Origin of the sequence: Streptomyces sp. NPDC048506 (genome assembly GCF_040651315.1) — a bacterium.
GTDB lineage: Bacteria > Actinomycetota > Actinomycetes > Streptomycetales > Streptomycetaceae > Streptomyces.
The window spans coordinates 1-57671 of the sequence record NZ_JBEZIX010000006.1; the positions used below are offsets into that span (position 1 = coordinate 1).

Consider the following 57671-nt stretch of genomic DNA (forward strand, 5'->3'; position numbering starts at 1 on the left):
AAACGCTCGGCTGGGAAGCCCCAGCCGAGCGCCTGCATAAACTGCTCGCGGCCTGATCAACCGACCACGTGTTGCGACGATCCCCAGAATCCGCCAACGGGGCGCCGGGGCCCGAGGGCCCGAAAGCCCGTCAAGGTGGCTTCAGCGTCGGCCACGTGCACCGGGTCGCTGGGCCACCCATGCTCTGACCGTGTCCGCGAACCAGTACGGTTTCCCGCCCTCCACCAGGTCAGGATCCGGCAGCAGCCCGTGTTTGCGGTACGAGCGCACGGTGTCCGGCTGCACCTGGATGTGCGCGGCGATCTCCTTGTACGACCAGAGCCTGCGGTCGGTCATCCCTGCCACCTCCAAAGCGCCGTACGCAGGGTCGGCCCGGACGAGCCGGCGAGGCGCTGCGTACGGCCCGGCGATCACTCACCCTGTGCCCGGACAACGACACCGGGTGACCGTCGAGGAGGGCTGTCGACCGACTGTGACGGAAGGCCGGCGGCATCGTGACAGCCGTGACGGGCGGCGGACGGCTGTGACCGTGTCGGTACGGTCGCCCGGGCTCCCAAGAGGGGGTGGATCGGGTCGGAAGGGGCAGACCGACGCCCCTCGTCGGTGACGGGATCGTGACGTGACGGGGTGGGGCGAGGAGGGGGCGGGACGGACGCCGGCATCCCCTCCGCGCCGGCCGTCCCCTCCGCGCATGTCGTGCCCCTTCGCGCCGGCCTACGCGTCCGTGCCGGCCTACGCGTCCGTGCCGGCCTACGCGTCCGCGCCTGCGTGCTTGTCGTCCATGCCTGCTGCCGTGTCCACGCCTGCCGTCGTGTCCACGCCTGCCGCGCGCGCCGCTTGGTCCGCCCCTGCCGCGCGGCCCGCCCCCGCCGCCCGCCGCAGCTCCTGCTCCAGATCCTCCAGCGCCAGCCCCTTCGTCTCGGGCGCGTAGCGCTTGCAGAAGACCAGGGACAGCACACACATCGCGCCGAAGCACCAGAAGGTGGTGCCGGCCCCGACCGCGTCGAGCAGCATCGGGAAGACCAGGGCGACCGAGAAGTTCACCACCCACATCACGAACACCGCGGTGCCCATGGCCAGCCCGCGCACCGTGAGCGGGAACATCTCGGCGAGCAGCAACCAGACGCCGGTGTTCAACGTGGCCTGCATGAACGCCATGTAGAGCACCATCAGGCCGAGGACCAGGATGCTGACCGCAGTGGAGTGCGGCAGATGGAACGACGCACCGAGCAGAGCGAGCGAAACGGCCATCCCGGCCAGCCCCGTGATCAGCATCGGCCGCCGACCCACCCGGTCGATCAAGGACATCCCGATCGCGGTCGCGAGCACCGAGACGGCGCCCACGGCGATGGTGGCGGTGATCGCGGCACCGGTGCCCAACCCCGTCGTCGCCAGGATCTTGGGCGCGAAGTACACCACGGCGTTCACGCCGGTGATCTGCTGTACGGTCGCCAGCCCGATGCCGACCAGCAGCAACCGCCGTACCCAGGGCGTACGCAGCTGCCGCCATGCGCCGCGCTGGGCATCGGCCTCCAGGCTGCGGGCGTGGTCGATGCGGGCCAGCTCGGCGGGCACGTCCTCGGCCGGCAGCGTACGGCCCAGCACCCGCCCGGCCTCGTCCCGTCGACCCTTGCTGATGTACCAGCGCGGGGTGTCCGGCAGGAAGAAGAGACCGCAGAACAGCGCCACGGCCGGCAGCGCCGCCAGACCGAGCATCCAGCGCCAGGCCTCCCACTGCGCCAGGACCGCGTTGATGAGATAGGCGAGGAGCTGTCCACTGACGATCATCAGCGAGTTGAAGGACACCAACCGCCCGCGGATGTGCGGGGGCGCGATCTCGGAGAGGTAGAGCGGGGTGATCACGGAGGCGCTGCCCACGGCGAGGCCGAGGACGAAGCGCGCCGCCGTCATGAACACAACGGTGGGCGACAGCGCGACGGCCACCGCACCGCCGCTGAACAGCGCGCCCGCCCACAGCAGCGAGTTGCGCCGCCCCAGCGCATCGGACATCCGGCCGCCGATCAGCGAACCGAAGGCGGCGCCGATCAGCAGTGCGCTGGTGATGATGCCCTCGCCCAGGGAGGTGAGGCCGAAATGGCCCTCCATGAAGGGGAGGGCGCCGGAGATCACGCCGGTGTCGTAGCCGAAGAGGGCGCCGCCGAGAGCGGCGATGGCGGCGATGCCGATGATGAAGCGCTTGGCGCGACGGGCCTGCGGACTGACCCGCGGGCCGACGGGGGCCGCCTGGCTGGTCGGAGCGGCCATCGTCAACTCCGGCCGGCCCGGGACGCCAACTCGGGCATCCCGGAGCGGAGTTCGCGTCCCGTCGGCGCCGCGCCGAGACCGCGTAGGGTCACGGCGGGCACGACGGCCAGGGCAGACGAAACAGGCATGGCGGGTAGAGGCGGTATGGCTGCTGGTATGAGGTGAAGCCGTACGGCGGCATCACGGACGGCGGGCATGGTGCGGGGCCTTTCGTGGATCAGGTGCGGGCGCGGCCCGTGGGTGGACGGTTCGGCTCGGCGCCTCAGCGGTACAACGCCGGCCGTTCGATCAGCTCGACCGCCACCCGCTCACCGCTCGCCTGGGCGAGCACGCCGGCCTCGCACACCGCCGCCGCCGCATAGCCGTCCCAGCAGCTGGGACCCTCGACCTCGCCGCGCCGGGTGGCGTTCACCCAGCGCTGCACCTGCCGGTCGTACGCCTCCTCGAAGCGCTCCACGAAACCGGGGGGGATGGCGCCGCCCCAGCGGCCGGCGGAGTTGGTGAACACCCCGTGGTCGTCGCCGATCCGGGCCGTGCCACCCTCGCAGACCGCCTCACAGCTGACCTGGTAGCCGAAACCGCAGTTGACGAAGATCTCGGTGTCGACCACCCGGCCGCCCTCGGTCTCGAAGAGGATCAGCTGCGGGTCGCTGAGGCCTTCGGGCGCGTTCCCGGTGGGCGTCGGGCGCAGCACCCGTACCGCGGTGATCTCCTCCTCCAGCAACCAGCGGGTCACGTCGATCTCGTGCACCACCGAGTCGTTGATCATCATCGCGTTGGTGAAGCCGGGCGGGGTGTCGGCGTTGCGGTGCTTGTTGTGCAGCATCAGCGGGCGGCCGTAAGTGCCTTGATCCAGAAGGGACTTGAGGGCGCGGTAGTCCGCGTCGTAACGGCGCATGAACCCCACCTGGACGCGGCGGTGGCCCAGTGCCTGCTCCGCCTCCAGTACGCGCAGCGCGGAGGCGGCGTCCGGCGTCAGCGGCTTCTCGCACAGCACCGGCAGGTCGCGCGCGAAGGCGTCCAGCAGCGCCGCCTCGTGCGCGGGCCCCGGTGAGGCGATCAGTACGGCGTCCACCGCGGGGTCGTCCATGGCGGCGGCCGGGTCGGTGTAGGGGGTGCACCCCTCGATGCCGTCGGCGAGGTTCTTGACCCGGGTCGCGTCGATGTCGACCACCGCCGCCACCCGGGCGCCGCTGATCACCTCGTTGATCCGGCGCACATGGTCGGCGCCCATCCGGCCGGTCCCGACAACGGCCACGCCGAGCGTTCCAAGCGAAGTCATGTGGTCCTCAAGTCCTTACGTTACGGGATGCAGACTGAAGTGCTACAGATTGTGATACACCTGGGAACTGATTACTCTCCGTAATCGTTGCCGGAGTATGAGGAGGCGCGCCGCGGCAGGCCCACATGGCGCATGTAGGGCCCGCGCGGCGCATGTAGGGGCGGTGCGGCCGCTTCACGCCCCGCAGGAGCGCAGGAAGCGGCGGGTGCGCTCGGCGATGGGGAACGGCTGGTCGGGCGGGCAGGGGTACATGTCCTGCTCGACGATGGCGAAGAGGTCGACGTCCAGCTCTTGCGCGGCCTCCAGGACCGGCGGCAGTGCGGGTACCCCGAGCGGTGGTTCGCACATCACGCCCTGCTGGACCGCCGGGCCGAACGGCGTGCCCTTGGCGACCACGTCGCTGAGGATGTCCGGGTCGACCTGCTTCAGGTGCAGGTAGCCGATCCGCTCGCCGTAGGTGCGGATCAGCTTGACGCTGTCGCCGCCGCAGTACGCGTAGTGGCCGGTGTCCAGGCAGAGGTTGACCAGGTCCGAGTCGGTCACGTGCAGGAAGCGCTCGACGTGCTCCTCGGTGTCGATGTGGGTGTCGGCGTGCGGGTGCACGACGATCCGAAGCCCGAACTCGTCCTGGACGCGCTTGCCCAGCCGCTCCATGCCGGTGGTCAGGTGCTTCCACTGCTCGACCGTCAGCTCGCGCGGTTCGATCTCCTCGGCGGTCTTGTCGTCGCGCCAGAAGGAGGGGATGACGACGAGGTGCTTGGCGCCCATCGCCTGGGTGAGGGTGGCGACCTCGGAGACGTGCGCCCAGGTCTTGTCCCACACGGACGGGCCGTGGTGCATCGAGGTGAAGATCGTGCCGGCGGAGACCTTCAGGTGGCGGCGGGCGATCTCGTCGTGCAGGACGGCGGGGTCGGTGGGCAGGTAGCCGTACGGGCCGAGTTCGATCCACTCGTAGCCGGCCTCGGCGACCTCGTCCAGGAAGCGCTGCCAGGGGACCTGCTGGTCGTCGTTGGGGAACCACACTCCCCAGGAGTCGGGTGCGGAACCGACGCGGATGCGGTCCAGAACGGGCGGGGCGGCATGGGGTACGGACATGCTGCGGCTCTCCTCTCGCCGGTCGGCGGTGACCGGGAGGCGCTGGTGCGGGGTTCGTGGGCACAGCCTCTCTGCCGCCCAGGGGAGTGTCAAGACTTCGTCCTGACATAAGGACTTAAGGACTTTGTGGCGGTGGGGTGGTTTGGGGCGTGTTGGGGTGCGGGGGAAGGGAGGGTGGGGTGGTTTGGGGGTCGGTTGGGGTGGGTGGCATTCTGTGGGGTGACGTCAGAATGTAAGGACAAACTGTTGACAGGGTCTGATGGTGACCGTTAGACCTTTCCTCAGAGCTGAAGCCGTCGAGAGGGCCGAAGCCCGTCCAGCCGAAGCCGGAAGGCGGAAGCCCGTTGTGCCAAGGCCACCGAGCCGAGGCGCGTTGTGCCAAAGCCGTCGTGCTGAAGCCCGTCGTGCTGAAGCCGTCGAGCCGAAGTTCGATGGCTGAAGCCGTCGAGCTGGAGTTGTGGAATCCGCCGTGTCGTCCGACCCGAAGGGGCGTATATGACCGAGCCGTACGACCTGATCACCATGGGCCGCATCGGAGTCGACATCTATCCGTTGCAGACCGGTGTGTCGCTGGCGCAGGTGGAGACGTTCGGGAAGTTCCTGGGGGGCTCCGCCACCAATGTCGCGGTGGCTGCGGCCCGGCTCGGTCGCCGGAGCGCCGTGATCAGCCGCACCGGACGTGACCCGTTCGGCGACTACGTCCATCAGGCGCTGCGCGAGTTCGGGGTGGACGACCGCTGGGTGACTCCGGTCGACGCCTATCCCACGCCGGTCACGTTCTGCGAGATCTTTCCGCCGGACGACTTCCCGCTCTACTTCTACCGTCGGCCGAAGGCCCCCGACCTGGTGATCCACCAGGAGGAGCTGGACCGGGACGCCATTGCGGCCGCGCGGATCTTCTGGATCACCGGTACCGGGCTGTGCGAGGAGCCGAGCCGTGGCGCCACCCTCGCCGCGTTGGAGGCCCGGGCCGAGGCCTTCCGGACGGTCGGTGGACGTTCCCCCGGGGAGCACTGCACCGTCTTCGACCTCGACTGGCGGCCGATGTTCTGGGGTGGCGAGGGCGGTGCCTCCAAGGACGGCGGGGCGAGCGGCGCCGCGGCGATGGCCACCGCCCGCCCGTACTACGAAGCCGCCCTGCGGTACGCCACCGTGGCGGTCGGCAATGTGGACGAGGCCGAGGTGGCGACCGGGCTGCGGGAGCCCAAGGCCTGTGCGCAGGCGCTGTTGGAGATGGGGGTGGAGTTGGCCGTCATCAAGCAGGGGCCGAAGGGCGTGCTGGCCGTGCACCGCGACGGCCGCGTCGCCGAGGTTCCGCCCACGCCCGTAGAGGTCGTCAACGGGCTCGGGGCCGGGGACGCGTTCGGCGGGTCGTTGTGTCACGGTCTGCTCTCCGGCTGGGACTTGGAGCCGATGATGCGTTACGCCAACGCCGCCGGCGCCATCGTCGCCTCCCGCCTCGCCTGTTCGTCCGCGATGCCCACGGCCGATGAGGTCGAGGCGTTCCTCGCGGGGCGATGACCCGCCTCGGTGGGACGTCGACCGCCCCCGCGTCCCCGGCCCCCCCGCCCGCCGGCCCCCTGCCGTCACCCCGCCCCACCTGTGCACTCAAGAAGGTGAGTTGAGCCTTGACCTCTCGGATCAGTGACCTCGCGACGCTGCGGGCCCGGTACCCGGGTGCCGTCGCGGAGGCCGCCGCCCGCCGTACCCGACGTCCGCTCATCGGCGACAGCGGCCGGCTGATGATCGTCGCCGCCGACCATCCGGCCCGCGGCGCGCTCGCCGTCGGTGACCGGCAGCTCGCCATGGCCAACCGCCTCGACCTGCTCGAACGCCTGGTGCTGGCGCTGTCGCGGCCCGGTGTGGACGGAGTGCTGGCCACCGCCGACATCCTGGAGGACCTGCTGCTGCTCGGTGCCCTCGAAGGCAAGGTGGTGATGGGCTCGATGAACCGGGGCGGCCTCGCGGGCGCCTCGTTCGAGATGGACGACCGGTTCACCGGCCATCGGCCGCAGGACCTGGCCCGGCTGCGGTTCGACGCGGGGAAGCTGCTGCTGCGCATCGACTACGCCGACCCGGGGTCGCTGACCACGATGGAGGCCACCGCCCGGGCCATCGACGCGATGGCCGAGCTGGAACTGCCGGTGTTCGTCGAGCCGTTCCTCTCCTCGCGCAGGGACGGCAAGGTCCGCAACGACCTCAGCCCCGAGGCCGTCACCCGCTCGGTCGCCATCGCCTCCGGCCTCGGCGGCACCTCCGCGTACACCTGGCTCAAGCTGCCGGTGACCGACGACGCCGATGCGATGGCGCGGGTCTGCGAGGCCACCACCCTGCCGACCGTGCTGCTCGGCGGTGACATCGGCAGCACCGTCCAGGACCAGGAGGCGGCCTACGAGAAGTGGCGCAAGGCGCTGCGGCTGCCGACCGTGCAGGGGCTGGTCGTGGGACGGTCCCTGCTCTACCCGGCCGACGGGGATGTCGCCGCCGCCGTGGACACCGCCGTGGGCCTGCTGTGAAGGCCGCGATTTCCGCAGGAGACTGGACATATGAGCCGTATGAGCAGTGAATTCCACCTGACGGCCGGCGCGGCGGGCGAGGGCTCGTACGTCCTGGACATCGACCCCGAGCGGGCCGGCTGGGGCTACTCCTCGCTGCGCGTCCTGGAGCTGCCGCCCGGTGGCCGTCATGCGTTCGCCACCGGCGAGAGCGAATGGATCGTGCTGCCGCTGTCCGGCGGCTGCACGGTGCTGACCGACGGCGGGGAGGTCTTCGAACTGGCCGGCCGGGAGAGCGTGTTCAGCGGGGTCACGGACTTCGCGTATGTGCCGAGGGACGCCCAGGTGCAGATCGCGAGCGGGGCCGGCGGGCGGTTCGCGCTGACCGGGGCCCGCTGTGAGCGCCGGCTCCCCGCCCGGTACGGTGCCGCCGCCGACGTCCCCGTGGAGCTGCGCGGCAGCGGCAGCTGCTCGCGGCAGGTCAACAACTTCGCCGCGGCCGCCCCGGCCGGTGCCGACGCCGGCTACGGCTTCGCCTGCGACCGGCTGATCGCGGTGGAGGTGCTCACCCCCGGCGGCAACTGGTCGTCCTATCCGCCGCACAAGCACGACGAGTGCCGCCCCGGCGAGGAGTCCGAGCTGGAGGAGATCTACTACTTCGAGATCGAGCCGGCGCACGGCACGGACGGCGTGGGCTACCAGCGCGTCACCTCCTCCGGGCGGGGCCGGGGCACCGAGGTGCTGGCCGAGGTGCGCAGCGGCGATGCGGTGCTGATCCCCGACGGCTGGCACGGCCCGTCCATCGCCGCCCCCGGGCACACCATGTACTACCTCAACGTCATGGCCGGTCCCGGTGCCGAACGCCAGTGGCTGATCTGCGATCACCCCGACCACGGCTGGATCCGCGGCACCTGGCCCGATCAGCCGGTCGACCCCCGCCTCCCCCTCTACGAAGCGCCCGTAGGAGACCTCCGATGAACGCTCCGACGACCCGCCGCCTCACGGTCGCGCAGGCCCTGGTCGAGTTCCTCGCCCACCAGTACACCGAGCGGGACGGCCGGCGGCACCGGTTGATCAACGCCTGCTGGGGCATCTTCGGCCACGGCAACGTCGCCGGTATCGGCCAGGCCCTGCTGGAGTCCGGTGAGGCGCTGCCGTACCTCCAGGGGCGCAACGAGCAGGCCATGGTGCACGCCGCCGTCGGCTACGCCCGGCAGTGCGACCGGCTCTCCGCGCAAGCCGTCACCACCTCCATCGGCCCCGGCGCCACCAACCTCGTCACCGGTGCGGCGCTGGCGACCGTCAACCGGCTGCCGGTGCTGTTGCTGCCCGGTGACGTCTTCGCGACCCGGTCGGCGGACCCGGTGCTCCAGCAGCTGGAGGTGCCGTACGCGGGTGATGTGTCGGTCAATGACGCGCTGCGGCCGGTGTCCCGGTACTTCGACCGGGTCACCCGGCCCGAGGCGCTGATCCCGGCCGCCCTTCAGGCGATGCGGGTGCTCGCCGATCCCGTGGACACGGGGGCGGTCACCCTGGCGCTGCCGCAGGACGTGCAGGCCGAGGCGTACGACTGGCCGGAGGAGTTCTTCGCCGACCGGGTGTGGCGGGTGGCCCGGCCCGCGCCCGAGGCGGCTGCCCTCGCGGAGGCGGTGCGGGCCGTCCGGGCGGCCCGCCGGCCGCTGCTGATCGCGGGCGGCGGTGTCCACCACTCCGAGGCGGAGGACGCGCTGCGCGCCTTCGCCGACGCCACCGGCATTCCGGTGGCCTCCACCCAGGCCGGCAAGGGGTCGCTGCGCCACGACCACCCCGCGGACGTCGGCGGCATCGGCCACACCGGCACCGCCACCGCCGACGGGCTGGCCCGCGAGGCGGACCTGATCATCGGTGTCGGCACCCGCTACACGGACTTCACCACGGCCTCCGCGACGCTGTTCGCGGCGCCCGGGGTCCGCTTCGTCAACCTCAACATCGCCCCGTTCGACTCCCACAAGCTCGGCGCGGCCTCCCTGGTCGCCGATGCCCGCGCCGGCCTGGAAGCGCTCACCGGGGCGCTGTCCGGCCACCGTGTCGCGGCGGAGTACGAGGCCGGCTACACGAAGGCGAAGGCGGAGTGGGAGCGCCGGGTGGACGCCGCGTACGGGGCGCCGGACGACTCCGTGCGCCCGTCGCAGACGCAGGTGCTCGGGGCGTTGGACGCGCTGGTCGACGACTCCGACGTGATCATCAATGCGGCCGGCTCCCTCCCCGGTGACCTGCACAAACTCTGGCGCGCCCGGTCCCGCAGGCAGTACCACCTGGAGTACGGCTACTCCTGCATGGGGTATGAGATCCCCGCGGCGATCGGCGTCCGGCTGGCCGCTCCCGACCGGCCGGTGTGGGCGCTGGTCGGCGACGGTACGTATCTGATGAACCCCACCGAAATCGTCACCGCGGTCCAGGAGGGCATCAACATCACCATCGTTCTCGTCCAGAACCACGGGTATGCGTCCATCGGCGGCCTGTCCGAGCAGATCGGCGGTGAACGCTTCGGGACGGCGTACCGCTTCCGGGCCGAGGACGGCACGTACACGGGTGCGCCGCTGCCGGTGGACCTGGCCGGCAACGCCGCCTCGCTCGGTATGCACGTCATCCGTGCGGCCACGGTCGGTGAGCTGCGGGCCGCGCTGGCCGAGGCGCGTGGCGCGAACCGGCCCACATGTGTCTATGTCGAGACCGAAACGGCCGACACTGTGCCGGGCGCGCCGGAGGCCCAGGCCTGGTGGGATGTTCCCGTTGCCGAGACCGCGACACGTCCGGCGGCGGTCGCCGCCCGCGAGGCGTACGACCGGCAGGCCGCCGGGCGCCGTCGCCACCTCTGACCCCCGTTCGAAGTCGTCACCCCAGAAAGGCCCCCAGCATGAAGACCATCAGCCACTGGATCGGCGGCAAGCCCGTCGAGGGCGTCTCCGGCAACGTCGGCCCGGTCTACAACCCGGCCACCGGCGCGCAGGAGAAGCAGGTCGCCTTCGCGTCGGTCGACGAGGTCGACGCGGCGGTCCGCGCCGCCAAGGAAGCGTTCCGCACCTGGGGCACCAGCTCGCTGGCCAAGCGCACGTCGGTGCTGTTCAAGTACCGCGAGCTGCTCGACGCGCACCGTGAGGAGCTGGCCCGGCTGATCACCGCCGAGCACGGCAAGGTGCACTCCGACGCGCTCGGTGAGGTCGCCCGCGGTCTGGAGATCGTGGAGCTGGCCTGCGGCATCCCCGAGAAGCTCAAGGGCGAGCTGTCCACCCAGGTGTCCACCCGTGTCGATGTGGCCGCCATCCGTCAGTCCCTGGGCGTGGTGGCCGGCATCACGCCGTTCAACTTCCCGGCGATGGTGCCGATGTGGATGTTCCCCCTCGCCATCGCGTGCGGGAACACCTTCGTCCTCAAGCCGAGCGAGAAGGTGCCCAGCGCCGCCTTCAAGCTGGCCGAGCTGGCTGCCGAGGCGGGTCTGCCGGACGGTGTGCTGAACATCGTCAACGGTGACAAGGTGGCGGTCGACGCCCTCCTCGCGCACCCGGACGTCGCCGCGGTGTCGTTCGTGGGCTCCACCCCCATCGCCCGGTACATCCACACCACCGGCACCGCGAACGGCAAGCGGGTGCAGGCGCTGGGCGGCGCCAAGAACCACATGCTGGTGCTGCCGGACGCCGACCTGGACCTGGCGGCGGACTCGGCGATCAACGCCGCCTACGGCTCGGCGGGTGAGCGCTGCATGGCGATCTCCGTGGTGGTCGCGGTCGGTGAGACCGCGGACCCGCTGATCGGCAAGATCAAGGAGCGTGCCGACAAGCTGCGGATCGGCCCCGGCGACGACCCGGCGTCGGAGATGGGCCCGCTGATCACCAAGGCGCACCGCGACAAGGTCGCCTCGTACGTCACCGGTGCCGCGGCGCAGGGTGCCGACGTCGTCATCGACGGCACCGGCTACACCGTCGAGGGCTACGAGGACGGCCACTGGATCGGCGTCTCGCTGCTGGACAACGTCACGCCCGAGATGGACGCCTACCGCGACGAGATCTTCGGTCCGGTGCTGTCGGTCGTCCGGGTGGAGACGTACGAGCAGGCCGTCGAGCTGATGAACAACTCGCCGTGGGGCAACGGCACCGCGATCTTCACCCGGGACGGCGGCGCGGCCCGCCGCTTCCAGATGGAGATCGAGGCCGGCATGGTCGGTGTGAACGTGCCCATCCCGGTGCCGGTCGGCTACCACTCGTTCGGTGGCTGGAAGGACTCCCTCTTCGGCGACCACCACATCTACGGCAACGACGGCGTGCACTTCTACACCCGCGGCAAGGTCGTCACCACCCGCTGGCCTGACCCGTCGGACGCCGGTATCAACCTGGGCTTCCCGCGCAACCACTGACGGGCAACCGCCCCGGGGTCGCCCTGACAAGCACCCCACCGCCGGACCCCCTGCCGGACCCCCGCCGGCAGGGGGTCCGGCACGTCCGCTTCCCGGGCGGGGAGACCGGGGGGAGACCCGGGGGCGGCGCGTTGCTACCGTGCTCCCTCGCCGAGCATCGACACAACCGGGGGACTCAATGCACCAACCCATGGCGCTCGCCAAGGGCGCCCGTATCACTGGCGGGGTCTTCTGCCTGCTGTTCTTCCTCTTCCTGGGGTACTGGCTGGCCGTCGACCTCGGCGAGTTCGGGCTGGACGGCGTCTGGGAGTCGTGGACGCTCCAGCGGCCCGGCGGCACCAACGAGGTCACCGGCCCGTTCCAGCTCGGCCTCGCCGTCCTGGACCTGGTCGCGGTGTTCGCGGCGTTCGCCGGGAACCGGTTGGCCGGCGGGCTGTTGGCCGTCGCCACCACCTTCACCTTCGCCACCGCCCTCCAGGCCCTGGTCAGCGTCGGCAACCACACCAGCGACAACCGCTGGTTCCAGCACGCGGAGACGTCCACCGCCACCTTCGACGGCGTCTTCATCAGCAGCGGGCTGCTGTTCCTGCTGACCCTGGTCGCGGGCATCGTGCTGCTCGCCGGTATGCGGTCCTGGCCGCGCCCCCGGCCCAGCGAGCCGCCGATGCGGCCGGCCCCGACGGCCGGTGTGCTGGCCGGTCTGCTGCTCGGGGCGATGGTCCTGGTCAACGTGGTCTGGCAGGTCTACATGCTGGTGCAGGGCGGCACCGGCACCTTCGAGATGCTCTACCTCGGCAAGGGAGCGCTCAGCTCGTTGCTGAGTCTGGCGCCGGGCTGGTCGGCGCTGGTCTTCCTGGTGCTGACCGCGCTGGCGGCGCTCAACAGCCTGCTGCGGGGCGGCGCGGCCCGGGGGCTGGCCATCGGGCTGTCGATCCTGTCGCTGCCCGGCGCGCTGATCACGGTGGTCGCGCTGGCCCGGAACGGCGCCCTGTTCTCGCTGAACGAGAGCCTGCCGGGGCTGAGCATCCTCAATGACGTCCAGCTGCTGCTCGACACGGTCGGCTCGGTGGCGCTGCTCGCCCTGATGGCCCGTGGTGAGCCGTCCGCCCCCGCCTGGTACCCGCCGTCCCAGGCCGCGCCGTTCGCCGTGCCCGGCTTCGTCCCGCCGGCCGGTCCGCCGGTCCCGCCGGTCGCCGGCTGGCAGCCCCCGGTCGGCCCGGTCGGCGGCCCCCCGATGCCGCCGCCCGGCACCCCGCCGATGCCGCCGCCCGGCACCCCGCCGATGCCGCCCGGTACCCCGCCCGCGCCCGGGCAGGGCGGGTTCGGGCCGCCGCAGTACTGACCGGCGGCACGGTCCCGGTGCTCGCGCGAGAAATCGCTGTTGCCGGGGCCGGCCGGCCGGGTACGCTCGGCCGGCGCGGAGCGATCCGCACCGGGTGCACGCACTGCTGGGGAGAGGGAGGTTGATGAATATGGACCACCGGACGCCTCATCGGCATGCCCTTGGCCGGGTCGCCGCCTGAGCCGGCCGCTTCCCCGGCCGCCGCGTTCTCCGTCCGCGGCGCGGATCTGCTCACCGCGCGGCTGGCGCTGCGGCCGTGGTCCGACGCGGACCTCGCCGCCGTCCTCGAAGGGGCGCGGCAGCCGCACTGGGCCGCGGACTTCCCCGCCGACGGTGACCGGGTCATCGCCGGCTTCATCGACGGACACCCCGACCGCCGGGGCACCTACGGGCAGCGGCTGATCATCGAGCGGGCCAGCGGTCTGCTGGTCGGCGCCATCGGGCTGTTCTGGCCGCCCGGCGACGGAGCGGTCGAGTTCGGCTACGGCGTCGTGGCGTCGCGGCGGGGGCGCGGCTATGCGACCGAGGCCGCCCGGGCCATGGCGGCGTTCGCGCTCACCGCGCCGGGCGTGCACACGGTGTACGCGGACGTCGAGCTGACGAACCCGGCGTCCTGCCGGGTCCTTGTGAAGGCCGGGCTGGAGCGCTGGAGCGGCGACGACCGGGTGGCCCGGTTCCGGCTGCGGGCGGCGCCGCGGTCGGCGTAGCGGCGGCGGTCCGTGCCGGTGCCGTACCGCGTCCGCGGTACGGCACCGGCGGGCCCTACTCCCAGAGGAGACCCCCGGGTTCAGCCCGGGGTACCGGCCGGCCGTCGCGGGCCGTACCTAGGATTCGCGGTATGGATCTCCGAGGTCTCCCACGGCGCGGAAGCGCGCGCGGCCCGCTGCGTGGCCGGCTGCGTGGCCGGCGCTGGTACGCCGCCGTGGGCGCGCTGGTCGTGCTCATAGGGGGCGGCACCTGGGCGGCCGCGTCCTCGGAAGCGGTGCCCGCGGTGCATCGGGAGGACCGGCTGCTGAGCATGCCGGAGACGCCCGGCAGCACGGCGAAGGTGCGGATCGACACCTCGTTCTTCACCGCGCCGGGCGGCTCCGGCGGGCGGCGGCCGGCGGTGCTGCTCGGGCACGGCTTCGGCGGCAGCAAGGCCGATCTGCGGGCGCAGGCCGAGCAGTTGGCCCGGGACGGGTACGCGGTGCTGACCTGGTCGGCGCGCGGATTCGGGAGGTCCACCGGGAGGATCGGGCTGAACGACCCGGTCGCCGAGGTCGCCGACGTCAGCCGGTTGATCGACTGGCTGGCCGAGCGCCCCGAGGTGCAGCTCGACAAGGCCGGTGACCCCCGGGTGGGCGTCGCCGGCGCCTCGTACGGCGGGGCGATGGCGCTGCTGGCGGCCGGCCACGACCGGCGGGTCGATGCGATCGCCCCGCAGATCACGTACTGGAACCTCGCCGACGCCCTCTTCCCGCACGGCGTGTTCAAGAAGCTGTGGGCGGGGATCTTCTTCACCACCGGCTCGACGGGCGCCCCCACCGGCTCGACAGGCGCCCCCACCGGCTCCACCGGTGCCCCCGCCGGCGCGCCCCGCACCCCGCCATCCGGGCCCGAAGCGCCCGGTGGCTGCGGGAAGTTCGAGCCCGAGCTGTGCCGGATGTACGAGCGGGTCGCGGTCAGCGGCACACCGGACGCGGCGGCCCGCCGGCTGCTTCAGGCCCGCAGTCCGTCGGCCGTCGGCGGGCGCATCACGGTGCCGACCCTGATCATGCAGGGGCAGACGGACTCGCTGTTCACCCTCGACCAGGCCGATGCGATGCAGCGGGCGATCCGCCGGAACGGGGCGCCGGTCGACGTCGACTGGATCTCCGGCGGGCACGACGGCGGGGACCGTGAGGCGGCTCGCCTCCAGGCCCGTACGACGGTGTGGTTCGACCGCTATCTGAAGCGCGACGGGGGCGCCGACACCGGGCCCGCCTTCCGGATCAGCCGGACCGGGGGAGTGGACTCGACCGACGGGTCGGTGCGGCTGCGCGGTGCCACCGCGGACCGCTACCCCGGTCTGCACCACGCGCCCCGGACGGTCCGGCTGACCGGCTCCGCCCAGACCTTCCGCAACCCGGCCGGCGCCGGGCCGCCCGCGATCTCCGCGGTGCCCGGCGTCGGTGCGCTCGGCAACCTCTCCGCCCTCGGCACCGGCGGCCTGTCGCTGGACTTCCCCGGCCAGTACGCCCGCTTCGAGTCGGCGCCGCTGACCGACTCCGTGCACCTGACCGGCAGTCCCACCGTCACCGTGCGGGTCCGTTCCGGCTCCCGGGACGCGGTGCTCTTCGCCAAGCTCTACGACGTCGCCCCGGACGGCCGCCGCCAGGTGCTGCCGTCCCAGCTCGTCGCGCCGTACCGGATCGAGGACGCCCACGACGGCCGGACCGTACGGCTGCAACTGCCCACCGCCGACCACGACTTCGCGGCCGGGCACCGGCTGCGGCTGGTGCTCTCCGCGACCGACCTCGGCTACGCCTCACCGGCCGCCCCGACCAGCTACACCGTCTCCCTGGCGGGCGGTGCGGCCGCGACGGCCGAGGGGGAGCTGAGCGTGCCGACCGCACCGCAGGTGCGCAGCGCCGCCGCCCCGCTGCCCGCCTGGACCTGGGCGCTGCCGGCCGGTGCCGCGGTGGTCGCCGCGCTGCTGCTGTTCACCGCCCGCCGCCGGACCGCGGCGCCCCCGCCCGACCCGGCGCTCGCCGAGGTTCCGCTGCGGATCAGCGGACTCGGCAAGCGGTACGCCGGGTCCGTGGACCGGTTCGCGGTTCGGGAGCTGTCCTTCCGGGTGGAGAAGGGGCAGGTGCTCGGTCTGCTCGGGCCGAACGGCGCCGGCAAGACCACCACGCTGCGGATGCTGATGGGTCTGATCACGCCGGACGCCGGTGAGATCAGGGTCTTCGGGGAGGCGATCCGGCCGGGCGCGCCGGTGCTGTCGCGGGTCGGCGCGTTCGTCGAGGGCGCCGGTTTCCTGCCGCATCTGTCCGGCCGCGCCAACCTCGACCTGTACTGGCAGGCCACCGGCCGGCCGGCCGCCGATGCGCACGCCGAGGAGGCGCTGGAGATCGCCGGTCTCGGCGACGCCCTCGACCGCGCGGTGCGGACCTACTCCCAGGGCATGCGGCAGCGCCTGGCCATCGCCCAGGCCATGCTCGGCCTGCCGGACCTGCTGATCCTCGACGAGCCGACGAACGGGCTGGACCCGCCGCAGATCCGCGAGATGCGCGACGTCATGATCCGCTACGCGGCGGCCGGACGCACCGTGATCGTCTCCAGCCATCTGCTGTCCGAGGTCGAACAGAGCTGTACGCACCTGGTCGTGATGGACCGCGGACGACTGGTGCAGGCCGGGCCGGTCGCCGAGATCGTCGGCTCCGGGGACACCCTGCTGGTGGGCGCGGCGGAGCCGGTCGACGACGCCGTGGTGGAGAAGGTGGCCGCGCTGCCGGGCGTCGCCTCGGCGGTACGCGCCGAGGACGGCCTCCTCGTCCGGCTGGACGGCGCCACCACCACCCAACTGCTCACCGAAATCCTCCGGTTGGAGGTCGCGGTGGACCGCATCGGACCGCACCGGCGTCTGGAGGACGCCTTCCTCACCCTGATCGGAGGTGACGCACGATGACCGCGACCGCGACCGCGACCGCGGCGGCGCCCGGCTACCGGCCGCGCCGGACCCTGCCGCTGCGGGTGGAGGCCCGGCGCCAGCTCCGGCGCCGCCGCACCCTCGTCATCGCCGCGATCCTGACGCTGCTGCCGTTCGTACTGGTGATGGCGTTCGCGATCGGCGGCGACCCGAGCAGCCGCGGCAACGGCCGGATCTCCCTGATGGACGGCGCCACCGCGTCCGGCGGCAACTTCGCCGCCACGGTGCTGTTCGTCTCCGCGGGGTTCCTGTTGGTGGTCCCGGTGGCGCTGTTCTGCGGTGACACGGTTGCCGCGGAGGCGAGCTGGTCCTCGCTGCGCTATCTGCTGGCCGCGCCGGTGCCGCGGGCCCGGCTGCTGCTCAGCAAGCTCACCGTCGCGCTGCTGTTCAGCGCCGCCGCGATGGTGTGGCTGCCGCTGGTCGCGCTGGCGGTCGGCACCGCCGCGTACGGGTGGGGGCCGCTGCAACTGCCCACCGGCGGTGCGCTGTCGGCGGGGGACGCGGTGCTGCGGCTGGCGGTCGTGGTCGGTTATGTCTTCGTCAGCCAGCTGGTGACCGCGGCGTTGGCGTTCTGGCTGTCGACGGTGACCGACGCACCGCTGGGCGCGGTCGGCGGCGCCGTCGGGCTGACCATCGTCGGCAACGTCCTCGACCAGGTCACCGCCCTCGACACCTGGCGCGATGTGCTGCCCGCCCACTGGCAGTACGCCTGGGCGGACGCCCTGCAACCCCGGATGGAGTGGTCCGGGATGATCCAGGGCGCGTCGGTGTCGGTGTCGTACGCGCTGGTGCTGGGCGCCCTGGCGTTCCGCGGGTTCGCGCGCAAGGACGTGGTGTCGTGACGGCGGTGACGAGCCGGCGGGCGGCCCGCAGCGCCTTCCGTTGACGGCCCGCAGCGCCCTGTGCTGACGGCCCGGCGCGCGGCCCGGTGTCGGCCCGGCGGCCCGCACCTCCGGTCACCGGGCCGGCCGCCGGTCAGGCGGTCGGCCCCTGCATGTGCGCGCTGACCCAGCGCATGGTGCCCTCGCCCATGCCCTTCACATACGTCGCCGCGCTGTGCGTGCCGCCCGGGACGATCTGGAGCCGGGTGCGCACCGGCCCGTGACCGTACTGCGCGATGAACTTCCGGACCTTCGGCAGCACCGTGTACTCCTTGGAGCCGTCCTGGAAGGCGAGGTAGACCTCCGGGCCGCCGCGGGCGATCAGCCGGCGGGCCAGCACCTCCGGGTTGTTCTCGCGCTCCACCGTGGCGTGGCCGTTCCACAGCGGCGAGTCGGGGACGATGTCCGGCCCGTTGGGGATGGCCACCTTGAACGTCTCCGGGTTCTGGAGCACGTTCTTCAGCGCCGCGAAACCGCCCGAGGAGGAGCCCATGATCGCCCAGGCGTCGCGGGTCCTGAGGGTGCGGAAGTTCTGCCGGACGAGGTTGGGCACGTCCTGGCTGAGCCAGGTGCCGATCCTCGGCTGACCGGGTATGTCGCTGCCGTCGTAGTACTGCTTGCCGTTGGGGTTGAGCACCGGCATGACGACGATGAACGGCAGGCTGGTGCCGTTCTTGGACCACTGGGCGAGGTTCTCCTCCAGTTTGAGGTCGGAGCCGATCCAGTAGTTCACGGGGTAGCCGTACGCGCCGGGCAGTGCCTCCATCACCGGGAAGCCCTTGTTCGCGTTGCGCTTCTCGTAGTACTCCGGCGGTGCCCACACCCACACCTTCCCGGTGAAGCCCGATTTCGGGCCGTGCAGGGTGGTCACGCCGATCGGGGTGTTCTGGCCGGCCCCGCCGACCCGGCTCTCCTCGGTGAAGGTGATCGGGCGGGTCGGCCACTGCACCAGTGAGCGCTTCCCGTGCGGCGTGGTGTGCAGCGCGGCGCCCGTCTTGGGCACGTTGCCGAACCGTACGGGGGAGGACGGGGAGGCACTGGTCCCGCAGCCGGCCGTGGCGGCGAGAACGGTCAGGGTGATCAGCGCGATCAGCGGTTGGAACAGGGCTTTGCGCACGGGGCCTTCTCCTCGCGAACTCCTCGCCGAACGCGCCGGACGCGCTCTCGACAGGCCGGGAGCTGTGCCGGCCGACCAGCAAGAGGGGGCGGGGAGGTTCCGGGGTTTCCGTTCCGGGGTGTCGGGTTGCTCGCACCCAGCACCCGGAATCCGGGCGTCCCCTTGATGGCCTGGGATGTTTTACGCGCGCCGGAAGCCGGGTTTGCCAGGATTTTCCCGGCCGAAGGGGGGAGCGGACCGGGCGTGCGGGGGAGCCGGGCGGGGCGTGCGGGCGGCGCGCGGTCGGACGGCGTACGGGGCGGCCGGCGCACCCCGTCCCACCGTTCCGGGAACATCGGTATTGGCCGGTATTCGCCCGTATCCTCTCGCTATGACCTGGTCGCGTGCGCTGACGGAAGCCGCCCGCTCCGGGCTGACCGTCGAGCGGACCAAGCTCACCCCGCTGATCGCGGTGCGCGGCACGGCCGGCCTCGCCCTCGTCATCGGGCTGTGCCTGTGGCGCGGCGATCCCTCCCTCGCGGTCTCCTCCGCCTTCGGCGCGTTCGCGGCCGGCCTCGTCACCTTCCAGCGCAGCATGCGGCCGCGCCCGGTGCTCGCGCTGGCGGTCGCCGGCGCGCTGGCGGTCGCCACCTTCCTCGGCTACCTGGCCGCCGCGCATCTCGTCGCCTTCGTCCTGCTGCTCATCGGCTGGACCTTCCTGGCCGGGATGGCCTGGGCGATCGGTCCGGTCTCCGGACTGGCCGGCACCCAGACCGTGGCGATCATGCTGGTCACCGTCACCCTGCCGACCTCGGTCCTGGGCGCCCTCCAGCACGCCGCCCTGATCTTCTTCGGCGGGCTCGTCCAGGCCGCCCTCATCGTCGTCTTCCCGGTCCGGCCCTGGGGCATCCAGCGCGATGCGCTCGCCGACGCACTGGCCGCCGAGGCCGACTACGCCCGGCGGCTGCGGCACGACCCGGTCGCGCCCTTCGACCCGGCGCCGCTGATGGACGCCCGGCTCGCCTCCCAGGTGACACCGCGTCAGGCCAAGCGCCGCCCCGTCCAGCTGCACGGCCCCCGCGGCCTCGCCGAACGCGTCCGGCCGGTCCTCGCCTCGCTCGCCGACCCGGTCGTCGGCGCCCCTCTGGAAGGCCCCGAACGCGACCGCGCCCGCGAACTGCTGGGCGCCGCGGGCACCGTCCTGGACGCCGTCGCCCATGCGGTCCGGCACGCCGGGCCGGTACGGCTGCCCCCCGAGGCGATGGCCACCCTCGAAGTCCCGGCCACCGGGCCGATGCTGAACGGCGCCGCCCGCCGCGCCGCCTACCGACTGATCTCGCTGCTCGCCGACGCCGTGGAGCTCACCGACGAGCCGGTCCGGGCCACCCGCGCCACCACCGAGGCCGAACGCGGCCATCTGCTGCGCCCCAGCGTGCCCAAGCTGGTGCCGGTCGCCCTGCGCGCCCTGCACCGCGAGGCCCGCTGGTCCTCGCACATCTTCCGGCACGCCCTGCGGGTCGCCGCGGTCGCCGCGGTCGGCTACCTGCTGGGCGCCGCGCTGCCGTTCGGCCACGGCTACTGGGCGCCGCTGGCCTCCGTGATGGTGATGCGCCCCGACTTCGCCCAGACCTACTCCCGGGGTGTGGCCCGTTTCATCGGCACCCTCGTCGGCGTCGCCGTCGCGGGTGCCCTGATGGCCCTGGTGCACCCCGGGGTGTACGCCAGCGCGGTGCTCGCCCTGGTCTGCGTCTGGCTGACGTACCTGCTGATGCGCACCGGCTTCTCGGTGACCTCGGCCTGCGTGGCCGCCTACGTCGTCTTCCTGCTCGGCATCGCCGGCGAGGGCTGGCAGCAGACCGTCGAGGCGCGCATCGTGCTCACCCTCGTCGGCGGACTGCTCGCGATGCTGTCGTACGCGCTGTTCCCCGCCTGGGAGACGCCCAGGCTGCGGGACCGCCTCGCCGACTGGCTGGCGGCGAACGGCAGCTACGCCCTGGCCGTGTTGGACCGCTACGCCCGGCCCGCCGAGGGCCGGCCCCGGCAGGTCCGGGAGGCCCTGCTGGACGCCCGGGCCGCCCGGGTGGCCTGGGAGGAGAGCGAGGCCCGGGCCGAGAAGGAGCCGGTCCGCCCGCGCGGCCCGTCGCTCGCCACGGCGAAGGCGGTCAGCGCCGCGCTGGCCACCATGGGTCGGGTGACCATGATCATGGAGGCGCACCTCCCCGACCGGGACGCCGAACCCTCCGCCGGCGCCGCCGCGTTCGCCGCCGAACTGCGCCGCTCCCTGGAGCACGCCGGGCGGGCCGTGCGCGACGGGGGCGGGATGGACTGGAGCGCGCTGCACGCCGTGGGGGAGCGGTGGGACGCCGAGGAGGAGAACGAGGGCGTCGCGCCGCGCGCCGCCGGGCTGCTGCTCGATGCGCTCGACGACCTGGCGGAGGCGCTGTCCGAAGAGCCGGACGAACGTCACGGCGCGGAGTGGGGAACCATCTCGCACCCCCAGTAGTCTTATTAATTGCCCGCATTGAACCCCATTGGCCCCGATGGGTCCTCTGTGGAGCGCTGCCCCGCCGTCCCCCCGCCCCGTCAACCGCCGTCCATCCCAGCCGTCCCCGCGAGAGAGCACACGAACTCCCCATGGCGTCCAGCACTTCGTCCGGTACGTACGACATAGGCATCGACCTCGGCACCGCCAACACCCTGGTGTACGCCCGCGGCAAGGGCGTGGTGCTGAACGAGCCGTCGGTCGTCGCGGTCAACGCCTCCGGCGAGGTCATCGCCGTGGGCCTGGAGGCCAAACGGACCATCGGTCGCACGCCGTCCGGGATCACCGCGATGCGCCCCCTGAGGGAGGGCGTGATCGCCGACTTCGAGGCCGCCGAGCAGATGCTGCGCGCCCTGATGAAGAAGGCCCTGCCCAGCCGACGCTTCAGCCGGCCGCGGGTGGTCATCTGCGTCCCCTCCGGCATCACCGGTGTCGAACGGCGTGCGGTGATCGACTCCGCCCGCGGCGCCGGCGCCCGCGAGGTGCACCTGATAGAGGAGCCGATGGCCGCCGCGATCGGCGCCGGCCTCCCGGTGGACGAACCGGTCGGCTGCATGGTGGTGGACATCGGCGGCGGCACGACCGAGGTCGCCGTGGTCTCCATGGGCGGCCTGGTGACCGCCCAGTCCGTACGGGTCGCCGGTGACGCCCTGGACGCCGCCATCACCGGCTACGTCAAGAAGAAGCACTCCCTGGCGATCGGCGAGCGCACCGCCGAGGACATCAAGATCGCCATCGGGTCGGCGGCCTGGACGCCCGTCGACGCCGGCGAGGACGGTGAACCGGAACGCCGCGACTCCTACACCGTCCGCGGCCGCGACCACATCAGCGGTCTGCCCCGGACCCAGGAGATCACCGAGGAGGAGGTCCGCGACGCCCTCGCCGAACCGGTCGAGGCGATCGTCCAGGCCGTCCACCGCACCCTCGACGCCTGCCCCCCGGAACTCTCCGGCGACATCATCGAGCGCGGCATCGCCCTCACCGGCGGCGGCGCCCTGCTGCGCGGCCTGGACCGGCGGCTGCGCCAGGAGATGGGCGTGCCCGTGATGGTCGCCGACCAGCCCCTGGACTGCGTGGTCAACGGCACCGCCAAGTGCGTCGACGAATTCGCCACGCTGCACGGGCTGTTGACGGGAGCGAAGGAACAGCCGCGGAGGGCCGTGCGGTTGTAGTGGTGCGGCGGCAGGACTCTACGGCCGCTCGTCGAAGCCGCGGGACGTCGCGGCCTACCGGATGCTGGCCCATGTCGCCGACAACGTCGGGGTGTTGCGCGCCCTCGGTGAGGAGACCGCGATCGTCGTGGGCCACGACTGGGGCTCGCCCATCGCCGCCCACTCGGCGCTGCTACGGCCCGACCTCTTCACCGCCGTCGCGCTGCCGAGCGTGCAACGTCGACCGCGACTGGGAGGACCTGGCCGCCTGGCGCGGCGCCCCGATCACCCGACCCTCGCTCTTCATCGGCGGCGAACACGACGCCCCCACCACCTGGATGGCCGACGCCGTCAAGGCGTTCCCCGCCACGCTCCCCGCCCTGTCCGGCGCCCACATCCTCGACGGCTGCGGCCACTGGGTCCAGCAGGAGCGCCCCGAGGAGGTCAACCGCCTCCTGCTCGACTGGCTGGACACACTCCCCCACCCGGCCACCACCACAACGGACTGACGCGCCTGACGCGCGGACCGGGGCACACCGTCGCTGCGGCCCTCAGTCCTCGGACCGCTGCGCGGTCTCTGCGCGGTAACGCCCCGGGGTGGCTCCGAACTCCCTTTTGAAGGCGTGGGAGAGGGCGTAGGGAGTCCCGTAGCCGACGCGGCGGGCGATGGCGGCCAGGGGCTCGTCGGTGTCGCGGAGCAGGGTGGCGGCGAGCGTCAGACGCCACCAGGTGAGGTACGTCATCGGGGGGCGGCCCACCAGGCCGGTGAAGCGGCGGGTCAGGGTCGGGCGGGAGACACCTGCCTCGGCGGCCAGGCGGTCGATGGTCCATGCCGCGGCCGGGTCCGAGTGCAGCGCCCGCAGGGCGGCGGTCGTCACGGGATCGCTCAGTACGGCCGGCCACACACCGGCCGCACCCTCGGCCATCCAGGAACGGATCATGTAGACGAAGAAGAGGTCGAGCAGGCTGGGGACCGCGATGCACGACCCGGGCCGGCGCGCGTCCAGCTCACGGCCCAACAGGTCGATGGCGGCCCGGAGTTCGGGGTGGCTGCCCACCCGGTGCGGTAGATGGACGACCTTCGGCAGCTCCGTCATGAGCGGGTGGGCGCGGCTGCGGTCGAGCCGGTACTTGCCGCAGAGCATCTCCACTTCGTCGTGGGCCGCCGGTGGCTCGTGCGGCCACCGCTCCGCCAGCCAGGGCTCGAACGGCACCGCGTGCCGTACGGTCGCCGGATCGGCGGGGGAGTCGGCGAGCACATGTCCCGTGCCGTGCGGCAGCAGCACCGCGTCTCCGGTCCTGAGCGAGACCGGGGCGCCGCCGTCGGGTAGCAGCCAGCAGCCGCCCTTCAGGACGACATGGAAGCCCGCACCGTCGTAGGGAGCGAGCCGCGTGCACCAGCTGCCGCTGCCCCGCACCCGGTTAGAGGAGGGCTGTCCGATACGCACGGCCGCGATCGCGTCACTGACGACATCCACCGCGTCAGGTTATCCCGAACCGCGGTGAAGTGAGCCGCATACGTATTGCGTTGAGCCTGATGGGCATTGAGAGGCTCTGTCGAGGCTTCCTAGGGTTGCGGACATGAACAGCGACAATTCCTGGAGCAAGAACGTCCAGACCTTCGTGTGGGGGGACGTCGAGGTCACCCGGGTCGTCGAGTTGCAGGTGCCGTTCGCGCCGGCCCGCACCCTCGTCCCGGAGTCGACCACCGAGGTCTGGACGGACAACGAGGACTGGCTGGCGCCGGACCACTGGGACCCGGGCAGCGACCAGGCGGTGGTCGCACTCCAGACCTGGGTGTTGCGCAGCGGCGGGCGAACCGTCCTGGTCGACACCTCGGTCGGCAACGGGCGCGAGCGACCCGACTCTCCTCACTTCCACCAGTGGCAGGGCAACTTCCTCGAGCTGCTGGCACAGGCCGGCGTCGAACCGCAGCAGGTCGACGTCGTCGTCAACACCCATCTCCACGGTGATCACGTCGGCTGGAACACCCTCGGTGTCGACGGAGACTGGGTACCGACGTTCCCCAACGCCCAGTACCTCATTCCGGCCGCCGACGACTTCCACTACGGCCCGGACAACGCCTACGGCAACGGTGCGCGCGAGGACGACCGGCTGATCTACGAGGACAGCATCGCGCCGGTCCACCGCTTCGGCCAGGCCGTGCTGTGGGACGGCTCCCACCGCATCGACGAACACCTCACCCTGGAGTCGGCACCCGGCCACACCCCGGGATCCTCCGTGCTCCGGCTCGATTCGGCGGGTGACCGGGTGATCTTCGTCGGCGATCTGCTGCACAGCCCGGTGCAGATCCTCCAGCCCGGCTGGAACAGCTGCTTCTGCCTCGACCCCGTACAAGCGGCGGCCAGCCGCCGTCGGATCCTCGAACGGGCCGCCGCCGCCCGCGAACTGGTCGTCCCCGCGCACTTCGGCGGAGCGGGCGCCGTCGAAGTCCGCAAGGAGGGCCAGGGGTTCACCCTCGGGCTGTGGGCGACCCTGGCCATGTAGCCACGCGGCGCTTCCCGGGGAGGGGAGGGGGACGCGCGGGCCTGGTGACGATCGGAGGGCCCCGACAACCGGCGGCGGTACGGGCCCGATGCGTGGCGGCGTTAGCGGTGCGTTAGTGCCTCATTAGCCGACCGGCAGCGCCCCGGACCACGCTGGAGGCACAACGGACCGACCGTGCCCGCCCATCCCGGATGGGCGGGCACCACCAGACGAGGGAGACCGAAGGATGTCGCTCGCCGCCAAGACCCTCCGCCGCGGCCGCCGGGTGGCCGCCGGATCGCTGATCGCCGTCACCGCGTTCGCGCTGTCCGCCTGCCAGAGCGGGAAGGACTCCGCCGCCCACTCCTCGTCGGTCGCCGCGCCGGCCGCGGCCACCGGCCAGGGGGGCTCCGCCGGGGCCGCCGGCTCCCCGTCCGGCGCCGGGGCGAAGTCCGCCAACGGCTCGGCGACCGACGTGCCGAGCGCCGCCCGGGCCCACACCTCGACGACGGCCACCTCGGACCGCTGCACCGCGGACGCGATGTCGCTGCGGCTGGGCCGCACGGACATCGGCGCGGGCAACATCCACATACCGCTGGTCTTCACCAACAAGGGCAGGACGACCTGTTCGCTGCGCGGCTTCCCCGGGGTCTCGCTGATGCTGCGTGACGGCTCGACCGTCGGCAAGCCCGCCACCCGCTCGGGCGCCGCGGGCGGCGCCGTCCGCCTACGGCCGGGACAGAGCGCGCACGCCGTTCTGCACACGGTCAACGACGGCGTCTCGGACACCCCGTGCTGGTCCAGGCCGCAGCTGGTCCACGTCTACCCGCCCGGCTCCAAGGACGCGATGACCACCGCCAGCGGCGGGCTGCGGGTGTGCGGCGGGCAGTTCGACGTGACGACGGTGGCGCCCGGGGCCGCGGACTGACGCCCGGACGACGAGGGTCCCGACCGGAATGCCGGTCGGGACCTTCGGTTGCCCTGAAGTCGGTCACCACGCGGCTGTCGGCAGGATCCGCACCGGGTCGCCGGCCGGCGGGGAGGAAGCGGGACGGCTCCGGGCACGAACGGCTGCCTTTCTCCTCGGGGAGAGGCGGGTCGTCCCCACGGTGCAAGGAAGCGCCGTGCGGTGCCCCTGATAATCGGCGTATGCCGTCCAGTGCACCACCAGCCGTCGAGGACCTCCTGTCCCGAAGCCCCTTCGCCGGGCCCGGGGAGCGGGGACAGCGGCTGTGGCGGGCGGTGGGTGAGGCGGTCCTGGGCGGGGCGCTGGTGCTGCTGACCTACACGGGCGAGTCGGGGATCGACCCCCGGCTGAGGGTGGGCTGGGCGGCGGTGGTGGCCGTGGGGCTCGTCGGTATCGGGCTGGTGCTGGTGCGGCGCCGGTTCCCGGTGGCAGCGGTGGTCGGGCTCGCGGCGCTGATGGGGGTGGTGCCCGCGGCGGCGTTGCTGACCGCGGTGGCGGCCCACACCGCGGCCCGGCAGAGGGGGACGCAGCGGCGGGGCGTGGGCCTGCTGCTGGCGGCGGCTGCCGCGGCGATGGTGACGTGTGCGGTGTTCACTCCCGTGCTGGGGCCGGGCAGTTGGTCGTTCGGTCTTGTGCTGGGCGCGGTGCTCGCGGTGACCACGGTTGTGGTGCCGGGGCTGGCGGGCACGGCCGGAGGGCAGCAGGACCGGCTGGTGCGGGCGTTGCGGGAGCGGACCGCCGCCGCGGAGGAGGCGCGCCGGCTCGCGGACAGCGAGGCGCGTGTGCGTGAGCGGTCGCGGATCGCCGCGGAGATGCACGATCTGGTCGGGCACCGGCTGAGCCTGGTCTCGCTGCACGCGGGCGGGCTGGAGATGGTGCTGCGCAACGAGGCGCCCCGGCTACAGGGCGTGGCCGCCGTGGTGGGCACTGCCGCCCGTGACGCGATGCGCGAGCTGCGGGAGGTGCTGGGGGTACTGGGCCCGCTGGGCCGGGACACCGGTACCGACGCACTCACCGACGCCACCGGCACCCGCGCGGACATCGAGGCGCTGGTCGAGGAGTCGCGCGCCGGCGGCATCCCCGTCGAGCTGTCCTGGGAGGGGGCCGACCTCGACGCCCGGACCGCCCGGGTACGGCGGGCGGTCCACCGAGTGGTGCGCGAGGCGCTCACCAACGTCCACCGGTACGCGACCGGGGCCGATGTGACCGTGGCCGTTCGACACACCGACGAGCAGGTGCTCGTCCAGGTGCGCAACGACGTGCCGCCCGTGCCGTGCGCGACCACGACCGGGCTCGGCACCGGGCGCGGGCTGACCGGACTGCGGGAGCGGGTGGCGCTGCTCGGCGGTGGTCTGGAGGCGGGGCGGACGCCGGGCGGCGGCTTCGCCGTGGTGGCTGACATCCCCGCTGACCCCGATCCCGATGCCGACCTCGACCCCGACCCCGGCGCGGAGACGGCGGATGCGGCGCAGGACGGCAACGGGTCGGCCGGCGTCGCCGAGGAGCCCGGCAGCGGGCTGTCCGCCCTCCAGCGGCGCATTGCCGGCGCCGTCACCGGGCTGCTCGGCCTGGCGGGGGTGGGCGTGATGATGCTGTTCGCGGTCCTGCTGGTGGTCAACGCGCAGCCCCCCGACTACCGGAGCCCCGAAAAGCCCCGGCTGGGGATGACGCGGGAGCAGGTGGAGCGGAACGTGGCCGGCGACGACCCCGCGACGCGCGCGGCCGCCGCCGGGCGTGAGCCACCGCGGCCGGCCTCCGCCACGGACTGCATCTACCCGTGGGGGGCCGGGACGGTCAAGGCCGGGCGGCTGGAGCTCGTCCGCTACTGCTTCCGGTCCGACCTGTTGATCTCGATCGACCGTTTCACCGTTCCGATGGTCACCGAGAAGGCGACCGAACCGCCCCGCGGGAGAGGGACACAGGAGAGGGACACATGACTGACCAGGCCAACTCCCCGGGCCTCGGGGCGGTTTCCGCGACCCGGGTGCTGCTCGCCGACGACGAGGAGATGATCCGGCACGGCATCGGGCTGATCCTCCGGAACGCCGGGGGCATCGAGGTGGTGGGCGAGGCGGTCAACGGGGCCGAGGCCGTCCGGCTCGCCGCCGAGTGCCGGCCCGATGTGGTGCTCCTCGACATCCGTATGCCCGTGCTCGACGGACTGGCGGCCGTGGCACCGCTGATCGCGCTCGATCCCACGCCGCAGGTGGTCATGCTCACCACCTTCGGCGACGACGAGAACGTCACCCGGGCGCTGAGGGCGGGTGCCACCGGCTTCCTACTGAAGGACGAGGGGCCGCAGGAGCTGATCCGCGCGGTGCGGGCGGCGGCCGGAGGGGATGCCGTGCTCTCGCCGGGCGTCACCGGGGCCGTGATCCGGCGGATGCTGAGGGGCGGCGGGGCCGCCGCCCCGGAGAGCCGGGTGGTGGGGCTGACGGGGCGGGAGCGGGAGGTGCTGGTCCTGCTGGGGGAGGGGCTCTCGAACCCGGAGATCGGCAGGCGGCTCGGCATCGGCGTGGGGACGGTCAAGAGTCACGTCCGGTCGATCCTGGAGAAGACGGGGTGCGGCAGCCGGGTGCAGGTGGGGCTGCTGGCGCACCAGGCCGGGCTGATGGGCTGACACATCCGGCCGGGCGCGTGGACTGACGCACCAGGGCGGAATCGTGGGCTGCTGAGCCAAAGGACCTGGCCGGCTTCGTGGGCTGCTGAGCCAAAGGACCTGGCCGGCCTCGTGGGCTCCTGGGCCCAAAGCACCTGCCCGGGCTTGTGGACTGACGCACCCGGCCGGGCCCGCCTGCTCGCTCTTCGGGGAGGGCCGGGAAGGGTCGGGGAGGGCCGGCGTCTCTGTCGTCGGGTAGAGGGAGCGTGGTCCGTGAGGGGGACGCGGCAGCGGCGGTTTCTGCCGATCGGCAGGCGCCGCAGTCACGACCTGAGGGCGACGGATTCGGGGGGTGCCGCGGCCACGATGGTCGGGAGCTTCGCACCCCTCCCAGGAGCACCCATGTCGCAGCACGCCACCGCCACCACCCGCCTCCGCGCCCCCTCCGCCGCCGCCCGCGCGACGGGCCTGACCAAGGTCTACGGCGAGGGCGAGACCCGCGTCGTCGCCCTCGACTCGGTGACCGTGGAGTTCGGACGCGGCCGGTTCACCGCGATCATGGGGCCGTCCGGTTCCGGCAAGTCGACGCTGATGCACTGCATGGCGGGGCTCGACGCGCTGTCCGGTGGGTCTGCCCGGATCGGTGACACCGAGCTGTCCGGGCTGAATGACCGCCAGTTGACCAGGCTGCGGCGGGAGAAGATCGGTTTCGTCTTCCAGGCGTTCAACCTGCTGCCCACGCTGAACGCCCTGGAGAACATCACGCTGCCGCTGGACATCGCCGGCCGAAAGCCCGACCAGGAGTGGCTGGAGCTGATCGTGGGGACGGTCGGCCTGGCCGGGCGGCTGCGGCACCGCCCGTCGGAGCTGTCCGGCGGCCAGCAACAGCGGGTCGCCGTGGCCCGGGCACTGGCCGGGCGCCCGGAGATCGTCTTCGCGGACGAGCCGACCGGCAACCTCGACTCCCGCTCCGGCGCGGAGATCCTCGGCTTTCTGCGGGATTCGGTACGCGAGTTGGGGCAGACGGTGGTGATGGTCACGCACGACCCGGTGGCCGCTTCCTCCGCGGACCGGGTGGTCTTCCTCGCCGACGGACGCGTCACCGACGAACTGCCCGCTCCCACCCCCGAGACCGTGCTGGACCGCATGCGGCTCTTCGACACCAAGGAGCGGACGAGCTGAGACGGTCCGCAGCCGCCCACGGCCCCGCACCCCGTCTCCGCGCTCCGCCACCTCGCACTCAGGACTGAACCGATCACCATGCTGCGTACCGCCCTGCGCAACGTCCTTGCGCACAAAGCCCGATTGATCATGACCGTGCTCGCGGTCCTGCTCGGCGTCGCCTTCGTCTCCGGCACCCTCGTCTTCGCCGACACCACCGCGAACGCCCTGCGCAACGCCGCAGCCCAGAGCCTCAAGGGCGTCGCCGTCTCGGTGCGGGCGGCCGAAGCCACCGCCACCGACCCGGCTGCCCCCGACCCGGCCGCCCCCGATCCGGCGGGCGGCGAGGACGGCGCGCCGACCACCGCCCTCGACACCGCGCTGGCCCGGAAGATCCGCCGACTGCCCGGCGTCGCGTCGGTGCGCCCCACCGACGGACCGCTGGTCATCACGCCCGCGGCCCCGCTGGCCTCGCTCGCGGTCGGCGTCGTCGTCACCGTCCTGGCCGCCTGGCTGCCGTCCCGCAGGGCCGCGAGGATCGCCCCCGTGGCGGCGCTCGGCAGCGTCGACCAGGCCCCGCCGGCCCGCGCCCTGAGGGTCCGCAACATGCTCGGCACCCTGCTCACCGGGGCCGGGGTGTCGGTGATGCTGTACGTCTCCACGCTCCGGACCAGCAACGAGTCGAACCTGATGGCCGCGATGCTCGGCGGCGCACTGACGCTCGGCGGCGTGATCGTGCTGGCCCCGCTGCTCTCCCGGCCGCTGATCACCCTGGCCGGCAAGGCCACCACCCGCCTCTTCGGCGTCGCCGGCAAGCTGGCCCGACAGAACGCGCTGCGCAACCCGCGCCGCACCGCCGCCACCGCATCCGCCCTGATGGTCGGGCTCGCCCTGATCACCGGTCTGACCGTCGGCGCCCACTCCGCCCAGCACGCCATGGCCGCGGAGGCCACCCAGGGCCTGACCGCCGACTACAAGGTCAACTACAGCACCGCCCGCGGCCTCGACGCGGATGCCGCCGGGAAGGTCGCCCGGGTACCCGGGGTCGCCGCGGCCGCCCCCGTCACCACGGCGCAGCTCGGCACCCACGGCGAGTACGCCGTCATCACCGGCACCGACCCGGAGGCGTTCGGCAGGGTCGCACGGCTCGACTTCCGCGCCGGCTCGCTGCACGACATCGGCCCCGGCAGGATCGCGGTCTCCGACGAGTTCGCCGAGCGGGCCGGGCTCCGGGTCGGCACCACCCTCGACGCCGAGATCGGCGGCGGCATGGGCCGCGACAGGGCCGCGAAGCGGAAGCTGACGATCGTCGCCATCTACGCCCGGACCCGCACCGTCGACGAGGCGCTGGGCACGCGCGCCGACGTGCTCCCGTACTCCGCGACGAAGCAGTTCGACAACCTGCTGGTCAAGGCCGAGCCCGGCGAGGCAGCCGGCCTTGAGCGCAAGATCCGCGCCGCGCTCGGTGACAGCCCGCTGTTGAAGGTCCGCACCCAGGAGCAGCTGGTCAAGGACAACAACGAGTCGGTCACCACGGTCCTCAGCATGTTGTACGGGCTGCTCGGCATGGCCGTCGTCATCGCGGTGCTCGGCGTCGTCAACACCCTGGCCATGTCGGTCTTCGAACGCACCCGGGAGATCGGGATGCTGCGGGCCATCGGACTCGACCGCTCCGGGGTCCGGCAGATGGTCCGGCTGGAGTCGGTGGTCATCTCACTGTTCGGCGCGGTCCTCGGAATCGGCACGGGCATCTTCCTGGCCTGGGCCGCGGGCGGCCTGACCACCAGCTCGATGCACGAGTACACGATGGTCCTGCCGTGGGGAAGGCTGGGCACCTTCCTGATCCTGGCCCTGATGATCGGCGCCCTGGCCGCCATCTGGCCGGCCCGCAGGGCAGCCCGCCTGAACATGCTGCGATCGATTCAGCCGAGTTGAGCGCCCGTGAGGGGAGCCGCCCCCGAGGAGCCCCCCCCGAAAGGCCCCTTCCCGAAGAGCCCGCGAGGGGAGCCCCCGAACATCCCCCCAAAGCCCTCTGAAGAGCGGCGCGGCCGACCGGCGGTCGACGCCCGGCCAGAAGTTCCCGACAAGTCAAGGAGATCCGCGTGTCCACACTGTGCACCACCTCTGCTCGTCGCGGCCCACAAAGGGGCAGTCTGATGGCGGGCGCACTCGCCACCGCCGCCCTCACCGGCATATCGCTGATCGGCTCCCCCACCCCGGCCCGCGCTGACGACGGCAACACCTTCTTCACGACCGAACAGCAGGTCTTCGGCTTCCTCAGCCAGAGCACGCCCCTGAACCAGCAGGAAGCCATCAAGGGCTACCCGGCCAGCGGTCAGGACGCGCAGGAGGTCAAGCTCGACGACGTCGAGAAGGTCTACCCGCACGACCAGGCGCTCCAGGACGTCCCGTCCAAGCTGGGCAGCGGATTCGACCTCCCCCCGTCCGTCCCCACCGAGGGCCCCGACATCCGCCGGCGCAGCGGCGACGACAAGGAGCCGTGGCTGAGCAACTGGGACGCCAAGTCCATGTGCGGCCAGCCCAGTCACAACCCCGGCGGCGACCCGATGCCCTGCGGTTTCGTCGGCGTGCTCGACAAGGCGTACCCGACCGTGCAGACCACCGCTGCGGTGATGGGCAAGGCGAAGCTCACCTACAAGACCCAGGCCATGGTCGGCCAGGACACCAGCCAGACCAGTGGCTGGTCCGTCGGCGGAAAGGTCAGCGCAACGCTGGTGCCCCCGGGCAGCACGGGCGGCACGAGTCCCGGCGGGGAGGTCAACTTCAGCTACAGCGAGTCGACCACCACCACCAACAAGTGGACGAGCCTGACCGAGCAGACCACCGATGTCGACATCCCGGACGGCGTGTCCGGGCGGCTTGAGGGACGCGTCAACGGCGGTTCGTACCTCGGGTACATCGTCTACAAGCTCGACTTCACCAACGGCGACGGGGACCGGAAGCAGAAGATGGTCCTCATTCCGGCACGCGTCATGATCCAGGCACCCAGCAACCCCGCTCCGATCACCTGGGTCAAGCGCCAGGGGTAGCAGCACAGCGCCCCAGGCCCTCAACCACGGGTGGCCCCGCGCCCCTGCGTCGGATGCCCAAGTGCCATGGACCATGCCCCATAGGGCATAGGGCATAGGGCATAGGGCATAGGGCATAGGGCACATGGGGCCACCCTGCGATCACGGGGCCACCCTGCGATCACGGGGCCACCCTGCGATCACGGGTCACCCTGCGATCAGGGGGTCACCCTGCGATCAGGGGGTCACCCTGCGATCTCCAGGGATTGGGACCGCCGGGTGGCCCCCGACGCGCCTTCGTTCAGGCAGCCCTTGGTGTCTCAGCCGGCGCTCGCGAAGGCGGAGTTGATGACGGCCAAGACATAGGGCCGTTCGGAAGCGGTGCCGGTGGGGTTGAGGGAGTAGGCCACGCGGCGTTTCAGATCGCGGGTGGCGAAGACGCCATTGGTCCACCCGGGCAGTGAGCCGGTCTTGCCCCACACGGTGACCCCGTTGTCGAGCGTGACCCGCATCAGGCCGCCGACGCTGAAGCAACTCGTCTTGTTGATGCAGTTCGTGTTGGTCGGCGCGCTGGGCACATCGGGCACGGTGAACACCAGCTTCTGCTGGGCGGGCGGGAGGAGCCGGCCGCGGAGCAGGGCGGTTATGAACCGGTCGAGGTCAGCGGCGGTGGAGATCATTCCGCCCTCGGCCCATGCCCAGGGGCTCTGCTCGGTCACCTCGTCCGTACCGACGTATACCCGGGCGTGCGGTGTCGGGACGGACATGTCGTCCGACGAGGGGAGGCTGGTGTTGTGCAGTCCCAGCGGCCGGATGATGCGGCGGGTGAGTTCGTCGTCGACGGTTCGGCCGGTCACCTTTTCGACCAGCAGGCCGAGGACGAATGTGTTGACCCCGTTGTACTGCTGGACACTGCCCGGCTTGGGCAACTGCCGCGCCCCATGGTTCTCGGCGGCCGCGAACGCCTTGCGCACCACGTCCTGCGGCGACACGCTCTTGCGCCACCAACCGGGCCCGTCGGCGGGCCCGGGTATGCCGGCCGGAGCCGGCAGGCCGCTGGTGTGGTCCAGGAGCTCGCGCACGGTGACGGTGCCGTATGTGGCCGGGATCAGGTCGGGCAGATAGCGCCGGACGGGCGCGTCGATGGCGATCCGGTGCTCGGCGGCCAGCTGGAGCACGACCGTGCTGGTGAAGATCTTCGTCACGCTGCCGATGCGGAAGTGAGCGTCGCGGGACACCTCCCCCGCGGTTCCGGCCCACGGCACCGCCTGGCCCTCTCCCGCCACCCTGACCAGTGCACCGGCGACAACGGGATCGGGCAGACGGGCGAGCAGATCCCGTACCGGTGCAGGGTCGAACGAGGCGGCGACAACTGCCCGTTGCGGAACCGCGGCAGACGCCATCACGGCGGGACCGCACGCCCCCGCTGCGATCGCGGCGAGTGCGACGCCGGCCACGGCCAGGCGGCGGAGCACGGAAGGACGGTGGTGCATCGGGCTGCTCCCAACGATGGTGGCCACAGAGCCAGGAAACGGTGAACCACTGCCAACTCTGTCTGCTCTGACCCCAGTTGCCATCGGGGATCACCCCGAGCAGCCCCCGAGCAGCCCCCGAGACGCCCCCGAGACGCCCCTGAGAGCCCATGGGTCAGCCGGAGTCGACCGGCCGATCACGGGACGCCCCTCCGGCCACACCACCCACCGCGCCGGTCGTTCTCGCTGCCGGTCATGGCGATGACGGCGTGCATGAGGCGTCGAGCGCGTGCTGCCACGCCCGCACCGCAGAGCAGTGGCGAGCAACGCTTCACTCGAAGTGGGCCTGGATGTACAGCGCCTCGTCCGGACCGACGACGAGTATGCGTTCCGCCTCACCGGCGAGGACCGTTTCGCCGGTGTCCTCGTAGCACCAGATGCGCCCCTCGTCGTCGTACCGGTCGGCCCACGCCAGCGCCGACCGGGCGGGACCGGCGACGCGGGCCAACGGCCGCCAGAGCAGTTCGCCGAGCAGTGGATCCACCAGGTCTCGTGCCGCGTCGTGCGCCAGACCGCGGCAGCCTTCGGCGAACTCCCCGAGCTTCTCGCGGAGTCCAGGGACGGTCACCCAGACCATGCCGTCGTAGTGGGGATGCGGGGAGTCGGACGGATCGCTCAGATCGATGTGCTCACGGAGGGCATCGTCCCCGTTCTCCGCCGCGCTCTCCAGCTCGTGCGCCGGCACGTCGTTCAGATGGGCCGCCGAGCCGTACCACTCCCCGGACCCGTAGTCGTAGCCGCCGTCCAGCGCCTCATCGAGGTACTGCTGCGCCCAGGCGGTCTTCTCCCACCAGTCGCGCACATGGGCGGTGTTGGCTTCGGCCACCGGGCCGTCGGCGATCCCGCCCTCAGGGCCGGTCGTGAGCGGGAGGTCGTGCCGGGTCCAGCCGACCCTGAAGGCCCCCGGGTCGAGGAGGTCCAGGAACTCCTGGAGTACGGCCCCGGCGCAGATCGCGCGGAGCCGTAGCTCGGCGAGCCGGTGCTGCTCGGGGGTGAGCCGCCGTCCGCACCGGCAGTCGTGCCCCGCGAAACCGCAGGCCGGGTCGGTGAGGCCGGCGCCGGGGTGCGCCGGTTCCGGACCGCCGGGAAGAACGGTCACGCGCAGCAACAAGGCATCGCGAGACGTGTCCCGAAAGACGACATGCACTTCGTCCGTGATGAATTCGCCGTCGGCGATGTCGACCGTCTCCGCGACGACGGCATCCTCGAACTCCGCGAACTTCTCCCCCAGGTCCTGAGCCAGCAGGGCGGTCCGGCGAGAGGCCACTGTGCCCTCCGGCAGCAGCGCCCGCAGCACGAGTTCCCCGGCCTCCTCGGCGCCGGTCGGCGTGCACCGCATCGGCAGCCGGGCCTTGCCCATGCCGCCGTCGTAATTCGGGTACAGCCCGGCTTCCACGATCGTCGCCAGGTTCAACTCTCCACCACGAGGCAGTTTGCCGTGGCCGACACGGATCGCGGCCGCGGCGCGGTCGCGCGTACCGTCCTCCCGGAGCCAGCATTCGAGAAGGTACGCCCGGACGGCCACGCTGACGTCGTCGTTCCACAGCGGGACGGCCGCGTCCGTGTGCGGTGAACCTCCTCCCGCGGTGCCCACGCCGGTGACGCCTCCCAAGCCGTCGGCCGAGCAGCCGTGATCGAGAAACCGGCAGAGGGTGAAGTCGATCACCAGGGATCCTTCCGTCACTCAGCGAGGTTTTCCGATTGTTGCCCATGGGCCTGACAACCCGTGGGCAGCGCCCTGTCCTCGCAGTGGCCGGAGCCGAGCTGCGGCGGCGCTGGGGGCAGACGCAAGGAAGAACAACCGTCGAAACCCGCCCCGGACCGGTTCCAGCCGGACGGATCCGCCTCCTCCGCCCCCGGCGTCCGACCGCACGCCAAGACCATCAAACGGCCCCTGAACAGCAAAAAGACCCTCCCGAAGGGAGGGTCTGACCTGGCGCCCCCGGCAGGACTCGAACCTGCGGCCAAGTGCTTAGAAGGCACCTGCTCTATCCACTGAGCTACGGGGGCCGGGTGTGGACGTGGATCACGGACCGCGGTCAAGAATAGAGGTCCGGGTGCCTCGTCCCGGTTGCTTCACCTCCGTGGCACGTTGTGGAGGTTCGGTGAAGCGGTCCCGATAATCGCAGGCAGGTACGAATCCTGCACCGCTTTTGACGTGTCGCGCGTCGGGTGTTGTGCACTCGTTATGCCTGCGCCTCACATGTCGCGAACGTCCCGTGCGTCACTCGTCCTGTTCTGTGGGGGTTCTCGCGGCGCGCACGAGGGGTTATACGCTTCAAAAACCTAACGAAATTGGGCATTCTGCACATGTGGTGACCTTGGACGTACGACCTCGGCTGATCGACGCACTGTCCGTTCTGCGTGACCGCGTCGATGCCGCACGCTTTCCGCTGCCACTGCGGGGCGCCGCCCGTGCCCGGCGCAACCGGGACGAGCTGCTCGCCCAGCTTGATGACTATGTGATTCCCCGGCTCCGGTCACCTCAGGCACCGCTGCTGGCCGTGATCGGCGGGTCGACCGGAGCGGGCAAGTCCACCCTGGTCAATTCGCTGGTGGGGCGGCGGGTCTCGGAGGCCGGGGTGCTGCGCCCGACGACGCGTACGCCGGTGCTGGTCTGCCACCCCGACGACGCCCACTGGTTCGCCGGGGCGCGGGTGCTGCCGCAGCTGACCCGGGTGTGGGTTCCCGAACAGGACGACGGGGGCGAGACCCGCGGGGCCTGCGGAGAAGAGGGGGGCTCCGGGTACGGATTCGGCCATGGGGAAGGGGGCGGGGGGCCGGCGCGGGAGGGGATGGGGGAGGGATACGGAGACGGACATGGACATGGACGTGAACGTGGACGTGGACGTGGCCCCAGACACGGAGACGGAGACAGGCACGGGCACGGAGACGGACGCGTGCACGGGGGTATGGGGAGTGGGTTTGGTGGGCGGGGGGAGGGGGGTGCGGGTGAGGCTGGGGCCGGGGCCGGGGCGTTCACGGTGCGGATCGAGACCGATGCGGCGCTGCCCAGTGGGCTCGCGCTGCTGGACGCTCCGGACATCGATTCGCTGGTCGCGCGCAATCGGGAGCTGGCCGCCGAGCTGATCTGCGCGGCGGATGTGTGGGTGCTGGTCACCACGGCCGCCCGGTACGCCGATGCGGTGCCCTGGCATCTGCTGCGTACCGCGAAGGAGTACGACGTCACGTTGGTGACCGTGTTGGACCGGGTGCCCCATCAGATCGCCACCGATATCTCAGGGCGCTATGCGGAGCTCCTCCAACGCGCCGGACTGGGCCACGTCCCGCGGTTCACGATCCCCGAGCTGCCCGAGTCGGCGGGTGGAGGGAGCGGGCTGCTGCCCGCCACGGCGGTCGCGGCGTTGCGGGAGTGGTTGGAGCGACACGCCGAAGATCCCCTGGCGCGCACCGCGGCCGCTGAGCGCACGGCGGAGGGCGTGATCGCCTCGCTGCGCAGCAGGATGCCCGCCCTGGCCGGGGCCGCCGCCGCCCAGCATGCCGCGGCACTACGGCTGGCCGGTCGGGTCGAGGAGGCCTACGAGCGGGCCGCGGAACGGGTACGGCGGGAGGTCGCGGCCGGTGAGGTGTTGGCGGGGGACGCCCGCGCCCACTGGCGGGACCATGGGCTCGGCGGGCGGCCGGACGAGCTGCTCGACGCGCTGACCCACGGCCTGACCTCGTTGCTGGCCTGCGCCGTGGAGGAGGCCGACGAGCGGGCCGCGCACGCCTGGCGGAGGGATCCCGCCGCGGCGGAGGTAGCGGCCTCGGCCGCGGCCGGTGCCATGGGGGCGGACGGCCGGCTGGGGGTGATCGTGCGGCGCTGGCGGCGCTGCCTGGAGGAGCTCGCCGAGGAGGAGACGCGCGAGGCGCGGGCGGGGCAGGCGGGTGAGCACGTGGGCACCGTGGAGCCGGAGGAGCCGGCGGCGCTGCTGGCCACCGCGTTGCTCGGCGGTCGGCGTGCCCGTACGGCGGGCGAGAACCTCGCCGACCTGGTGGGGGCGCAGACCGCGCTGCGGCTGTGCGACCGGGGCGGCCGGCTGCTGACGACGTATCTGGAGCGGGCCCTGGACGGCGAGCGTGAGCGGCGGCTGGCACCGCTGGACCAGCTGACCGTTCCGCCGGACCAGCAGGCCGAGCTGATTGCCGCGCTCTCCGTACTGCAACGGGAGAAGAAGGCGGAGGAAGAAGAGGAGGAGGAGGAGGGAAAGGAGGCGGCGGCGGGGGGACGGGCGCGGGAGAGGGGTGGGGCGGGACAGGGGACGGGGTTGGAGCTGGCCAAGGAGGAGGTGTCGCGGTGAGCGGTTCGAAGGTGCGTGCCTCCGGAGAGGGGCACGGGGTCGGGCAGGGGACGGAGGAAGCGGAGGCCGGGGAGGTCGGGGAGGCCAGGGAGGGGACGCGGGAAGGAGCGTCGGCGGGGCCGGAGGGTGTGGACGGCGGTGGGGCGTGGGACGACGGGGTGATTGCGCGCAGGGCACGTGTGGCGGACGTTTCCGGGGATGGGGCGGCCGTTCCCGGGGACGGGGCTGATTCGCGGGGCGGGGGTGCGGCGGAGCAGGTGGGTGCCGTGGGTGCTGGGGGCGTGCCCAGGCCGGGGGTGTGGCGGGGGACGAGTGGGGCACTCGGGGAACCGTCGCGCGGTGTGGCGGAGGGCGCCCCGGGGTCCGAAGGAGCCGGTGGTGAGTCATGGGTCGCGTCGTGTGCCGAGTCGTGGATCGAGCCCTGTGTGGTGTCGCGCGCCGGGTCCCGTACCGAGGGGCGGGGCGCGTCCTCTGCCCCGTCGTACGCCCTTGCCCCGTCGTACTCCCTGTCGTACGCCGCCTCCCGCGCCGGCTCGCTCACCGCATCGCGTGGCGCGTCACATACCGAGCCGTATACGGAGCCACACGCCGGGCCACATGCCGGGCCACATGCCGGGCCACGCGTCGAGCCACATGCCGGGCCACACGCCGAGCCACATGCCGGGCCATGCGCCGAGTCACGCAGCGCGCCGGGAAGCGCGTCGCGAGGTGCGTCACCAGGCGGGTCACGGAGCGGGTCGGCCGGCGGGGCGTGCGGCGAGGTGGCCGTCGAACCGGCTGCGTCAGCCATCGGCGAGGGGCACGGTGGGGCGGGCGCGGGTGCCGCGGTGCGCGGCGCGGCCCGTGCCGAGGGTGAGGCGGTGATCCCGCCGCGGAGGGCGATGAGTGAGGAGAGCAGGGGGAGCAGGGAGTACGGGGAGGGCAGGGAATACAGGGAATACAGGGAGAGGGAGCACAGGGAGATCGGGGAGGGCCTGGACTACGGCGGGCGCGGGGGCGCGGGGGCGTACCGGTGGGTTGCGGGCGGCGGCGGACGGCGGGCCGTGGGGAACCGGCTGCGGGGGCGGCTGGATGCGCTGCGGGAGTTGATCGCGCTGTCCCGGAGCCGGCTGGACGGGCGGACGCTGGAGGCTGCGGGGCGGGTGCTGGAGGTGGCCGACGAGCGGAACCGGCTGTCCGGTGAGCACACCGTCGTCGCCATCGCGGGGGCCACCGGCAGCGGCAAGTCGTCGCTGTTCAACGCGCTGGCCGGGGCGAACCGTTCACAGGTCGGGCCGCGGCGGCCGACGACCGCGGAGCCGGTGGCCTGTGTGTGGCCGGGCGGCAGACCGGGCGCGGAGGGACTGCTGCACCGACTGGGCGTACCTGCGCACCGCCGCCACCTCCCCGCGGACGGCGGCTCCGAGCTGCGTGGACTCATCCTGATCGACCTGCCCGACCACGACTCCTCGGCCACCGAGCACCGTGCGCAGGTGGACCGGATGTTGGAGCTGGTGGACGCGGTGATCTGGGTGGTGGACCCGGAGAAGTACGCGGATGCGGTGCTGCATGAGCGGTATCTGCGGCCGCTGGCGGGCTACGCCGAGGTGATGTTCGTCGTCCTCAACCAGGTGGACCGGCTGCCGGGGGACGCCGCGGACCAGGTGGTGGACGATCTGCGCCGGCTGCTGGACGAGGACGGGCTGGCGTTGGGCGAGCACGGGGAGCCGGGGGCGGCGGTGCACGCGCTGTCCGCGGCGACCGGCCGGGGCGTGGCGGAACTGCGGGAGGCGCTCGGCCAGTTCGTCGCGGAACGGGGTGCCGCGGACCGTCGGTTGGCGGCGGACGTGGACGCGGCGGCCGAGCGACTGCGATCGGTGTACGTGGCGCGGAGCCGGGTCGGGCTGACCGAACGGGCCCGGGAGGAGTTCGACGACCGGCTGGCCGAGGCGGTGGGCGCGGCGGCGACCGGGTGCGCGGTGGAACGGGATTGGCTGCGGCACGCGGAACGGGCGTGCGGGTCGCCGTGGGCGCGGATGCGGATGCGAGGGTGGCGGGGACGGCCGGGACGGCGGGGGCGGTTGGGGCGTGCGGCCGGCGCGGCAGAGACCGGTACGGGACGGGGTGGTGGTGCGGGGACGACTCCGGGAGGTGGCGGAGCGGGGGACTCCGCGACCGACTGCCGGGCCGCGGCGCGGCCGGTGGTGGAGCAGGCGGTACGGTCCGTGGCCGGTGAGGCGGCGCGCGGGTTGCCGGCGCCCTGGGCGCAGGCGGTGCGCGAGGCGGCGGAGCGGGGCGCGCACGGGCTGCCGGAGGCGCTGGACACGGTGGCGGCCGATGCCGAGGAGTCGCTACGGGGCGGGCCGGTGGTGAAGCCGCGGTGGTGGACGGTGGCCGCGGCGTTGCAGGGGCTGCTCTCGGTGCTGCAAGTCGTCGGTGTGCTGTGGCTGTTGGGTGCGATCACCGGGGTGGGCGGTGCGACGGCCTGGGTCACCGGGCTGCTGCCCGCGATCGTCGGCTCGCTGGGCGGGCCGGCGCTGTCGTGGATGTGCCGGGTGGTGGCACGCGGTCCCGCCAGGCGGTACGGGCAGGATGCCGAGCGCCGGTTGCGGAGCGCGGCGGCGGGGTGCGGACGGGCCCAGGTGCTGGAGCCGGTCGCCGCCGAGCTGTTGCGCTATCGCGAGGTACGGGAGCAGTACGCGGTGGCGTCGGGCGCCTGACGGCTGCTCGCCGGTGCGGAGTTGGGGGAGCGATCCCCCACCCAACAGGGGACCGCTCCCCATCCCCGGAAGGGACCGCTCCGCACTCGGGAGGGGAGCGATCCCCCACCCGGGTGGCCGAGTTGTCCACAGCCGGCCACCCGTCCACAGACCTCTGCGGCGGTGGCCGGATCCGAGGAGCATGAAGTCAACGCAGCGCGAGCGGCACGGGGCCGGCGCGCACGAAGTGGGGGAGGCGTGTTCCGTGAACGACACGATGGTGACGCTGGTGGGGAACGCCGCGACGGCGGTGGAGCACCGGCTGACGACGGGGGGCGTGACGGTGGCGAGGTTCCGGCTGGCGGCGACGTCCCGCCGGTGGGACAAGGCGCAGGAGCGCTGGACCGACGGTGAGACCAGCTTCTACACGGTTCGGTCGTGGCGCGGGCTTGCGGACAACGTCGCCGCCTCGGTGGCGGTGGGGGAACCGCTCGTGGTGCAGGGGCGGTTGCGGCTGCGGGAGGGGGAGCAGCCCCCTGAGCGCGGCGGGCAGCGCTGGTTCGCGGCCGAGGTCGACGCCGTGGTGATCGGCCACGATCTCTCGCGCGGCACCGCGGCGTTCCGCAGGGCGACGCGGGCGGCGCGTACGGGAGGGGGTGGTGCTCCGCCGGGCGGGGACGTCGCTCCGCAGCCGCAGCCGCAGCCGGTACCGACTCAGACCCTGACTCAGACCCCAACACAGAAACAGAAACAGACACAGGCACAGGCGCAGACAGAGGCGCTGCCTCCCACGGGGCGGCCCGAACGGGCCTCGCAGGCCGGCACGTTGGCTCTTGGCGGGGTGACGAATGCGGTACGCGATCCGGTGCCCGATGAGGTAGGGGGCGGGCAGCCGGATCGGGGGTCGCGGGTGCGGAGCAATTCACCCCAGAAGGCCTCAGTGCCCTGATACGTCCCCAGGGATTTATCGATAATGCCAGGTCAGGGTGCCTGGAATCGGTAACGATTGCGATTCAGATCGCTTATCGGGTGCCATTAGTGGGGACCCTGATGCGCCTGCTCCATAAGATCCGACGAGTACTCACGGGGGCTCACGGGGGCTGACGTTCGACTGTTGAGTTCTTTGGGATCTTTTCGGCGAGGCACCTTCCCCACTCGACCGCCTCGCCCAGAGGGGAATTTCATGCTTTCGATGAAGGGGCGGGGCGCAGCCCGCCTTGCTGCCGCGATCGTGGCCTCGGGCCTCGTCGCGGCCGGTGCGATAGCCACTGCGGGAACCGCTATGGCGGACGAGACCACCCCGGCGCAGGGGGGTGCCACGGCCACGCTCGGGGGGCTGAAGACCTTCGACCAGGCGGTCGTGCACAGTGACGGCGGGGACCAGCGCGTCGGCGCGGGGCTCTTCGAGATGTCCGTGGACAACGGCGGCACGCTCCAGACGTACTGCATCGACATCCACAACCCGACGCAGTCGCAGGCGAAGTACCAGGAAGTGCCCTGGAGCGCCTCGTCGCTGCACAACAACGCGGACGCCGGCAAGATCCGCTGGATCCTGCAGAACTCCTACCCGCAGGTGAACGACCTCGCCGCGCTCGCCTCCAAGGCCGGTGCGGGCAACCTCACCGAGAAGACCGCCGCGGCCGGCACCCAGGTCGCGATCTGGCGCTTCTCCGACCACGTCAAGGTGGACGCGGTCGACCCGGCGGCCGAGAAGCTCGCCGACTATCTGGAGAAGAGCGCGCAGAGCGTGGCCGAGCCCAAGGCCTCGCTGACGCTGGACCCGCCGGCCGTCTCCGGCAAGTCCGGCAGCAAGCTCGGCCCGGTCACCGTGCACACCAACGCCGACAGCGTGACGATCGCCCCGGCCGCCGACGTGCCGGCCGGCGTCAAGGTCGTCGGCAAGGACGGCAAGCCGGTCACCAGCGCGACCGACGGCACCCAGCTGTTCTTCGACGTGCCGAAGGGCGCGGCGGACGGCAGCACCTCGCTGACCGCGCAGGCCGCCACCAAGGTCCCGGTCGGCCGGGCCTTCACCGGTATCGGCGAGCACGCCAAGAGCCAGACCCAGATCCTGGCCGGTTCCAGCGAGTCCACGGTCTCCGCGGCCGCCACGGTCTCCTGGAAGAAGCAGGGCGCCATACCGGCGATCACCGCCGACAAGAACTGCGCCAAGGGCGGCGTGGACGTGACGGCGACCAACAAGGGCGATGAGGCGTTCCGCTTCCAGCTCTCCGGCAAGGACTACGAGGTCGCGCCCGGCAAGTCGCAGACCGTGACGGTTCCGGTGGGTGAGGACCAGCCGTACAAGATCACGATCACGGGTGCGGGTGGCTTCAAGAAGACCTTCACCGGCGTGCTGGACTGCAAGACCGCCGGTAGCGGCGGCGGCAAGCCCTCCTCGCAGCCCAGCCCGGCCTCGGTCGGCGGCAGCACGGGTGGCGGCCACGGCACCGACCTCGCCGAGACCGGCGCCAGCAGCGCCACCCCGATGATCGCGGGCGTCGCCGCGGTCCTCGTCGTGGTCGGCGGTGCCGCGGTGTTCTTCCTCCGCAAGAAGAAGACGGGTACGACCGCCTGACAAGAGCGGCGGAGTCCTCCGCCGCTCAGCAGTTCCATGAGGTAGCGACGGCGGCCTCCCATCACGTGACATTCGGTGACGTTTCGGTCGCCGGAGGGTGATCGGATCGCCGTCGAGGGAACATCCCGTGGCCCCGGAGCGTTGTTTCGCTCCGGGGCCACTGGCGTCCGCCCCTCGGCACCCGTTTTCTTCGAGGGATGGACGTACGGCAAGATGGGGTGTACCCCCACGGCCCCGGCGACGCCCGGCCCTGGCGCGGTGCCGCACACAGACTCTGATCGATCCAATCTGCCGGACGGTTTCTCTTGGCTGAGTACATCTACACGATGCGCAAGACGCGCAAGGCGCACGGCGACAAGGTCATCCTCGATGACGTGACGCTGAGCTTCCTGCCGGGCGCAAAGATCGGTGTCGTGGGTCCCAACGGCGCCGGTAAGTCCACGGTGCTGAAGATCATGGCGGGTCTTGAGCAGCCGTCGAACGGTGATGCGTTCCTCTCCCCCGGGTACACCGTCGGCATGCTCCTCCAGGAGCCGCCGCTGGACGAGTCCAAGACGGTGCTGGAGAACGTCCAGGACGGCGCCAAGGAGGTCATGGGCAAGCTCAGGCGCTTCAACGAGGTCGCCGAGCTGATGGCGACCGACTACTCCGACGAGCTCATGGAGGAGATGGGCAAGCTCCAGGAGGACCTGGACCACGCGGGCGCGTGGGACCTGGACACCCAGCTGGAGCAGGCCATGGACGCGCTCGGCTGCCCGCCCGGCGACTGGCCGGTCACCAACCTCTCCGGTGGTGAGCGCCGCCGCGTCGCGCTGTGCAAGCTGCTGCTGGAGGCCCCCGACCTGCTGCTGCTCGACGAGCCCACCAACCACCTGGACGCCGAGTCCGTGCAGTGGCTGGAGCAGCACCTGGCGAAGTACCCCGGCACCGTCGTCGCCGTCACCCACGACCGGTACTTCCTCGACAACGTCGCCGGCTGGATCCTGGAGCTCGACCGCGGCCGCGCCATCGGCTACGAAGGCAACTACTCCACGTACCTGGAGACCAAGCAGACCCGTCTGAAGGTCGAGGGCCAGAAGGACGCCAAGCGTGCCAAGCGCCTGAAGGAAGAGCTGGAGTGGGTGCGCTCCAACGCCAAGGGGCGGCAGGCCAAGTCCAAGGCCCGTCTGGCGCGTTACGAGGAGATGGCCGCCGAGGCCGACAAGATGCGGAAGCTGGACTTCGAGGAGATCCAGATCCCGCCGGGCCCGCGCCTGGGCAGTGTCGTCGTCGAGGTCGACAAGCTCAACAAGGCCTTCGGCGAGAAGGTCCTGATCGAGGACCTGAGCTTCACCCTGCCGCGTAACGGCATCGTCGGCATCATCGGCCCGAACGGCGCCGGCAAGACCACGCTGTTCAAGATGATCCAGGGCCTGGAGACCCCGGACTCCGGCGACATCAAGGTCGGCGAGACCGTCAAGATCTCCTACGTCGACCAGAGCCGCGAGAACATCGACCCCAAGAAGACCCTGTGGGCCGTGGTCTCCGACGAGCTGGACTACATCAACGTCGGCCAGGTCGAGATGCCCTCGCGGGCGTACGTCTCCGCGTTCGGCTTCAAGGGCCCGGACCAGCAGAAGCCGGCCGGCGTGCTCTCCGGTGGTGAGCGCAACCGCCTCAACCTGGCGCTCACCCTCAAGCAGGGCGGCAACCTGCTCCTCCTCGACGAGCCGACCAACGACCTCGACGTCGAGACCCTGTCGTCGCTGGAGAACGCGCTGCTGGAGTTCCCGGGCTGCGCCGTGGTCGTCTCCCACGACCGCTGGTTCCTCGACCGCGTCGCCACGCACATCCTGGCGTACGAGGGCGAGTCCAAGTGGTTCTGGTTCGAGGGCAACTTCGAATCGTACGAGAAGAACAAGGTCGAGCGGCTCGGCGCGGAAGCCGCCCGCCCGCACCGCGCCACGTACAAGAAGCTCACCCGGGGCTGACCGACGTGCGGCACCTTTACTCCTGCCCCCTGCGCTGGTCGGACATGGACGCGTTCGGCCACGTCAACAACGCGGTGTTCGTCCGCTACCTCGAAGAGGCGCGGATCGACTTCATGCGTCGGCTGGCGCCGGGGGGCGGCAGCCCGTCGTTCACGGGCGGTTCGGTCGTCGCCCGGCACGAGATCGACTACGTGCGGCCGCTGGTGCACCGGCACGCCCCGGTGACCATCGAGTTGTGGGTGACGAAGATCGGCGCCGCGTCGATGACGGTGGGCTACGAGGTCAAGGACGAGGACACCCTCTACCTGCGGGCCTCGACCGTCGTCGTGCCGTTCAACTTCGCCGAGGACCGTCTGCGCCGCCTCACCGCGGAGGAGAAGGCGATCCTCAAGGAGTACCTGGACGACGCGGCACAGCAGTCGCGTCAGGAGGGATCCGTCGCGGTATGACGGCGCTGCACCTTGCCGATGCGGGGGAGGCGGCGGACCTCGCCGCCTTCCTCGCCCGGCTGATCCACTACGACCGCGCCGCAGCGGTGCGGCTCCAGGCCGGCGGCGGGGTGCTCGCCGTCTTCGGCCGCCCGCCGTCCTTCGAGGTGCTGGCCATCCGCACGGTCCGGCTCGCCGAGGACCTCACCCTCGACACCACCGTCTCGGCCGGTGAGCTCCTCGACGGCATCGACGAGTCGGAGGAGCGGCTGACGGTGCCCGCCGGTGTCACGGGGCCGCCCTGGACCGGTGTGCTGCCGCCGCGAGGCGGCTGGCAGCGGGTGCCGGGACTGCCGGCGCCCGAGGCGTTGGCACGTGCGGTGGCCGCCGCGGTCGCCGAATTCCGCGCCCGGGACGAGGCGCTGCCGTCCCAGCACCGCACCCGCGCCGAACGCGACCGCATCGGCCGGGAGATCTGGTCGCGCACCCTCGGCGACACCCACCTTCCGCTGCGCGCCGCGCACGCCGCCCAGGCGCTGGGCTTCCTGCGCCCGGTGCGGACCGGCGCACTCTCCGGGGGCCGCGCCCCGCACGGCACCCCGGAAGCCACCGAGGCCGAGCAGTGGCAGCCGAGCCTGCTGGCCGCGGCCGGCTGGCTGCGGCTGAGCACCCCGTACGGATCGATCGCCGTGCGGTCCGGGGGCCCGGCCGGGCTCACCGGCCTGTCGGGGCTCACGGTCACCCCGGTCTGACCCGGCGGACAGCGCCCTACGGGCCCTCGTCGGCGCCGTCCCCTCCGGTGCCCCGCCCCGCTCCGTCCGCCGTGCGGTCCGGCCACACCCCGATGTGGTCGGACTCCAGCTCCAGCAGGACGCGGTGCTCCATGCCGAGGCTGCGGGTGTACTCGGCCGGTAGTTGCAGCCGGCCCGCCCGGTCGAGCATCGCGTACTCCTGCGCCACCAGCGACTCCCGGCCGGTCGCGGCGTCCCGTTCGGTGCGCCGCAGCACCTCCGAGGACGTCCGGCCGTCGCGGATCGCGACGGTGCGCCGTACCTCGCTCGCCACCGCCTGGTCATGGGTGACGATCACGATCGTGGTGCCCAGCTCCTCGTTGGCGGTGCGGAAGGCCGTGAAGACCTGCTCGGCGGTGTGGGAGTCCAGCTCACCGGTCGGCTCGTCGGCCAGCAGGACGGACGGGGTGTTGGCCAGCGCCACCGCGATGGCGGTGCGCTGCTGCTCGCCGCCGGAGAGCTGGTGCGGCCGGCGGTCGCGGCAGTGGTCGAGGGAGAGCATCGACAGCAGCCGCTCGGCCGCCTTCGTCCGCTCCGCCCGGCGCCGGCCCCCGCGCAGCTGCATCGGCAGGGTGACGTTCTGGAGCGCGGTCAGGTACGGCAGGAGGTTGCGGGCGGTCTGCTGCCAGACGAAGCCGACGACATCGCGGCGGTAGTCGAGTCGGGCCCCGGCGTCCATGGTCAGCAGGTCGCGGCCGGCGACCGTGGCGGCGCCGGCGGTCGGCACGTCCAAGCCGGCCAGGATGTTCATCAGGGTGGACTTGCCGCTGCCGGACGCCCCGACCAGCGCCATCAACTCGCCCTCGGCGACCAGCAGATCGAGCCCCTGGAGGGCCTGCACCTCGACCCCGTCGGTGGCGAAGATCCGCACCAGCCGGTCGCAGGCGATCAGCGCATCGTGCCCGTACGCGGGCCGCCCGCGCCGGGACGCCGCGCGCTCCTCCAGTTCCGCGAGCGCGGCGGGCGCCGGCCGTGCGCGCGCAGCGTCGTCGGGCCGTGTGGTCATGGGTTCCCTCCCGGTTCTCCCGCGGGTCGCCCCGCTCCCGGCGCTCCGCCGGCCGCCGGCCCGCGCCGCACTCTCAACGCTCGCCCACTCTCAACGCTCGCCTACCCGCAACTCGTCCGCCTCGCGCCGCCGTTCGCTCAGCCAGGCCTGGGCCAGCACCACCGCCAGGGCCAGCGCGACCACCCCCGCCGACGGCAGCAGCAGCGACGCGGGATCGGACTCCAGGTGTACGGCGCCCGCGGCCCCGCCACCCGGAGCACCGGGCAGGGCGAGCGGGGTGAGGTCGGTGCCCGGGCCCAGTAGCCGGATCGCGGCGGCGCCCACCAGCACCCCGCCGAGCGCCGCGAGCAGCGCCTGCGGCAGCGCCTCCAGCAGCATCAGGCGCCGGCCCTGGGCCGGGGTCAGGCCCATCGTGCGCAGCCGGGCCAGGAGTTGGGTGCGCTGTGGGGCGGCCTGGAGGAGCGACAGCAACAGGGCGAGCAGCGCAAATCCGGCACCGGCCGCCACCGCGGCGGTGTACAGGCGCTCGGCACCCTGCTGGAGGGGCGAGTCGGCGAGCCCGGCGCGTACGGAGGAGCGCACGGCCAGGCGGGCGGAGAGCGAGGCCGGGGCGTGCGCGCGGACGGCGGCGCGCAGCGCCGCGGCGTCCGGGGAGCGTCCGGACAGCAGCAGGAGGGAGGGGCCGTTGGCGGGGTCGGCGTAGGTGTCCGGATGGAGGCGGGCCACGCTCGCGGCGTTGATCAGCACGAAGTCGCCGCCGGGCTGGGCAGGGGTGTCCGTGCGCACCGCCGTCGGGCGCACGACGAGCTGCCCGAACTCCGGCTGGAGGGCCATCGGGGCGCGTCCGAAGCGGGCCAGGACTCCGGGGGAGACGATCGCCGGTAGCGGCCGGTCGCCGCCGGGGTCGGCCAACTCCCGCGCGGCGAAGCCGCCCAGGCCGGTGGCGCGGGCCAGCCGGGAGTACCCGGCGGCGTCGGCGATGACCAGATAGAGCGGCGGGCCGCCGTCGTCGGCCGCCTGGACGGTGACGCGCACCGGCACCGCGTCCGCGACGCCCGGTGCCCGACCCGCGGCCCGCATCAGCGGCCCGGGGAGCGGCCCGTCCGCGGAGATCCGGGCCTCCGCGCCGACCGTCGACAACGCCGCCCGGTCGCGGGCCGTGGCGACCCCGGCGAGCACCGAGCCCCCGAAGGACGCCGTGGTCAGCGCCACCAGCAGGGCCAGCAGCGGTAGCCCGGCGGTGGCCGGCGCCCGGCCGGCGCGGGCCAGCGAGAGGAAGCCGACCAGCCCCGGGGCACGGGCGGCCGGACGGGCCGCCAGCCGCAGCGGGAGCGGGTAGAGCCGCATCAGGACCAGCGCGGCGATCACCCCGACCAGCACCGGGGCGGCGCTGACCAGGGCGTCCACGCCGCCGGCCGCCGTACTGCGGCGGCGCAGCGCCAGCACCGCGCCGATCGCCAGGACCAGCACGGTCAGTTCGACGACCGCACGGCGCCGGGAGGGGCGGGCGCCCACCAGGTCGGCGCGCTCCGCAGGCCGCGGACGGCGGTGCGCGGCGGCGGCCCGCAGCGGCAGCGCGAGGGTGCCCAGCAGGCCGGTGCCGGCCGCGGCCAGCAGCGAGGGCAGTACCCGCTCACCGGGCACCAGCAGCAGCGCCAGCCCGCCGCCGGCCGCGGCCGCGGGCAGCGCCACCACCGCGGTCTCGGCGGCCAGCCGCCCGGTCAGCCCGACCAACGAGGCGCCGCGGGCCCGCAGCAGCGCCAGCTCCGGCCGCCGCCGGGCCGCCGTCAGCGCACCGGCCATCAGCAGCACCACGCCCGCGACGGTGCCGATCCCGAAGGCGGCCACCGCGACGACCGGTGCGACCGCCGTCCGCAGCCGTGCGTAGCCGGCCAGCAGGCCGTCCACCGCGGTGTCGGCCAGTGCGCCCTGGCCCGCCACCGTGCGCAACCGGGCCAGTGCCGCGCCGTGTTCGAGGGAGAACAACCGGTCCCGCAGCAGCGGGGCCTCCTGCGCGGTCAGCGTGCGGGCGTCGACCGGGTAGCGCCAGAACACCTCCGGCTCGCCCCCGGTGGACAGCAGCGCCGGACCGTCCTCGGGGGACAGCAGCAGACCGGCGCGCCAGAACCGCGCCGCCGGCGGCCCGGGGGACGTGTCCAGGTGGGCGGCGGTCATCAGCGGGTCCACGCCCCAGTACGCGCCGTCCGGGTCCCGCGGGGTGAGCAGTCCGGAGATCCGCACGGTCAGGCTGGACAGGTGCAGTGCGCTGCCGACGTGCAGCTTCAGGGTCCGTGCGGTGGCCACCGTCACCGCCGCCTCCACGGTGCGCGCACCGGGGGGCGCACCCTGCGGCAGCCGGCCCTTGGTGAGCGTGGCGTGCTCGTCGACGCCGGAGACCGCGTACAGCGTCAGGCCGGGGTCCGGGCTGTCGGGCCGGGGCAGCCAGGAGTCCGCCGCGGGCAGCGCCTTGGTGGTGCGCACACCGTGCAGGGAGTCGCCCGCGAAGATCCGCAGCGGGGCCGTGAACTGCCGCCGGATCGCCCGGTCCCGGTCGCCGAGCCGGGCCGCGGCGACGGCCGCGGAGCCGTCGCCGGGCAGGTCCGTCCGTGCGACGGAGATCTCCACGGTCCGCTGGTCGGGCGGCACCGCGCCGAGGGCGTGGCGCACCCCGCGCGTCTCGTACCCGTCGATCCCGCGCGGGAACGCCGCCGCGAGGAACGCGGTGACCAGCACCAGCGCGCCCAGTGCCAGCGCCGCGGTGCGCGACGCCCGCAGCCGGATGCGCAGCCAGCCCGTCCAGGTGAGCGCGCTCATCTGCCCTCTCCCGCCGGCGGTTTGGTGGTCATCACAGTGCTCCTTGGCCGCGCAGGGACCGTACCGGGTCCCCGCGGCGCAGGCCGACCGCCGCCACGACCAGCAGCGGTACCGCCGCGATGGCGGCCAGCAGCGCCACCACCTGGCCGGCCGGCAGCTCCACCAGCACCGGTGGCACCGGCCGGTCCGCCCGCTGGGTCAGCACGACCAACGGGACCACCGCCCGGGTCAGCACCGTCCCCAGCGCCACACCGACCGCCAGCGCCAGGGCGATCAACGCGCCCTGCTCCGCGGCGATCATCCGGGCCAGCTGCGGGCGCGGCGCCCCCAGGGCCCGCAACACCGCGAACTCCCGGGCCCGTTCACGGACCGAGCCGGCGGCGCTCACCGCGAAGCCGACCGCTGCCAGCGCCACCGCGACCGCCGCAGCGGCGGTCAGCGCGGAGCGCGGGCCCAGCCCCAGCGGATCGTCGTGCAGCTGCCGGGCGATCTCGTCCCGGACCAGGATCTGGCCCGGATCGGTGTCCGGACGGGAACGCAGCGCGGCGACGGCCTGCGCCGCCGCGCCCGGCCGGGTGCGCAGCCACCACTCGGTGGCGGTCAGCGGCGGCGCGTCGTGGTCGGACAGCGCCTCGTTGACCGCCCCGAAGTCGACCAGCAGCCCGCCGGTGGCCGGCCCGCCGTCCGCCGGCCCCGGCAGCGCGCGCACCGCCTGTACGATCCGGGCCTTCAACGGCTGGCCGTTGACCGGCACTTCGACGACCGAGCCGACCGCCGAACCGCTGTCCCGCAGATACGCCTCGGTGGCGACCGCGGCGAGCGGCGGCCGCCGCGGGTGCACGGCGGTGATCCGCACCGACGTCACCGACGCCCCCCATGCGTCCGTCCGGGCGCCGGTCTCGTAGGTCTGGGACAGCAGCCCGCCGCCGGGGACCTCGGCGCGACCCGCCCGGGGGCCGGACTCCGCTCCCACGGAGCTGCTCCGGTCGGTGATCCGCGCCCGCCAGCCGAGCGCGGCGGGCGCGGTGAGGGGCCGTGGCGGGCCGCTGCCGGTGACGGCCAGGGCGGTGGAGACGGTCAACCGCTGGCGGTGCGAGGCGGTCGGCTGGTCCATGTCGACGACCAGGCCGGTCAGCCGCAGCGGCTCGGCCGGGCGGCCCGCCGGGGCGCCGGCCGCGGCGGCGAGGTCGGCGGTGAGGGTGTGGGGTGCGCCGTCGGCGGCGAGCCGGCCCAGCGGCAGCGTGTACGGGACGCCGAAGCCGTCGGTGACCAGGGCGGAGAGGTCCGCGGGCGCCGGCCCGGTCGCGCGCGGGCCGGCCTCGCCGGGCAGCTGCTGCTGGTCGGGGGCGGACGGCAGCGTGGCGAGGGAGCGCAGCGTGGCGGTCAGTCGTAACCGGTCGGTGCCGGAGGGGAGCGGGAGCCCGCCGGCCGCGCCGGCCTTCGGCGCCACCGCGCGCAGCACCCCGTCCGCCGCCGTGCCCGGTGCCTCGTCCGCACCGCGCCCCACCAGGTCGCCGCGGAGCAGCAGCGCCCCCGCCGACCGGCGGGCGTCCAGGGCGAGCAGCGTGGCGGACCGGCCGTCCGACAGCTCCAGGCCGGCCAGCCCGGCGGGCAGCGCGGCGGCCACCCCGGGCACCGCCGCGTACGCCCCGCCCTGGCCGAACTGCGGTGTCCTGCTGGACAGGACGCGCACCGGCACGCCCGCGCGGAAGTCCGCCTGGTCGTCCTGCGAGCGGTCCCAGGACGCGCGCTGCCCGATCGCCAGCATGCCCAGCGCGGTGGCCAGCACCAGCAGCAGGACGGGGCCCGCGCCACGCAGCGGGCGACGGCTGATCTGCCAGCCGGCCAGCGCCGCCGCCAGGCCCCGACCGCGGGCCGCGCCCCGCTCGGCGAGCCGGGCGGCGAGCGGCAGCAGGCGCAGCGTCAGCACCGTACCGGCGAGCAGCGCCAGTGCGGGGGCGGCCACCAGCACGGGGTCGATGCCGAGCCGGCCGCCGGTGTCGCCGGTCAACACCCCGTTGCCGCCACCGCCTTCGGTGCCGCCGGACGTCGTCTGCCGCTGCAACTGCCAGTACGCGACGCCGGCGACCACCAGCAGGCCGAGGTCCGCGCCCGCTCTTCCCCGGGTCCGCACCTTCTCCCGCAAGGACACCCCCGTCGCACCGTTCGGTCCCCGCGGTCGCCGCCGTGCCGGACCGTCGCTCCCGGTCCGCAGCAGTGCGGGCGCGGCGACCGCGAGGGCGCAGCCCAGCGCCACGCCGACGCCGGTCAGCCAGGTGGGGCCGGTGAGCCGGGTGTCCAGCGGCAGCCCGATCCGGGCCAGCGCCCCATGGGCGGCGAGCAGGTGGATCAGGGGCCCGGACAGCAGCGGCGCGCCGAGCGCGGCCGGGGCCGCGAGCAGCAGCGACTCGGTGAGGGCCAGGCCGGCGACCCGCCGCCGGGAGCCGCCGCGGGCCCGCAACAGGGCGGTCTCGCCGGCCCGTTCGGTGCTCAGCATCCGGGCGACCAGCAGGAGCGCATAGCCGGCGAGCAGGATCAGTTGCAGCGCGACGATCAGGATCGTCGAGCGGTTCACCAGCAGTGCGCGCCGCAACTGCCCCAGCGCGTCGGGCAGATCGGTGTCGGCGGTGGCCTGGCCGCCGAATGCCGGATCGGCCATCAGGGCCTTGGGCGCGGGGCCCGCGGCGGCGCTCAGCGCGTCCAGCCGGTCCGCGGTCAGCGAGCCGAAGTCGGCGGTGGCGAGCCAGCCGACCGAGTCCTGCACCAGCGGCCCGCCGTGGAACGCCGACGGGTCGGCGAGCAGCGGACCGTAGGTGGTGAAGCCGAGGGTGCGTACCCCGCGCCCGCCGAGGTCGTCCAGCTTCCAGTAGGGGTCGGCGCGGTCCTTCGGCCGGTAGACGCCGGTGATCTCGATCGTCAGGTGGGCCGGGCCGGACAGCCGGTTGCCGAGGGTGAGCCGGCGGCCGGGCGCGACTCCCAGCCGGGCGGCCGCGGCCTCCGGCACGGCGACCGGCAGCGGGCCCCGCGGCACGGCGGCGGGCCAGCGCCCCGAGGTGAGCGTGAGGCGGGAGCGGTCCATGGCCGCGAGGTGGGTGAGGTCGGGCTCGTCGCCCTGCCGGTCCTGCGGCGGGCGGAGCGCCCGGGGCAGGGCGTACGGCCCGGAGCGGGTGAGGGTGTGCACCGTGAACGGCAGCCCGTCGAAGGCCCGGCGCGCGCCCTTGGTGACCGCCCGGTCCGCCGACTCCCTCTTGTCGGCCGGCAGTTGGGCCTTCACCTGGAGCGCCGCGGCCGCCGCGGACCGGGTCCGCAGGGCCTGCCGCAGACCGGCGTTCCCGACCGCGTCCGAGAAGGCGGCCAGTGTCACCAGCACGGTGGTGGTGAGCACCACCGACAGCAGGGCGGCGGCCAGCAGCAGGCGGTGCGCTCGTACGCGCAGAAAGACGAAGCCGGACACGGTCCCCCCTGCCGCGCTCAGCACTCCCGACAACAACAACAGCACCAAACAGTTGAACGGATGCTGTCAGAGAGTGGTGCGTCCGGTAAGCGGTTTGCGGTGTGCCTTGACCGGATCGTGACAGGAGCGCCGCGGGCGGACCCTGCTGTCAGGGCGCGCGGTGTCGTCATGGACGTCGTCATGAACATCGTCATGAACGCTGTCGTGAACGCTGTCGTGAACGACCTCATGACGTTGTCATGAATAAGGCAAGAGTGGGGTGGGGGTGGTGGCCTTACGGTGTGACGCGTTCCTCAGTCCGCGGCGTTGATCATCGAGGCGGCCGCGTACGTGAGGTAGTTCCACAGCTGCGTCTCGTGTTCCTCGGACAGGTCGAGGGAGTCCACCGCGTCCCGCATGTGGCGAAGCCAGGCGTCGTGCGCGGCCCGGTCGACGGTGAACGGCGCGTGCCGCATCCGCAGCCGGGGGTGACCCCGGCCGTCGCTGTACGTCCGGGGGCCGCCCCAGTACTGCATGAGGAAGAGCGCAAGCCGCTCCTCGGCCGGCCCCAGGTCCTCTTCCGGGTACATCGGCCGCAGCAGCGGGTCCTCGGCGACTCCCTGGTAGAAGCGGTGCACCAGACGACGGAAGGTCGCCTCGCCACCGACCTGCTCGTAGAAGGTCTGCTCCGGAAGGGTGCCGCGCGGAATCTTGTTCACCGGTCCATGGTGGCAGACGCCTCCTCCTAGGACTCCGGTCGTAGGACGGGGCGGCGGGCGCCACGGACCGGACATGCGAACGGGGCGTGGTCGGTCGACCACGCTCCGTTCGTCCGGTGCTGCGCTCGTCCGCCGGTCAGCCGCGGCGGATGGTCAGCGTCGTCCAGGCGCCGACGTGCACCCGGTCGCCCTCGTGGAGCGGCACCGGTACGTAGGGCTGGATCGGGTCCTCGGCGAGGTTGATCGTCGTGCCGTTGGTGGAGTTCTGGTCCACCACCGCCCAACTACCGTCCTGCTGCTGCACCAGCAGTGCGTGCTGGTGCGAGACGCCCGGGTCCTCCGGCGTGCTGCCCAGGTCGATGTCCGGGGACTCGCCGGTGCTGTTGCGGCGGCGGCCGATCGCCAGCTGGCCGTTGGCGAGCGGGAGCACCTGCTCGGGTGAGTACGCGGGCAGGTTGAGCCCCGCCGCCTCCGGGCCGCTGCGTCCCATCATCGCCATGAAGTACTCACGGTCCGGTGCGATCGCCACGACCCAGCCGGCGCCGACGACCGGCGCCGGACCCAGCGGCGGTGCCATCGGCCCCTGGCCGGGACCGCCGTTCCACTGCTGGTCCGGTCCGGGCCCCTGCTGCGGCGGCAACTGCTGCTCGAACGGGGGCTGTTGCTGCTCGAACGGAGGCTGCTGCTCGAACGGGTGCTGCTGCCCGAAGGGGGGTTGCTGCTGCGGCGGGAACGGCGCGGGCGGCTGCTGCTCGAACGGCTGCTGCTCGAACGGTTGCTGATCGAACGGCTGCGGCTCGAACGGCTGCGGCTCGAACGGGGCATGCGGTCCTGGGCCGGGCGGCGCGGGTGCCATCGGCGCGGGTGCGGCCTGGGCGCCCGGGGGGCTCAGCGGCCAGTCGTCAGCGCCCTGCTGCGGGGGCGGGCCGGGCTGACCTGCCGGGCCGGGGCCGGGCATACCGGGCGGCGGGCCGGGCTGGCCGGGGAAGCCGCCGGGGCCGGGCTGGCCGGGCATGCCGTGCTGCGGGGGCGGGGGCTGGCCGGGGCCCGGTGCGGGCGGCGGGAAGCCGTAACCGCCCTGGCCACCCTGGGTGCCGGGGCCGCCGGGTCCGGGTGCGGGGGGCGGGAAGCCGTAGCCGCCCTGACCGCCCTGGGTACCCGGGCCGCCGGGACCGGGCATGCCGGGCGGCGGACCGGGCTGGCCGGTGGGCTGGCCCGGCGCCGGGGCGAACGAGGTGGGGGTGTTGGTGAGGAAGTTGTAGCGGCACTCCTCGCAGAACGGCGCCATCGCCGCACGCGGCGTACCGCACTGCGGGCACGGCTCGGTCTGCGCGCCGGGGCCGGGGCCGGGAGCGGGCTGGCCGAGGCCGCCGGGGCCCGGTGCGGGCGGCGGGAAGCCGTAGCCCCCCTGATCGCCCTGGGGGCCGGGTGCGCCGAGGCCGTAGCCGCCCTGGCCACCCTGGGTGCCGGGGCCGCCGGGACCGGGCATGCCGGGCGGCGGAAAGCCGTAGCCCCCCTGGCCGCCCTGGGTACCCGGGCCGCCGGGACCGGGCATGCCGGGCGGCGGACCGGCCTGTCCTGGGGGCGGGCCGGGCTGTCCCGGAGGCGGGCCGGGCTGTCCCGGAGGCGGGCCGGGCTGTCCCGGAGGCGGGCCGGGCTGGCCGGTCGGCTGGCTGGGCGGGGTGTTCAGGAAGCCGGCAGGCAAGGAGGGCGGCGGGGGGACAGCACCCGCCATCCGCTGGCCGCACACCTCGCACCAGTCTTCGGCCACCGACTGGTGGCCGTTCGGGCAGGTCGGCATGTCGGTTCTTCCCCCTCCGTACCGTTCTCTTTCGGGCACTGCTCGGTACTGATTGTGTCGGTACTGATTGTGGTTCGTTATGTCTATTGCTTTACGCGAACGGTGTGCGTCTAGCGCGTCTCAAGAGTCATCTCGTCCGCCTCGGCGACCTTCGCCTTCAGTCGCACAGTACCGTTCGCCGCATTGAGGACGTCCACCACCTTCGCAAGGAGTTTCGCAGTCCCGGTGTTCCCGGAGGCCCCGGCGAGCTGTACGGCGCGGCCCAGTTTCGCCGTCGCACGGTCGACATCACCCGACTTACGGGCATCCAAACCTTGTTGGATGGCTTGTGCCAGTTCCGCCTGCCCCGTGTAGTGCGCCACCTGCGGATCGATCGAGGTCGAGACGGTGAGGTCATCCGTCCAGAAGGCCCGGACGAGCCCCTGCGACAGCATCGTCGGCCCGCTCCGCGACGAGGGCCGGGCCGGGTCCCCGACCGGTGTGGGAATGATCAATGACACACGGCCGGCCAGCATCCGCGCACCGATGCCGGCGGCCGGAACCCGCAGAAAGAGGTGGTAGTCCCGGGCCTCGTCGCCCCACGAGCCGGTCGGATAGTCCCCCGACCGCGCCCCGGACTCCCGGCGCCCACCGGTCAAGTCCTCCACGGTGGGGGCGACTTGCTTGAGGAAGACCACCTCGGCGCCCTGTGGTGTCCACAGCCGCAGGCCGACGTCGGCGATCTCCTTCACGCCGGTGTCCGGCCGGCCGTCCACGGACACCGGCCGGCCGTCCACCGACACCGGCCGGCCGCCGGTCGTGCCGCCCCCGGTCGCGGTGACCGTGACGATGGTGTGCACCTCGCGTCCGCCCTCGGGCAGATAGGGGTTCTGGTACACCTCGGCGGAGAACCGCGGCACACGGGACTTGGCGAAACTGGCCATCCGTTCTCCTTGCGACGCCCTGGCCGTACGGGCTCCACCGGCCGTACCGGACGACCGGTGCCCGTGGTGCGTCCGCGCCGCCGGGTGTCACCCCTCGCCGGCGCCCGACTCGTTCGGATGTGACCCGGTCAGGCCGATCCTGCCCCCGCGGGCGGCGCGGGGAACGGCACCAGCGCCACCGTTACGTTGTCGTGCCCGCCGCCGTCGAGGGCGTGGGTGACCAGCGTCCGGGCGCCGTCCAG

The 57671-nt window shown here is 73.0% G+C and carries 40 protein-coding genes, 1 tRNA gene and 1 pseudogene (1 of these 42 running past the window's edge); 26 read left to right on the forward strand and 16 right to left on the reverse strand.

Annotation, left to right across the window (positions count from 1 at the left end; all coding sequences use genetic code 11):
* Positions 1-141: 141 nt before the first annotated feature.
* The 4 genes from AB0C96_RS05970 to AB0C96_RS05985 all read right to left on the reverse strand — a co-directional run bounded on the left by AB0C96_RS05970 (position 142) and on the right by AB0C96_RS05985 (position 4642).
* Positions 142-336, reverse strand: coding sequence for a MerR family transcriptional regulator (locus tag AB0C96_RS05970; protein WP_362914138.1), 195 nt, complete (start codon positions 334-336; stop codon positions 142-144).
* Positions 337-750: 414 nt separating this feature from the next.
* Complete coding sequence (locus AB0C96_RS05975; protein ID WP_362914140.1) at positions 751-2265, reverse strand: sugar porter family MFS transporter; 1515 nt, start codon at positions 2263-2265, stop codon at positions 751-753.
* A 262-nt stretch (positions 2266-2527) separates the two neighbouring features.
* Positions 2528-3547: a Gfo/Idh/MocA family oxidoreductase gene (locus AB0C96_RS05980; RefSeq protein ID WP_362914142.1), complete on the reverse strand. Its 1020-nt coding sequence runs from the start codon at positions 3545-3547 to the stop codon at positions 2528-2530.
* A gap of 174 nt (positions 3548-3721) precedes the next feature.
* Positions 3722-4642: a sugar phosphate isomerase/epimerase gene (locus tag AB0C96_RS05985; RefSeq protein WP_362914144.1), complete on the reverse strand. Its 921-nt coding sequence runs from the start codon at positions 4640-4642 to the stop codon at positions 3722-3724.
* Positions 4643-5137: 495 nt separating this feature from the next.
* Here AB0C96_RS05985 and iolC point away from each other — a divergent pair, with 495 nt between their 5' ends.
* The 9 genes from iolC (at position 5138) to AB0C96_RS06030 (ending at position 17384) form a co-directional block, all read left to right on the forward strand.
* Complete coding sequence (gene iolC, locus AB0C96_RS05990; protein WP_362914146.1) at positions 5138-6163, forward strand: 5-dehydro-2-deoxygluconokinase; 1026 nt, start codon at positions 5138-5140, stop codon at positions 6161-6163.
* A 107-nt stretch (positions 6164-6270) separates the two neighbouring features.
* Positions 6271-7158, forward strand: a complete 888-nt coding sequence (locus AB0C96_RS05995; RefSeq protein ID WP_362914148.1) for a deoxyribose-phosphate aldolase — start codon at positions 6271-6273, stop codon at positions 7156-7158.
* A gap of 39 nt (positions 7159-7197) precedes the next feature.
* A complete protein-coding gene (iolB, locus tag AB0C96_RS06000; RefSeq protein ID WP_362914453.1) occupies positions 7198-8115 on the forward strand; it encodes a 5-deoxy-glucuronate isomerase in 918 nt (305 codons plus the stop codon).
* A complete protein-coding gene (gene iolD, locus AB0C96_RS06005) occupies positions 8112-9995 on the forward strand; it encodes a 3D-(3,5/4)-trihydroxycyclohexane-1,2-dione acylhydrolase (decyclizing) (RefSeq protein WP_362914150.1) in 1884 nt (627 codons plus the stop codon). The genes iolB and iolD overlap by 4 nt, the downstream gene beginning before the upstream one ends.
* Positions 9996-10033: 38 nt before the next feature.
* The gene (locus AB0C96_RS06010; protein ID WP_362914152.1) at positions 10034-11527 is read left to right on the forward strand and encodes a CoA-acylating methylmalonate-semialdehyde dehydrogenase; all 1494 of its coding nucleotides are present in this window, start codon (positions 10034-10036) and stop codon (positions 11525-11527) included.
* A 178-nt stretch (positions 11528-11705) separates the two neighbouring features.
* On the forward strand, positions 11706-12869 hold the full coding sequence (locus AB0C96_RS06015) for a hypothetical protein (RefSeq protein ID WP_362914154.1): 1164 nt from the start codon (positions 11706-11708) through the stop codon (positions 12867-12869).
* Positions 12870-13024: 155 nt separating this feature from the next.
* Positions 13025-13576, forward strand: a complete 552-nt coding sequence (locus AB0C96_RS06020; RefSeq protein WP_362914156.1) for a GNAT family N-acetyltransferase — start codon at positions 13025-13027, stop codon at positions 13574-13576.
* A gap of 131 nt (positions 13577-13707) precedes the next feature.
* A complete protein-coding gene (locus tag AB0C96_RS06025) occupies positions 13708-16521 on the forward strand; it encodes an alpha/beta fold hydrolase (protein ID WP_362914157.1) in 2814 nt (937 codons plus the stop codon).
* Positions 16518-17384 (forward strand): ABC transporter permease, encoded by an 867-nt coding sequence (locus AB0C96_RS06030; RefSeq protein WP_362914159.1) that lies wholly within the window; start codon positions 16518-16520, stop codon positions 17382-17384. Before AB0C96_RS06025 ends, AB0C96_RS06030 begins: the two co-directional genes overlap by 4 nt.
* Before the next feature lie 133 nt (positions 17385-17517).
* Here AB0C96_RS06030 and AB0C96_RS06035 read toward each other — a convergent pair whose 3' ends face one another.
* Positions 17518-18540, reverse strand: a complete 1023-nt coding sequence (locus AB0C96_RS06035; RefSeq protein ID WP_362914161.1) for an alpha/beta hydrolase-fold protein — start codon at positions 18538-18540, stop codon at positions 17518-17520.
* A gap of 370 nt (positions 18541-18910) precedes the next feature.
* Between AB0C96_RS06035 and AB0C96_RS06040 the strand changes: the two genes are divergently transcribed.
* The 3 genes and pseudogenes from AB0C96_RS06040 to AB0C96_RS06050 all read left to right on the forward strand — a co-directional run.
* On the forward strand, positions 18911-21022 hold the full coding sequence (locus tag AB0C96_RS06040) for an FUSC family protein (RefSeq protein ID WP_362914163.1): 2112 nt from the start codon (positions 18911-18913) through the stop codon (positions 21020-21022).
* Between the two features lie 131 nt (positions 21023-21153).
* A complete protein-coding gene (locus tag AB0C96_RS06045; protein WP_362914165.1) occupies positions 21154-22233 on the forward strand; it encodes a rod shape-determining protein in 1080 nt (359 codons plus the stop codon).
* 19 nt (positions 22234-22252) lie between these two features.
* Positions 22253-22721 (forward strand): annotated as a pseudogene (locus AB0C96_RS06050) (alpha/beta fold hydrolase); the annotation flags it as partial.
* 42 nt (positions 22722-22763) lie between these two features.
* On the opposite strand, the gene AB0C96_RS06055 reads toward AB0C96_RS06050, so the two are convergent.
* Positions 22764-23690, reverse strand: coding sequence for an AraC family transcriptional regulator (locus AB0C96_RS06055; RefSeq protein ID WP_362914167.1), 927 nt, complete (start codon positions 23688-23690; stop codon positions 22764-22766).
* A 103-nt stretch (positions 23691-23793) separates the two neighbouring features.
* On the opposite strand from AB0C96_RS06055, the gene AB0C96_RS06060 reads away from it, so the two are divergent.
* The 7 genes from AB0C96_RS06060 (at position 23794) to AB0C96_RS06090 (ending at position 32476) form a co-directional block, all read left to right on the forward strand.
* On the forward strand, positions 23794-24720 hold the full coding sequence (locus AB0C96_RS06060; RefSeq protein ID WP_362914169.1) for an MBL fold metallo-hydrolase: 927 nt from the start codon (positions 23794-23796) through the stop codon (positions 24718-24720).
* A 226-nt stretch (positions 24721-24946) separates the two neighbouring features.
* Positions 24947-25627, forward strand: a complete 681-nt coding sequence (locus tag AB0C96_RS06065) for a DUF4232 domain-containing protein (protein ID WP_362914171.1) — start codon at positions 24947-24949, stop codon at positions 25625-25627.
* 221 nt (positions 25628-25848) lie between these two features.
* Complete coding sequence (locus AB0C96_RS06070; RefSeq protein WP_362914173.1) at positions 25849-27603, forward strand: histidine kinase; 1755 nt, start codon at positions 25849-25851, stop codon at positions 27601-27603.
* Complete coding sequence (locus AB0C96_RS06075; protein WP_362914175.1) at positions 27600-28286, forward strand: response regulator transcription factor; 687 nt, start codon at positions 27600-27602, stop codon at positions 28284-28286. The genes AB0C96_RS06070 and AB0C96_RS06075 overlap by 4 nt, the downstream gene beginning before the upstream one ends.
* A gap of 381 nt (positions 28287-28667) precedes the next feature.
* Positions 28668-29447: an ABC transporter ATP-binding protein gene (locus tag AB0C96_RS06080; RefSeq protein WP_362914177.1), complete on the forward strand. Its 780-nt coding sequence runs from the start codon at positions 28668-28670 to the stop codon at positions 29445-29447.
* 78 nt (positions 29448-29525) lie between these two features.
* Positions 29526-31361 carry an ABC transporter permease gene (locus tag AB0C96_RS06085; protein WP_362914179.1) on the forward strand — a complete coding sequence of 612 codons (1836 nt, stop codon included), beginning with the start codon at positions 29526-29528 and terminating at the stop codon, positions 31359-31361.
* 167 nt (positions 31362-31528) lie between these two features.
* Positions 31529-32476: a hypothetical protein gene (locus AB0C96_RS06090; RefSeq protein WP_362914180.1), complete on the forward strand. Its 948-nt coding sequence runs from the start codon at positions 31529-31531 to the stop codon at positions 32474-32476.
* 299 nt (positions 32477-32775) lie between these two features.
* On the opposite strand, the gene AB0C96_RS06095 is transcribed toward AB0C96_RS06090, so the two are convergent.
* The 3 genes from AB0C96_RS06095 to AB0C96_RS06105 all read right to left on the reverse strand — a co-directional run bounded on the left by AB0C96_RS06095 (position 32776) and on the right by AB0C96_RS06105 (position 35997).
* Positions 32776-33948: a serine hydrolase domain-containing protein gene (locus AB0C96_RS06095; RefSeq protein WP_362914182.1), complete on the reverse strand. Its 1173-nt coding sequence runs from the start codon at positions 33946-33948 to the stop codon at positions 32776-32778.
* Positions 33949-34258: 310 nt separating this feature from the next.
* A complete protein-coding gene (locus AB0C96_RS06100) occupies positions 34259-35671 on the reverse strand; it encodes a hypothetical protein (RefSeq protein ID WP_362914183.1) in 1413 nt (470 codons plus the stop codon).
* A gap of 250 nt (positions 35672-35921) precedes the next feature.
* Positions 35922-35997: transfer RNA gene (locus AB0C96_RS06105), tRNA-Arg, on the reverse strand.
* Positions 35998-36299: 302 nt separating this feature from the next.
* On the opposite strand from AB0C96_RS06105, the gene AB0C96_RS06110 reads away from it, so the two are divergent.
* From AB0C96_RS06110 to AB0C96_RS06140, 7 genes are all read left to right on the forward strand, one after another.
* Complete coding sequence (locus AB0C96_RS06110; RefSeq protein WP_362914185.1) at positions 36300-38288, forward strand: GTPase domain-containing protein; 1989 nt, start codon at positions 36300-36302, stop codon at positions 38286-38288.
* A 1043-nt stretch (positions 38289-39331) separates the two neighbouring features.
* Positions 39332-40987, forward strand: a complete 1656-nt coding sequence (locus tag AB0C96_RS06115; protein ID WP_362914187.1) for a YfjP family GTPase — start codon at positions 39332-39334, stop codon at positions 40985-40987.
* Positions 40988-41231: 244 nt separating this feature from the next.
* Entirely contained in the window at positions 41232-41915 is a 684-nt protein-coding gene (gene ssb / locus AB0C96_RS06120) for a single-stranded DNA-binding protein (RefSeq protein WP_362914189.1), read from the forward strand.
* 234 nt (positions 41916-42149) lie between these two features.
* Entirely contained in the window at positions 42150-43544 is a 1395-nt protein-coding gene (locus AB0C96_RS06125; RefSeq protein WP_362914190.1) for a Cys-Gln thioester bond-forming surface protein, read from the forward strand.
* 305 nt (positions 43545-43849) lie between these two features.
* The gene (gene ettA / locus AB0C96_RS06130) at positions 43850-45514 is read left to right on the forward strand and encodes an energy-dependent translational throttle protein EttA (protein WP_362914191.1); all 1665 of its coding nucleotides are present in this window, start codon (positions 43850-43852) and stop codon (positions 45512-45514) included.
* Between the two features lie 5 nt (positions 45515-45519).
* Positions 45520-45963 (forward strand): thioesterase family protein, encoded by a 444-nt coding sequence (locus AB0C96_RS06135; protein WP_362914193.1) that lies wholly within the window; start codon positions 45520-45522, stop codon positions 45961-45963.
* Positions 45960-46694, forward strand: coding sequence for a hypothetical protein (locus tag AB0C96_RS06140; RefSeq protein ID WP_362914195.1), 735 nt, complete (start codon positions 45960-45962; stop codon positions 46692-46694). The genes AB0C96_RS06135 and AB0C96_RS06140 overlap by 4 nt, the downstream gene beginning before the upstream one ends.
* A 16-nt stretch (positions 46695-46710) precedes the next feature.
* Here the strand turns inward: AB0C96_RS06140 and AB0C96_RS06145 are convergent, their stop codons facing one another.
* From AB0C96_RS06145 to AB0C96_RS06175, 7 genes are all read right to left on the reverse strand, one after another.
* Positions 46711-47739, reverse strand: coding sequence for an ABC transporter ATP-binding protein (locus tag AB0C96_RS06145; protein WP_362914197.1), 1029 nt, complete (start codon positions 47737-47739; stop codon positions 46711-46713).
* Positions 47740-47829: 90 nt separating this feature from the next.
* Complete coding sequence (locus AB0C96_RS06150; RefSeq protein ID WP_362914199.1) at positions 47830-50553, reverse strand: FtsX-like permease family protein; 2724 nt, start codon at positions 50551-50553, stop codon at positions 47830-47832.
* A 31-nt stretch (positions 50554-50584) separates the two neighbouring features.
* Positions 50585-54007, reverse strand: a complete 3423-nt coding sequence (locus AB0C96_RS06155) for an ABC transporter permease (RefSeq protein ID WP_362914201.1) — start codon at positions 54005-54007, stop codon at positions 50585-50587.
* A 293-nt stretch (positions 54008-54300) separates the two neighbouring features.
* Complete coding sequence (locus AB0C96_RS06160) at positions 54301-54705, reverse strand: globin (RefSeq protein WP_362914203.1); 405 nt, start codon at positions 54703-54705, stop codon at positions 54301-54303.
* Between the two features lie 136 nt (positions 54706-54841).
* On the reverse strand, positions 54842-56506 hold the full coding sequence (locus AB0C96_RS06165; protein ID WP_362914205.1) for an FHA domain-containing protein: 1665 nt from the start codon (positions 56504-56506) through the stop codon (positions 54842-54844).
* Between the two features lie 110 nt (positions 56507-56616).
* Positions 56617-57429, reverse strand: a complete 813-nt coding sequence (locus tag AB0C96_RS06170; protein WP_362914207.1) for a hypothetical protein — start codon at positions 57427-57429, stop codon at positions 56617-56619.
* Between the two features lie 128 nt (positions 57430-57557).
* Positions 57558-57671, reverse strand: partial view of a protein phosphatase 2C domain-containing protein gene (locus AB0C96_RS06175; RefSeq protein WP_362914209.1) — the 3' portion only. It continues 1317 nt past the right edge of the window; the window shows 114 of its 1431 coding nt (coding positions 1318-1431); its start codon lies beyond the right edge, outside the window; its stop codon occupies positions 57558-57560.

Excerpts from the sequence above, each read along its gene's own strand:
- AB0C96_RS06015 (WP_362914154.1), top strand. The coding sequence starts at position 11,706 with ATGCACCAACCCATGGCGCTCGCCAAGGGCGCCCGTATCACTGGCGGG.
- AB0C96_RS06025 (WP_362914157.1), top strand. The coding sequence starts at position 13,708 with ATGGATCTCCGAGGTCTCCCACGGCGCGGAAGCGCGCGCGGCCCGCTG.
- AB0C96_RS06045 (WP_362914165.1), top strand. The coding sequence starts at position 21,154 with ATGGCGTCCAGCACTTCGTCCGGTACGTACGACATAGGCATCGACCTC.
- AB0C96_RS06140 (WP_362914195.1), top strand. The coding sequence starts at position 45,960 with ATGACGGCGCTGCACCTTGCCGATGCGGGGGAGGCGGCGGACCTCGCC.
- AB0C96_RS06070 (WP_362914173.1), top strand. The coding sequence starts at position 25,849 with ATGCCGTCCAGTGCACCACCAGCCGTCGAGGACCTCCTGTCCCGAAGC.
- AB0C96_RS06010 (WP_362914152.1), top strand. The coding sequence starts at position 10,034 with ATGAAGACCATCAGCCACTGGATCGGCGGCAAGCCCGTCGAGGGCGTC.
- AB0C96_RS05980 (WP_362914142.1), bottom strand. The coding sequence starts at position 3,547 with ATGACTTCGCTTGGAACGCTCGGCGTGGCCGTTGTCGGGACCGGCCGG.
- AB0C96_RS06150 (WP_362914199.1), bottom strand. The coding sequence starts at position 50,553 with ATGAGCGCGCTCACCTGGACGGGCTGGCTGCGCATCCGGCTGCGGGCG.
- AB0C96_RS06040 (WP_362914163.1), top strand. The coding sequence starts at position 18,911 with ATGACCTGGTCGCGTGCGCTGACGGAAGCCGCCCGCTCCGGGCTGACC.
- AB0C96_RS06165 (WP_362914205.1), bottom strand. The coding sequence starts at position 56,506 with ATGCCGACCTGCCCGAACGGCCACCAGTCGGTGGCCGAAGACTGGTGC.
- AB0C96_RS06145 (WP_362914197.1), bottom strand. The coding sequence starts at position 47,739 with ATGACCACACGGCCCGACGACGCTGCGCGCGCACGGCCGGCGCCCGCC.
- AB0C96_RS06170 (WP_362914207.1), bottom strand. The coding sequence starts at position 57,429 with ATGGCCAGTTTCGCCAAGTCCCGTGTGCCGCGGTTCTCCGCCGAGGTG.
- iolD (WP_362914150.1), top strand. The coding sequence starts at position 8,112 with ATGAACGCTCCGACGACCCGCCGCCTCACGGTCGCGCAGGCCCTGGTC.
- AB0C96_RS06020 (WP_362914156.1), top strand. The coding sequence starts at position 13,025 with ATGCCCTTGGCCGGGTCGCCGCCTGAGCCGGCCGCTTCCCCGGCCGCC.
- AB0C96_RS06080 (WP_362914177.1), top strand. The coding sequence starts at position 28,668 with ATGTCGCAGCACGCCACCGCCACCACCCGCCTCCGCGCCCCCTCCGCC.
- AB0C96_RS05970 (WP_362914138.1), bottom strand. The coding sequence starts at position 336 with ATGACCGACCGCAGGCTCTGGTCGTACAAGGAGATCGCCGCGCACATC.
- AB0C96_RS06125 (WP_362914190.1), top strand. The coding sequence starts at position 42,150 with ATGCTTTCGATGAAGGGGCGGGGCGCAGCCCGCCTTGCTGCCGCGATC.
- AB0C96_RS06085 (WP_362914179.1), top strand. The coding sequence starts at position 29,526 with ATGCTGCGTACCGCCCTGCGCAACGTCCTTGCGCACAAAGCCCGATTG.
- AB0C96_RS05975 (WP_362914140.1), bottom strand. The coding sequence starts at position 2,265 with ATGGCCGCTCCGACCAGCCAGGCGGCCCCCGTCGGCCCGCGGGTCAGT.
- AB0C96_RS06060 (WP_362914169.1), top strand. The coding sequence starts at position 23,794 with ATGAACAGCGACAATTCCTGGAGCAAGAACGTCCAGACCTTCGTGTGG.
- iolC (WP_362914146.1), top strand. The coding sequence starts at position 5,138 with ATGACCGAGCCGTACGACCTGATCACCATGGGCCGCATCGGAGTCGAC.
- AB0C96_RS05985 (WP_362914144.1), bottom strand. The coding sequence starts at position 4,642 with ATGTCCGTACCCCATGCCGCCCCGCCCGTTCTGGACCGCATCCGCGTC.
- iolB (WP_362914453.1), top strand. The coding sequence starts at position 7,198 with ATGAGCAGTGAATTCCACCTGACGGCCGGCGCGGCGGGCGAGGGCTCG.
- AB0C96_RS06095 (WP_362914182.1), bottom strand. The coding sequence starts at position 33,948 with ATGCACCACCGTCCTTCCGTGCTCCGCCGCCTGGCCGTGGCCGGCGTC.
- AB0C96_RS06065 (WP_362914171.1), top strand. The coding sequence starts at position 24,947 with ATGTCGCTCGCCGCCAAGACCCTCCGCCGCGGCCGCCGGGTGGCCGCC.
- AB0C96_RS06030 (WP_362914159.1), top strand. The coding sequence starts at position 16,518 with ATGACCGCGACCGCGACCGCGACCGCGGCGGCGCCCGGCTACCGGCCG.
- AB0C96_RS06075 (WP_362914175.1), top strand. The coding sequence starts at position 27,600 with ATGACTGACCAGGCCAACTCCCCGGGCCTCGGGGCGGTTTCCGCGACC.